This window comes from Sphaerisporangium sp. NPDC049002 (genome assembly GCF_040649355.1).
Classification (GTDB): domain Bacteria; phylum Actinomycetota; class Actinomycetes; order Streptosporangiales; family Streptosporangiaceae; genus Sphaerisporangium.
In genome coordinates, this window is the sequence record NZ_JBEZFH010000028.1 from 1 (window position 1) to 49210 (window position 49210).

Annotated in this window: 35 protein-coding genes and 1 pseudogene; 20 read left to right on the forward strand and 16 right to left on the reverse strand. The window is 70.4% G+C overall.

Annotated features, from left to right (window positions below):
* Together AB0B89_RS08935 and AB0B89_RS08940 are read right to left on the reverse strand one after the other, a co-directional pair.
* A partial coding sequence (locus AB0B89_RS08935; RefSeq protein WP_358550187.1) for an AAA family ATPase occupies nt 1-2009 on the reverse strand: 2009 nt, incomplete at its 3' end.
* A 53-nt stretch (nt 2010-2062) separates the two neighbouring features.
* Nucleotides 2063-3190, reverse strand: coding sequence for an exonuclease SbcCD subunit D (locus AB0B89_RS08940; RefSeq protein WP_358550189.1), 1128 nt, complete (start codon nt 3188-3190; stop codon nt 2063-2065).
* A gap of 216 nt (nt 3191-3406) precedes the next feature.
* Here AB0B89_RS08940 and AB0B89_RS08945 point away from each other — a divergent pair, with 216 nt between their 5' ends.
* Nucleotides 3407-4903, forward strand: a complete 1497-nt coding sequence (locus tag AB0B89_RS08945; RefSeq protein ID WP_358550191.1) for a prolyl oligopeptidase family serine peptidase — start codon at nt 3407-3409, stop codon at nt 4901-4903.
* A gap of 117 nt (nt 4904-5020) precedes the next feature.
* Nucleotides 5021-6496 (forward strand): LCP family protein, encoded by a 1476-nt coding sequence (locus AB0B89_RS08950; protein WP_358550193.1) that lies wholly within the window; start codon nt 5021-5023, stop codon nt 6494-6496.
* A gap of 75 nt (nt 6497-6571) precedes the next feature.
* Here AB0B89_RS08950 and AB0B89_RS08955 read toward each other — a convergent pair whose 3' ends face one another.
* The 7 genes from AB0B89_RS08955 to AB0B89_RS08985 form a co-directional block, all read right to left on the reverse strand.
* The gene (locus AB0B89_RS08955; protein WP_358550195.1) at nt 6572-7798 is read right to left on the reverse strand and encodes an enolase C-terminal domain-like protein; all 1227 of its coding nucleotides are present in this window, start codon (nt 7796-7798) and stop codon (nt 6572-6574) included.
* Between the two features lie 174 nt (nt 7799-7972).
* Complete coding sequence (locus AB0B89_RS08960) at nt 7973-9349, reverse strand: MFS transporter (protein ID WP_358550197.1); 1377 nt, start codon at nt 9347-9349, stop codon at nt 7973-7975.
* A 116-nt stretch (nt 9350-9465) separates the two neighbouring features.
* Complete coding sequence (locus AB0B89_RS08965; protein WP_358550199.1) at nt 9466-10644, reverse strand: VWA domain-containing protein; 1179 nt, start codon at nt 10642-10644, stop codon at nt 9466-9468.
* 175 nt (nt 10645-10819) lie between these two features.
* On the reverse strand, nt 10820-13192 hold the full coding sequence (locus AB0B89_RS08970) for a DUF5682 family protein (protein WP_358550201.1): 2373 nt from the start codon (nt 13190-13192) through the stop codon (nt 10820-10822).
* Between the two features lie 49 nt (nt 13193-13241).
* The gene (locus AB0B89_RS08975; RefSeq protein ID WP_358550204.1) at nt 13242-14306 is read right to left on the reverse strand and encodes an AAA family ATPase; all 1065 of its coding nucleotides are present in this window, start codon (nt 14304-14306) and stop codon (nt 13242-13244) included.
* A 61-nt stretch (nt 14307-14367) separates the two neighbouring features.
* Nucleotides 14368-15855: a DUF5691 domain-containing protein gene (locus AB0B89_RS08980; protein WP_358550206.1), complete on the reverse strand. Its 1488-nt coding sequence runs from the start codon at nt 15853-15855 to the stop codon at nt 14368-14370.
* Nucleotides 15852-17393: an SWIM zinc finger family protein gene (locus AB0B89_RS08985; protein ID WP_358550208.1), complete on the reverse strand. Its 1542-nt coding sequence runs from the start codon at nt 17391-17393 to the stop codon at nt 15852-15854. The genes AB0B89_RS08980 and AB0B89_RS08985 overlap by 4 nt, the downstream gene beginning before the upstream one ends.
* 221 nt (nt 17394-17614) lie before the next feature.
* Between AB0B89_RS08985 and AB0B89_RS08990 the strand changes: the two genes are divergently transcribed.
* Nucleotides 17615-17965, forward strand: coding sequence for a VOC family protein (locus AB0B89_RS08990; protein ID WP_358550210.1), 351 nt, complete (start codon nt 17615-17617; stop codon nt 17963-17965).
* 114 nt (nt 17966-18079) lie between these two features.
* Here AB0B89_RS08990 and AB0B89_RS08995 read toward each other — a convergent pair whose 3' ends face one another.
* Nucleotides 18080-18883: a site-specific recombinase gene (locus AB0B89_RS08995; protein ID WP_358550212.1), complete on the reverse strand. Its 804-nt coding sequence runs from the start codon at nt 18881-18883 to the stop codon at nt 18080-18082.
* A gap of 183 nt (nt 18884-19066) precedes the next feature.
* On the opposite strand from AB0B89_RS08995, the gene AB0B89_RS09000 reads away from it, so the two are divergent.
* The 3 genes from AB0B89_RS09000 (at nt 19067) to AB0B89_RS09010 (ending at nt 21550) form a co-directional block, all read left to right on the forward strand.
* Entirely contained in the window at nt 19067-20392 is a 1326-nt protein-coding gene (locus tag AB0B89_RS09000; protein ID WP_358550214.1) for an MFS transporter, read from the forward strand.
* Between the two features lie 77 nt (nt 20393-20469).
* Nucleotides 20470-21123, forward strand: coding sequence for a cupin domain-containing protein (locus tag AB0B89_RS09005; protein WP_358550256.1), 654 nt, complete (start codon nt 20470-20472; stop codon nt 21121-21123).
* Nucleotides 21124-21274: 151 nt separating this feature from the next.
* Complete coding sequence (locus AB0B89_RS09010) at nt 21275-21550, forward strand: hypothetical protein (RefSeq protein ID WP_358550216.1); 276 nt, start codon at nt 21275-21277, stop codon at nt 21548-21550.
* On the opposite strand, the gene AB0B89_RS09015 is transcribed toward AB0B89_RS09010, so the two are convergent.
* Nucleotides 21529-22287 (reverse strand): TNT domain-containing protein, encoded by a 759-nt coding sequence (locus AB0B89_RS09015; protein ID WP_358550218.1) that lies wholly within the window; start codon nt 22285-22287, stop codon nt 21529-21531. The two genes, AB0B89_RS09010 and AB0B89_RS09015, sit on opposite strands and share 22 nt — an antisense overlap.
* 409 nt (nt 22288-22696) lie before the next feature.
* Between AB0B89_RS09015 and AB0B89_RS09020 the strand changes: the two genes are divergently transcribed.
* Nucleotides 22697-24238 carry an aldehyde dehydrogenase family protein gene (locus AB0B89_RS09020; protein ID WP_358550220.1) on the forward strand — a complete coding sequence of 514 codons (1542 nt, stop codon included), beginning with the start codon at nt 22697-22699 and terminating at the stop codon, nt 24236-24238.
* 122 nt (nt 24239-24360) lie between these two features.
* On the opposite strand, the gene AB0B89_RS09025 is transcribed toward AB0B89_RS09020, so the two are convergent.
* Both AB0B89_RS09025 and AB0B89_RS09030 read right to left on the reverse strand, forming a co-directional pair.
* Complete coding sequence (locus AB0B89_RS09025; protein ID WP_358550222.1) at nt 24361-27354, reverse strand: AAA family ATPase; 2994 nt, start codon at nt 27352-27354, stop codon at nt 24361-24363.
* A 17-nt stretch (nt 27355-27371) separates the two neighbouring features.
* Nucleotides 27372-28028: a hypothetical protein gene (locus AB0B89_RS09030; RefSeq protein WP_358550224.1), complete on the reverse strand. Its 657-nt coding sequence runs from the start codon at nt 28026-28028 to the stop codon at nt 27372-27374.
* Nucleotides 28029-28330: 302 nt separating this feature from the next.
* Here AB0B89_RS09030 and AB0B89_RS09035 point away from each other — a divergent pair, with 302 nt between their 5' ends.
* Nucleotides 28331-29323, forward strand: coding sequence for a pirin family protein (locus AB0B89_RS09035; RefSeq protein ID WP_358550226.1), 993 nt, complete (start codon nt 28331-28333; stop codon nt 29321-29323).
* Between the two features lie 137 nt (nt 29324-29460).
* The gene (locus AB0B89_RS09040) at nt 29461-30210 is read left to right on the forward strand and encodes an SDR family NAD(P)-dependent oxidoreductase (RefSeq protein ID WP_358550228.1); all 750 of its coding nucleotides are present in this window, start codon (nt 29461-29463) and stop codon (nt 30208-30210) included.
* 61 nt (nt 30211-30271) lie between these two features.
* Here the strand turns inward: AB0B89_RS09040 and AB0B89_RS09045 are convergent, their stop codons facing one another.
* Nucleotides 30272-31531, reverse strand: coding sequence for a nucleotide sugar dehydrogenase (locus tag AB0B89_RS09045; RefSeq protein ID WP_358550230.1), 1260 nt, complete (start codon nt 31529-31531; stop codon nt 30272-30274).
* A gap of 176 nt (nt 31532-31707) precedes the next feature.
* On the opposite strand from AB0B89_RS09045, the gene AB0B89_RS09050 reads away from it, so the two are divergent.
* The 4 genes from AB0B89_RS09050 to AB0B89_RS09065 all read left to right on the forward strand — a co-directional run bounded on the left by AB0B89_RS09050 (nt 31708) and on the right by AB0B89_RS09065 (nt 37313).
* A complete protein-coding gene (locus tag AB0B89_RS09050; protein ID WP_358550232.1) occupies nt 31708-32859 on the forward strand; it encodes an ice-binding family protein in 1152 nt (383 codons plus the stop codon).
* A 382-nt stretch (nt 32860-33241) separates the two neighbouring features.
* The gene (locus AB0B89_RS09055) at nt 33242-35281 is read left to right on the forward strand and encodes a DUF4082 domain-containing protein (protein WP_358550234.1); all 2040 of its coding nucleotides are present in this window, start codon (nt 33242-33244) and stop codon (nt 35279-35281) included.
* 128 nt (nt 35282-35409) lie between these two features.
* Nucleotides 35410-36558 carry a dTDP-4-amino-4,6-dideoxygalactose transaminase gene (rffA, locus tag AB0B89_RS09060; protein ID WP_358550236.1) on the forward strand — a complete coding sequence of 383 codons (1149 nt, stop codon included), beginning with the start codon at nt 35410-35412 and terminating at the stop codon, nt 36556-36558.
* Between the two features lie 2 nt (nt 36559-36560).
* Entirely contained in the window at nt 36561-37313 is a 753-nt protein-coding gene (locus AB0B89_RS09065; protein ID WP_358550238.1) for a GNAT family N-acetyltransferase, read from the forward strand.
* Between the two features lie 8 nt (nt 37314-37321).
* Here AB0B89_RS09065 and AB0B89_RS09070 read toward each other — a convergent pair whose 3' ends face one another.
* Nucleotides 37322-38302 carry a glycosyltransferase family 2 protein gene (locus tag AB0B89_RS09070; protein ID WP_358550240.1) on the reverse strand — a complete coding sequence of 327 codons (981 nt, stop codon included), beginning with the start codon at nt 38300-38302 and terminating at the stop codon, nt 37322-37324.
* Between the two features lie 197 nt (nt 38303-38499).
* Here AB0B89_RS09070 and AB0B89_RS09075 point away from each other — a divergent pair, with 197 nt between their 5' ends.
* Genes AB0B89_RS09075 through AB0B89_RS09095 form a run of 5 tightly spaced genes read left to right on the forward strand, consistent with a single transcriptional unit; the run spans nt 38500 to nt 43277 of the window.
* The gene (locus tag AB0B89_RS09075) at nt 38500-39567 is read left to right on the forward strand and encodes a glucose-1-phosphate thymidylyltransferase (RefSeq protein WP_358550242.1); all 1068 of its coding nucleotides are present in this window, start codon (nt 38500-38502) and stop codon (nt 39565-39567) included.
* The gene (rfbB, locus tag AB0B89_RS09080) at nt 39564-40541 is read left to right on the forward strand and encodes a dTDP-glucose 4,6-dehydratase (protein WP_358550244.1); all 978 of its coding nucleotides are present in this window, start codon (nt 39564-39566) and stop codon (nt 40539-40541) included. The genes AB0B89_RS09075 and rfbB overlap by 4 nt, the downstream gene beginning before the upstream one ends.
* A 15-nt stretch (nt 40542-40556) precedes the next feature.
* A complete protein-coding gene (locus AB0B89_RS09085) occupies nt 40557-41309 on the forward strand; it encodes a class I SAM-dependent methyltransferase (protein WP_358550246.1) in 753 nt (250 codons plus the stop codon).
* Complete coding sequence (locus tag AB0B89_RS09090) at nt 41299-42291, forward strand: fatty acid desaturase (protein ID WP_358550248.1); 993 nt, start codon at nt 41299-41301, stop codon at nt 42289-42291. Before AB0B89_RS09085 ends, AB0B89_RS09090 begins: the two co-directional genes overlap by 11 nt.
* Nucleotides 42288-43277 (forward strand): methyltransferase domain-containing protein, encoded by a 990-nt coding sequence (locus tag AB0B89_RS09095; protein ID WP_358550250.1) that lies wholly within the window; start codon nt 42288-42290, stop codon nt 43275-43277. The genes AB0B89_RS09090 and AB0B89_RS09095 overlap by 4 nt, the downstream gene beginning before the upstream one ends.
* Nucleotides 43278-43378: 101 nt before the next feature.
* On the opposite strand, the gene AB0B89_RS09100 is transcribed toward AB0B89_RS09095, so the two are convergent.
* Nucleotides 43379-46993: a DUF4082 domain-containing protein gene (locus AB0B89_RS09100; RefSeq protein WP_358550252.1), complete on the reverse strand. Its 3615-nt coding sequence runs from the start codon at nt 46991-46993 to the stop codon at nt 43379-43381.
* 400 nt (nt 46994-47393) lie between these two features.
* On the opposite strand from AB0B89_RS09100, the gene AB0B89_RS09105 reads away from it, so the two are divergent.
* Together AB0B89_RS09105 and AB0B89_RS09110 are read left to right on the forward strand one after the other, a co-directional pair.
* Nucleotides 47394-48377: a methyltransferase domain-containing protein gene (locus tag AB0B89_RS09105; protein WP_358550254.1), complete on the forward strand. Its 984-nt coding sequence runs from the start codon at nt 47394-47396 to the stop codon at nt 48375-48377.
* A gap of 18 nt (nt 48378-48395) precedes the next feature.
* Nucleotides 48396-49210 (forward strand): annotated as a pseudogene (locus tag AB0B89_RS09110) (hypothetical protein); the annotation flags it as partial.

The following is a 49210-nucleotide window of genomic DNA, read 5'->3' on the forward strand; positions in this document are numbered from 1 at the left end:
GCCTCCAGCTCCCCGGCCAGCGCGTCGCGGCGCCCGGCCTGTTCCAGCAGGGCACCGGCCGCCTGGCAGGCGGCCTCCGCCGCCGGGATCCGGGCCGCCTCGGCCCTCACCGCCGCAAGCCGCCCGTCGATCTCTCGCAGGCGTCCTGGCAGCTCGGCCAGGGTGTCCGCCAGGGCCGCCTCGCGGTCGGCCAGCCCGGCCAGTTCCTCGTCGAGGGCGGTCAGCTTCTCGTGGACTTCGGCGAACCGCACCTCGTCGGCACGGCGAAGCTCCAGCCCGGCCAGCTCGTCGCGATGGGCACGCTCGATCACGCCAAGCCGCTCGCCCACCTTTCTCGCTGCCTCCTTGACCCCGTCCCCCATCGCGCCGGAGAAGCTCACGCTCCCCGCTCCGGAAAGGTCGTCGGCCAGAAGACCGGCTTCGGCCAGGTCGGCGGTCAGAGGGGCGGGCAGGTCGAGGAGGGCTTGGTGCAACTCACGCCGGGCGGCGGCCAGCTCGCCGGCGAGCGCGTCGCGGCGCCTGACAGCGTCGAGATCGCGAGTGGCGCTCTCCACGGCGGCGCGGGCGGGCGGAAGGCCGGAGGCGGCGAGTCGTGCCTGCGTCAGGGCCTCGCCGGTCTCGCGGCGAAGCCCCGGCAGTACGGCGAGCCGCTCGGCCGTCTCGGCCTCCCGCTCCGCCAGTGCCTCAAGACCCTTCCCTGCCAGGGCCAGCTCCTCGCGGACGCGCGCCAGCCGCGCCTCCTCGGGCCGGAGCTGCTCCAGCCGGGCGATCTCGTCACGCCGGCCCCGTTCGAGCTCCGCCACCCGCTCGGTGCTCATCCCCTCCACTCCACGGGCGCCGGGCATGAGGGGTAGCAGGGGCAGGGCGCGGGCCATGGCGTCGGCGGCGAGCTGCTCGGCCTTGGCGGCGGCCTCCGCTCGCTGCTCGGCCTGCTGGACGAGCGGCAGCACCCGGTCGGCGCGGACCGCCTCCGCGAGGATGGTCTCCAGGTCGGACCGCTCGTCGGCGGTCCTGTCGAGCTCGTCGCGGCGCGCCACGGCGTCGGCGTGGCCACGCTGCCGCTGGACCAGCTCGCGGGCGCCTTCGAGCTCGACCCTGGCCGATCTCAGCGCCGCCTCGCTCGCCGCCCGGGCCTCCGCCTGCCCGGCGAGCGAATCGTGCGCCACGGCGAGCAGTGCCCGCGCCCATTCGAGCGGCTCGGCCTGCGGGTCGAGGTCGGCCTGCGGGTCAAGCTCAGACCGGGAGTCAAGCTCGGCCCCGGGGTCGAGGTCAGGCCGGGAGCCGAGGTCGGTCTGTGGTGCCGGGTCGGCCGGGGACTCCAGGGTGTTCAGGAGGGCCGGGCCCGCCGCGCCGCGCATGTGGTCGATGACGGAGTCGACCCGCTGGCGCAGCTCCTGCTGCTCCTGGCCGGTGCGGGTGCGGTGGTCGGCCAGCCAGTGCTCGACATCGCTGAAGATCTTGACGGAGAAGAGCTTCTCCAGGAGCTTGCGGCGGTCGTCGCCGTCGGCCCGAAGGAAACGGGCGAAATCACCCTGGGGAAGCATCGCCACCTGGCAGAACTGGTCGGCGTTCATGCCGAGCAGCCCGCCCACCAGCTCGCCGGTCTCGTCGGCGCGACCGGACAGGAACATCCACTCGCCGGAGGGAAGCAGCTCCTCCAGCAGGACCTTGACCTTCTCCTCGATCAGCCCCTCACCCCTGAGCTTGGGCCGGTGCCAGACGGGCGAGCGGGTGACGCGCAGCCGCCGGCCGCGCACCGTGACCTCCAGCACGACCTTCGGCCCTCGGTCGGCCGGGGCGTGGTCGCAGCGCAGGCGGCGGGCGCTGTTGCGCTGGCCCGGCACCTGGCCGTACAGGGCGTAGCACACCGCGTCGAGAACGGTCGTCTTCCCGGCCCCCGTCGGGCCGTGGACCAGGAACAGCCCGGCCTCGCCGAGCGCGTCGAAGTCGATGTCCTCGTCTCCGGGGAAGGAGCCGAATGCGGTCAGCCGCAACCGGTGCAGCCTCATCTCAGGCGCCCTCCACGCGTCACAAGGTCACGAGCACCAGCCTGGCATGCCATTCAGACCAGAGCCTCCTTCGCCCGGCAGGCCTGGACCGCCTCCTGGAGGAGCCTTCTCTCGTCGTCGTCGGCCGGCTCGCCGCGCACCTGGCGGATGAAGTCGAGCGCCACGTCGATCTCGGGACGGCCCGCGAGCCGGGGCGCGCCCGCCGGGGTCCGCACGGCGCCGTCCGGCTCGAAGGCCAGGGCTAGCGTGTGCGGGAAACGCTCGCGCAGCCGCTCCATGGCGCCCTTGGGACGTACCGGATCGGTGAGCGTCACCTGGAGCCAGTGGTCTTCGAACCGGGCCCACCCGGCCCCCACGAGAAGGTCGGCGAGGTGCCCTCGGACGCGGGCGATCGGGCGCGGCACGGGCGCGGGCACGAACTCGGCGCCGGCGAACCCGCGCGGGCCGATGTCGACGAGCCAGGACCCCTTGACGTGCTTCTCCTCGGAGAACGAGTAGGCGATCGGCGAGCCGGAGTAGCGCACGGACTCGCTCATGCGCTGGCGGCCGTGCAGGTGGCCGAGGGCGACGTAGTCGACGCCCTCGAAGGCGCCGACCGGCACGTGGGCGACGCCGCCCACGCTGATGTCACGCTCGCTGTCGCTGCTCGCGCCGCCGGTGACGAACGCGTGGGACAGCACGACCGACCGCGTGCCTCGGCCCGCCAGGTCGTCGCGGATCAGGGTCATGGCGTGCTCGATCGCGGCCGAGTGGCTGCGCTCGGCCAGCTCCCACGGCGCGCGGACCATCTCAGGCTCAAGATAGGGAATGCCGTAGAAGGCGACGTCGTCGATCACGATCGGCTCGCCCACGCGGGCCGGGTCGGTGCGCAGGTGCACCCCCGCCGCGTCGATCAGGTCGGCGCCGAACCCGAGCCTGCGGGCGGAGTCGTGGTTGCCACTGATCATCACCGTGCGGACCCCCTCGGCGACCAGCCGCCGCAGCGTCTCGTTGCACAGGGCCACCGCGTCGACCGAGGGCAGGGCGCGGTCGTAGACGTCACCGGCGACGACCACCACGTCGACGCCCTCCGAGCGGATCGTCTCCACAAGGTGGTCGACGAAGACGCCCTGGGCGTCGATCAGGCTCTCGCGGTGGAAGGCCCGGCCCAGATGCCAGTCGGAGGTGTGCAGCACACGCATGTCGCAGGAAGCTAACAGGTCCCACTGACAAATGAGGTACCAGCCGCACCATCGTTCCCCCCGCGTGACTTAACCTGATGATCGGAGGCCTTATTTGGGGCGGAAAGCCCTCGTACGAAGGGACGGTTCAATCGGGGAGCGGAGTCCGGTGGGCCGCGGCGATCATGGTCATCACCTGGGCACGGTCCGCGGCGAGCCGCCCGACGAGGAGGTGGCGTGAGCGACCGTAGCCGGCTGAGCGTGGCGACCGCGGTGCTTGTGGCGATCCTGGCGACGGTGGGCTACATGCTGTCCCCGCCGTCCTTCGATCCGCCGCGGCTGAGCGCGAGCGAGAGCTTCCAGCCTCTGCCTCCGCAGCCCGCCTCGGAGTACCGCCCGGTCCCGCTCGACGCCGCCATCGCCACCCAGGACATCTCCATCCCGGTCCAGGGCACGACGCTCACCGCCACGATCAGGGCCCCGCGCACCCCCGGCCGCCACCCCGCCATGGTCTTCGTCCAGGGCTCGGGACGCGGCGACCGGGGCGAGTTCACCTCCCAGGCCACCTGGCTCGCCAAGGCCGGAGTGGTGACGCTGACCTACGACAAGCGCACCGTCGGCTACGACTTCCGGCACCGCGACTTCGGGCTGCTCGCCGACGACGCCCTCCAGATGATCGAGGTGCTGCGGCAGCGGGCCGACGTCGACCCGGTCCGCGCGGGCCTGTGGGGCGTCAGCGAGGGCAGTTGGGTCATCCCGATCGCGGCGGCCAGGAGCCTCGACGTCGGCTTCAGCGTGCTGGTCTCCTCCCCGAACGTCTCCCCCGTACGGCAGGTCGCGTGGGCGCTGAACGAGCAGCTCGAACGCCTGCACGCGCCCGCCGGAGTCCGCGAGCTGCTGGCCAAGGCGATGGGCGGGGTCGGGTTCAACTTCCTTCGCTACGACAGCGTCCCGGCGCTGAGCCGGTTGAAACAGCCGGTCCTGGCCCTGTACGGCACGATGGACCCGTCGATCCCGTTCGTCGAGAGCACCCAGAAGCTGACCTCGGCGATGACCACCGCGGGCAACTCCGACTACACCATCCGGTTCCTCGGCGGAGCCGACCACGCCATGCGGGTGAACGGCGGCGCGTTCACCCACGGCTACCTGGACACCCTGGCCAACTGGGTACTCGGGCTCCCCGGCACGGCACGGCCGCCGGCGGGGGCGCAGATCGCGGGAGCGACCCCCGTGCAGCGGTACGAGGCCACCGACATCCCAAGGGCCCCCTGGTACGCCGGCACCGCCATCCTGGGCCTCGCGCTCACCCTCACCGCCGTCGGATACGTCGCGGCCCCGGTCACCGAGATGGTCGTACGGCTGCGCGGCCGCGACCTGCTTCCCACGGCCCAGTCCGAGTCCTGGCCGGCGATCCGCCGCCGCCTGCGCCGGATGGCCTGGACGGGCGTGGGCCTGCTCGCCTCGGTGACGGCCTTCATCACGCTCATCGTGCTCTTCTCGGTGAACCAGGCGGGGGCGTGGCCGGCGGTCCTGTCCGGATGGCTGGTGGTCCGGGTGCTGGCCGTCCTCATGCTCGTGCAGGAGGTCACCACCGTCGCCGCCGTCGCCACCGCCCTCCGCGAGGGCTGGGAGCCGGGGCGCTGGCAGCGGTTCACCGTGGCCACCATGCTGGGTGGCACGGGCCTGCTCCTGGTGACCGCCGCCTACTACGGCCTGTTCGGCATCCCCTGGTAGCCGCCACCGGGCCGTACGTACCCGCATATATCGTGATCTGTTCCGGATGCGTTCACGCGCCCGTCGGCTCGCCCGGTTACATTTTCCCCTCCTGATCCAAGGGGGAATGGGACAGCGTTGCCTGACAAGTTGCCTGGCGAAAGGCCACGGGGAGCCGCTGCGGTCATCGGCTGGACGGCACTCTCCGCCCTGCTGCCGGGGTCGGCCCACCTGCGCGCCGGCCGCCGCCGCACCGGCTTCGCACTGCTCGGCGCGTACGTCCTGGCGGTGGCGGTCCTCGGCGTGATCGCCCTCACGGCGGACGCCGATCTCGCGGGGCGCCTTCTCGATCCGGGCTGGCTGCGCGCCATCATCGCGCTCGCGATGGTCGCGGCCGCCGGCTGGTTCGCCCTTCTGGTCCGCTCGTACGTGATCCTCCGGCCGGGTGAGCTCTCGCAGGCGGGCCAGATCATCTCGGGGGTCCTGACCGGGACGCTCGCGGTCGCCGTGACAATGCCGTTCGCCGTCGTCGCCCAGTACGTGATTGTGTCGGAGGAGACGCTGAACACCGTCTTCGACGCTCCCGCGACCGTGGCGGCGGCCCCCACGGGAAGCGCCGGGCCCGAGGACCCGTGGAGCGGCAGGACCCGGGTGAACGTCCTGCTCCTCGGGGGCGACTGGCAGCCCGACCGCGTCGGGGTGCGCACCGACAGCATCAACCTCGCGAGCGTCGACGTGCGGAGCGGCAACACCGTTCTGCTCAGCCTCCCCCGCAACCTGGAGAACGTCCGGTTCCCCCCGGGCAGCCCGATGCACCGGCGGTTCCCCACCGGGTTCCGCCTGCCCGCCAACCCCGACGGGTCCCGTGAGGACCTGCTCTTCGCCGTCTGGGAGTACGCCGAGAACCACCCAGAGCTGTTCGGGGGGCGCACGGGCATGGGCCCGGAGACGCTGAAGGAGACCATCGGGTACACCCTCGGCGTGGACGTCGACTGGTACGCCCTGGTCAACATGTGGGGGCTTGCCCGGATCATCGATGCCCTGGGCGGTCTGACCCTCACCGTCCCCACCAACGTGGTCTTCGGGAAGTACAACGAGGGCCTGGTCAAGGCCGGCACCCGCAAGCTGGGCGGCGCGGACGCGATGTGGTTCGCCCGTTCACGCACCTTCAGCGACGACTACACCCGCATGGGCCGCCAGCGGTGCGTACTGGACGCCCTGCTCCACCAGGCCGACCCGGCCACCGTGTTGCTGCGGTTCAACCAGCTCGCCAAGGCGTCCAAGGGCATGTTCCGCACCGACATCCCGCGCCCGATGCTGGGGCACCTGGTGCCGCTCGCGCTGCGGGTGAGGGACGCCCGCGTCACCGGCGTGCAGTTCGTGCCGCCGCTCATCCACACCGGGAACCCCGACTGGTCACGGATCCGCAAGCTGAGCGCCAAGGCCATCCGCGACAGCGCCGCTCCGGAGACGACCCAGTCCCCGCCCCTGTCGGCCACCCCGTCCACGTCTGACACCTCCGGCGCCGGGACCCCGGCGCCCTCCCCCGGGACCCCGTCGGCCACGCCCTCCGCGCCGGGGGCCTCCGAGCGCGACGCCGGCATCTGCGGCTGAGCCCCCCTGCTCACGGTTCCGTGAACGCGGGCGAGGCCGCGCAAGCCGCTCCCCGACGACCGGATCGGGGGAGTCTCAGAGCTTGAAGGAGTCGCCGGCGAGCCTGCGCACACGGTCCTCGTCGACGAGGTGACCGAGGCCGGGCTGGGTCAGCGGCACCGCGACCACGCCGCCGGACGCCCCGACGGGCGGGGTGACGATCTGGGCGCTGCGCGGCGGCTCGGTCACGTCACTGGGCAGCGTGCAGCCCGGCAGGCTCGCCACGGCGACGGTGGCCGCCCGAGCCAGGCCCGTTCCCCTGCCGCCGGCCGCGGTGATGTCCCATCCCGCCTCGACCGCGCGATCGTGCGCGAGCCGTACGGCACGTAGCGACCCGAACCTGGACGGGCGGAGCAGGAGCGCGCTCCCCGCCCGCGCCGCGATGGCCTCCTCCAGAGCCGCCACCGAGTGGACCTCGATCGCGACCAGCGAGGAGACCCGTTCCTGGAGCTCGGCGTGGAGATCGAGGTCGGCGGCGGCGTCCGGGCCCCCGAAAGGACGCTCGATCGCCGTCACGCCGTAGGCCTCCAGCGCCTCCAGGGCGGAGCCGTCGGTGTAGCCGCCACGCCCGTCCACGGCGAGGGCGAGGGCGGGATACGCCTGGCGTACGGCCCGAACCGGCTCGACATCCCAGCCGGGGTGCACGTCCATGGTCACATGGGCGTACCCGGCGCACACGTGACGGTTCACCCGGGCGACCATGGCGTCCAGGGACCGCTCGGCCGGGAGCCGCACGGTCGCCATCACGGACGTGCGGGTGCCGCCGAGGGCGTGAGCCAGGGGGACTCCCCGCATCCGGGCCCACAGATCCCAGCAGGCGAGGTCGACGGCCGTACCGCCGGGGACGGTGCCCAGCTCGTCGGGGTGCTCCCAGTCGACGCCGAGGAGGGCCGGGGCCAGCGACTCCTCCAACGTGGTCCAGGTCTTCGCGAGCGTCTGGTCACGCTCGCTCTCGGCCCTTTCACGAAGAGCCTCCGCGTTAACGACCCGCTCGGAGTCGTCCCCCTGAGCCTCGTGGGCGGCCGTCTCACGGGAGTGCGCCGGGTGGACCGCCCTCTCACCGGTCGCCCTCCCCTGGGCGGGGTCACCGGGGGTCGCGGTCCCCTGAGCGCCCGTGCGGGACGACCGGCGGTCGGGGGACTGCACGACCTCGCCCCATCCCGTCATCCCCCCGTAGTCCGTGAGCTTCACCAGGATGCTCTCCGGACGCCTGCCGTAGGGCAGTACGAGCCGGAAGACCTCTAGCTCGCGGACACGTGGCATGGAACCCCCTCGTCGAACCCCTGCCCTTCCATGGTGCCCGCTCCGCGGATCTGGTCCAAACCCGGCCCGTGAACGCGGGATCCCGCCCCCGCCCGGCCGGGCCGCTCCCACGTGCCGCCCGCCGTCGACCCCGGACGCGGCCGGCGATTCCCGCCTACCGTCTACCGCCTGCCCTCAGCGCCGGACGCGGCCGGCGACCAGCGGGCCGATGGCCGCCTGGGCGAAGATGAGGCCGAAACAGGCCAGGTAGACCCACCAGGCGGTGTCGAGCCCGGCGAAGACCGCGCCGGTCACGGCGATGATCACGACCGAGAAGACCGACTCCCCGATCTGCAGCGACGAGCTGTTCCTGCCCTCCTCCCCCGGCTCGGAGAGCTCCAGAGTGAGCACCGACAGCGTCGGATAGACCAGGCCGATGCCGAACCCTGCCATCAGCCACGCCAGCAGACCGACCGGTAGGGGGACCGCGTCGAAGACCAGCAGCGCCGTGCCCGCGATGCCCAGGGCGAGCAGCGCGGTGCCGCACCGGAGCAGCGCCCTGCGGTCGTACCGCCTGCGCCCCTGGATCCACGACGCGAGCGACCAGCTCAGCGCCGACCCGGTGAGGAAAAGGCCCGCCTGGGTCGGGCTGAGCCCGCGTTCACCGATCAGCATGAGGGGCACGAACACGTCGGCGGCGAAGGACGCGCCCGCCGCGAGCCCACGCAGAAGCACCACCGTCGGGAATCCCCGCGCCGCGCGCATCGTGCCGGGGGGCAGCAGCCGCGGCAGGGCGACCGCGAGGACGGCCAGCCCCGCGACGAGCAGGACGAACCCGCTCTCGCCGAGGCCGCTGCCGTACTGCAGCAGCGCGGCGCCGACGGCCACCACCCCGCCCCACGCCAGCCGGGCCCCGAATCCCTCCCGGGAAGGGGCGGGCTCGGCGCGGGCATCCTGCGGGACGACGGCGGCCCGCCCGGCGAGCCCTCTCCACAGCAGGACGGCGGCGGGAGCCACGAAGATCGGGATGCCCAGGAAGATCCATCGCCAGCCGATGTGCTCCACCACCGCACCGGTGATCGCCGGGCCCACGATGGACGGAAGCACCCATGCCGCCGCCAGCAGCGAGAACACCCTCGGGTGCATCGCCGCTGGGTACACCTGCGCCACCAGGACGTACAGCGCCACCGAGAACAGGCCGCCACCGATGCCCTGGACGAACCGGCCGACGATCAGCACGTGCATCGTGGGCGCGAATCCCGCGAGGAGCAGCCCCGCGACGAACCCGGCGACCCCCGTCCACAGCGGCGCCACCGGTCCGCGTGCGTCGCTCCACCGGCCGCCGGCGACCGTGGCGATCACGCTGGCCGCCATCGACCCGCTGAAGGCGAGACCGTAAAGGGAGAGCCCCTCCAACGACCTCGCCACCACGGGCATGGCCGTCGCCACGGCCAGGTACTCGAACGCGAGGAGCAGTACGAGGGCGACCATCCCGACGCTCAACGCCCGATACGGACGGCCGAGCACGCCGGGTGGCCCTGCGGGAGGAGAATCGATCACTGCGGAGGACACCTGCCTTAACCTACGGCCCCGCTTCATCCGCGGCATCGGCCCCCCACCTCGGACTTTGGTCCTAGGCCACACCCCTTTGACCATTGGGACGGCCGAACTCATGAACGGGTCGTCGCTTACGTGGCGCGGATCGACAGGATGCGTTCGGCCCACTGAGCGATGTCGCGGCGTTCGATCGCGGCGGCCATGAGGCCCGGGAACGCGTCGGGGGTGCAGGCGAACGCCGGGACGCCCAGTGCGGCGAGCGCCTCGGCGTTGTCACGGTCATAGTGGGGCTGGCCCTCGTCGGAGAGCGCGAGCAATACGATGACCTGCGCTCCGGCCTCCGTCATCGCGGCCACCCTGCGCAGCATCTCCTCCCGTACGCCGCCCTCGTACAGGTCGCTGATCAGGATGAAGATGGAGTTCGCCGGGCGGGTGATCAGCCCCTGGCAGTAGGCGAGGGCGCGGTTGATGTCCGTGCCGCCGCCGAGCTGGGTGCCGAACAGCACCTCCACCGGGTCGTGCAACTGGTCGGTGAGGTCGACCACGCTGGTGTCGAAGACCACCAGCGAGGTGCGGAGCGAGCGCATCGAGGCGAGCACGGCCCCGAAGACGCCGGCGTACACCACCGAGGCCGCCATCGAGCCGCTCTGGTCGATGCAGAGCGTGACCTCACGGATCACCGCCCGCTGCCTGCGGGCATAGCCGACCAGCCTGGACGGGACGATGGTGCGCTTCTCGGGCAGATAGTCCTTGAGGTTGGCGCGGATCGTACGGTCCCAGTCGATGTCGGCGACCCGGCGAGGGCGGTGGGTGCGGGCCGAACGGTCGAGCGCCCCCGTGATCGCGGTCCGGGTGCGCTGGGCCAGCCTGCGTTCGAGGTCGGCCACGACCTTCCTGACGACCTCGCGTGCCGACCGTCTCGCGGTCTCCGGCATCACCCGGTTGAGCGAGAGCAGCGTGCCGACCAGGTGGACGTCGGGCTCCACGGCTTCGAGCATCTCGGGTTCGACCAGCAGGCGCGTGAGGTTCAGCCGTTCGATGGCGTCCTTCTGCATCACCTGGACGACCGTCGAGGGGAAGTAGGACCGGATGTCCCCGAGCCACCGCGCGACCCGTGGGGCCGAGGCGCCGAGGCCCGCGCCACGCTGGGTGTCGCCGCCTCCGCCCTGCCCCTCGCCCGATCCGCGCCCGCTGTTGTAGAGCGCGGCGAGGGCCGCGTCCATCTGGGCGTCATCGCCGCCGAGCGCGCAACCCGTACCGTCGGCATCGCCCCCCAGCACCAGCCGCCACCTGCGCAAGCGCTCGTCCATCAGCCGCTCCCCTCCGTGACCCACCGGCCCAGACCCGCCGACCGCTCCCCACCCACCGGCCTCCCCGCGCCCGCGGGACGACCCCGGCCGACGCCCCCTCCGCGCCCGGCACCCGGACAGGGACTCCCAGGACGGCGAGCTCGGCCGGTGACGGGCGGGCGAGCGTTCCGGCGCATCAGGGGCTCCCCAAGATCGTGAGTACGGTCCGGACGGCCGGGGCCGCGCGGTCGGGGTCGGCTTCGGGGGCGGTGGTCCTTCCCGCCTCGCCGGAGGAGACGCGCCCGCCGATGGCCCGGCGCTCGGGCGGGGCGAAGGCTCCGAAGGTACGCCGGAGCAGGGGCAGCACGTCGACGAACGCCTCCCCCGTCAACCCCGTCAGCCATGTGTCGATCAGGCCGAGCAGGCCCGCGTCGTGGACGAGGAGGAGACCGCTGCCGGAGAGGAACCCCTCCACCCAGGCCGCCGCCTGCGCGGGAGGGTTGCCCGCCGACATCGACCGGGACATGCGCCGCGCCACCTCCTCGGCCGGGATGGTGCCCGCGTCGAGCAGGATGCGGGTCAGCCTGCCGCCGATCAGTCCGTGCAGGTCGCGACGTTCCGCGACGCCGCGCAGGGATTCGAGCCAGCCTTCCCTGCCCGACTCCAGCAGGCCGACCGAGGCGTGCACCGCGTCCACGTGACCCAGCATCTCCCTGGCCGAGTCGTCGTCCAGCCCGGTGACCGCCGCCGAGAGCCCCGCGCGGATGCGGCTGAGCAGCGACTCCACGATCACCGACAGCCCCCGCGCCGGGGTGCCGCGGACGTCGCCGTACCGCTGCGCGCGGACCAGCGCGGGAAGTGCGGCCATCAGGTGGGTGACGTCGCTGTCGAGTGCCGCCCGGGTGGAGATCGAGGACAGGACGTGGGGCAGTGCCCCCGGCAGGTCGGCGAGCAGGCACCGCTCCGCCACGCCGGTGAGCTCGGCCAGCGTCCTCGGTGACGCCGAACCGGCCGGCCCGGGCTCCGCGTGCCGGGCCGGACGTCCGGATCCGAGGTCGACGAGCTCCTGTACCCGCGAGGTGGCGGCGGCCGGGACGGTGGTGCCGTACGCGCTCGCCTCGATCAGGTCGATGTCGAACTCCGGGCGCCACTCCAGCGTCCAGGATTCGCGGAAGGTGCCCTTGCCGCGTGCCTCGCGCGGCGACCCCCATGCCACGCCGATCAGGCCGAGCCGGTGAAGCAGACGGCTGCGGTCGAGGTCGAGAGGTTTGCGCAGGTCGAGGTCGACGTCGCGTTCGAGCGCCTCGGGCCGGAGCCTCAGCCGTCGCTGCCGGTCGCGCAGGTCGCGCTGGAGCGGGACCATCGGCGTGCTGTCGGGGACCCGGCCGAGCCGCTCCCCCACGACCATGCGCCGCTGGATCAGCTCAACCGGCAGCTCGTCGCCCTCGCACAGGACCGCCCGCACGGCCTCGGTGACCTCGCCCAGGCCCGCCAGGGGACGGCCCCGCACCACCGCGAGGCTGTGCGCCAGCCGCACGGCCTCGATGACATGGGCGGAGGAGACCGGCAGGTCCTCCTCGCGCAGGACCCTCGCCGCGGCCGAGAGCCAGCGCTCGATCGGACGGTCGGGCGCGGCGAACAGGTGGTCGTACCAGCCGGGCGAGGTGATGCCCGCGCCGTAACCGCTCCAGGAGGCGAGCCTGCCGTACGTCCACGGCACCCAGGTCATCTCCACCTTGACCTTGGGCAGCCCCTTGAGGAGGCGGTCGTCGGGCGCGGCCGGACCGAGCTCGCGCAGCGCCGGGACGTGCCAGGCTCCGCACACCACCGCGATGCGCCGGTAGCCGTCCTTGAAGGCGGTGCGCATGGTCCTGCGCATGTGCGCCTCGCGCCGGGCCTCGTGCCCGTGCGGGGTGTGCCCCTCCCTCACGGCCGCCATCGCCTCGGCGATCACCTCGAACGGCGTGTCGCCGCGGTGCTCGACGGCGTCCTCCCACCACCGTTCGGGATCGTCGTAGCCGGCCGCCCTGGCGAGCTCCCCGATCGGGTCCCTGTGCACCACAGGACCCCCGGCCCCGGAGCCCCCGCCCTCACCAGGCCCGGCCTCGGCCGGTCGGGAGCCCGCGGGCCCGGTGTCAGCAGGCCGGGAGTCCGCGGGCTCGGCCTCAGCCGGTCGGGAGTCCGCGGGCTCGGTGTCGAGGGCCGGGGAGGCGTCGCCGGGGGGCGGCGAGGTGGTGGCCCTCTCCGCGAGGCTATGGGCGGCGGGCAGGTCGCAGAAGCGGACGGGGACACCCGCGCGCATGGCGTAACGAATCGCCTGCCACTCGGGAGAGAACGCCGCGAAGGGCCAGAACGCCGCTTTCGACGGCTCTCCCGGCACATGGGCCAGTAACGCGACAGGGGGTTCCATGCCGGGATCGGCCGCGAGCGCGACCAGGCCGTCGGCCTCGGGCGGCCCCTCGATGAGGACGATGTCGGGTCGCAGCCGCTCAAGCTCGGCCAGCACGGCCCGCGCGGACCCCGGCCCATGGTGCCGCACCCCGAGCACCGCAGCCGACGAACCGGCCATGGTGAAAGGCTCGGATGGCTTCAGGTCTGTCAGCCCGGTCCGCCGCTCGTCAGGAGGCATCGCGGCAGGCTCGGTAGAAGTCGCGCCAGTCGGGACGCTCGCGGACCACGGTCTCCAGGTACTCCTGCCAGACGACGCGGTCGGACACGGGATCCTGGATCACCGCGCCGACGATGCCCGCCGCGACGTCACCGGCGCGGAGCACCCCATCGCCGAAATGGGCCGCGAGCGCGATGCCGCTGGTCACCACCGAGATCGCCTCGGCGGTGCTGAGCGTGCCGCTCGGCGACTTCACGGTCGTACGACCGTCGGCCGTCACCCCGGAACGCAGCTCGCGGAAGACCGTGACGACCCGCCGGATCTCCTCCATGCCGGTCGGCGTGGCGGGCAGCTCCAGGGAACGGCCGAGCTGGAGGACCCGCCGCGAGACGATGTCGACCTCCTCCTCGGCCGTGGCGGGAACCGGCAGGACGACCGTGTTGAACCGCCGCCGCAGGGCGCTCGAAAGCTCGTTGACGCCGCGGTCACGATCGTTGGCCGTGGCGATCACGTTGAACCCCCGGGCCGCCTGGACCTCCTGGTTAAGCTCGGGAATCGGGAGCGTCTTCTCGGAGAGCACAGTGATCAGCGCGTCCTGCACGTCGGACGGCATGCGGGTGAGCTCCTCCACGCGGGCGAGCCGTCCCTCGGCCATGGCGCGCATCACCGGGCTCGGGGTCATCGCGTCACGGGACGGGCCCTCGGCGAGCAGCCGGGCGTAGTTCCACCCGTAGCGGATCGCCTCCTCGGCCGTACCCGCCGTGCCCTGCACCAGCAGCGTCGAGTCGCCGCTGATCGCCGCGGCGAGGTGCTCGGACAGCCAGGTCTTCGCGGTGCCGGGCACGCCGAGCAGCAGCAGCGCCCGGTCGGTCGCGAGCGTGGCGACGGCCACCTCGACGATCCGGCGGGGGCCGATGTACTTGGGGGTGATCTGGTGGCCGTCGCCCAGAAGGTAGGTCGTGACAGCCCAGGGCGACATCCTCCAGCCGGGCGGCCTCGGCCGGTCGTCGGACTTGGCCAGGATCGCCAGCTCGTCGGCGTACTGGTCTTCCGCGTGCGGACGCAGAACGGTCATATCGGCTTCAGCTCGCTCTCGCGTGATGGCCCGGAGGGTGGTGTTCGCAGGACATGGAGGCTCATGGGCGGGGCTCCAGCTCCGCGAGCATGTCGAAACGGAACCGCAGGGTTGCGGCCACTTCCTGGACGGGCGGCTCGGGTGAGAACCGCGCCGCGACCTCGTGCATGCTCGGGTCGACCCGCTCGCCCGCGAGGCGCACCAGCTCGCCGAGATTCCACGGCTGACGCCCCGCCGTGTCGAGGATCTTCTCCAGCACCGCCTTGGCCAGCGCCGCTCCCCAAGGAGCGGGAATCCCGCCGAGCATCATGATCAACTGACCGTCGACGGGCTGGTCGTGCACCAGCTCGGCGGCCTTGTCGGCGCGCTCGGCAGGGGGGAGCACGGCGAGCAGGTCCGTGAGCGGCTCCACGGCGAACAGGGCCCGCGCCCAGGTGGGATCGTTCTGCAGGACGGCGGCGCGCTCCCAGCCGAGCCTCACCTCGCGCGACCACTCACCGACGTTGAGCGCGACGATCTGCTTCGCCGTACGGCCGAAGTGGTGCGTCCAGAACCCGAGCGGCGTGTGGGCGACGAGTTGCTGCAGCCACCAACTGCGCTGACCCGTGCCACCGGGAGCGCGGGAGCGAACCCCGTCGCGCTCCATGGCGCTGTCACAGGCCGGCGGCGGGTCGGCCTCGAGCCGGTTGCCGGCCAGGGTCAGGCACACCGCCGCCCGCTCGGCCATCCTCCGGCCGAGCCGGGACGCAGGGAGCCTGGTCAGCAGATCGGCGGCCTGGGTTCTGACCTCGCGTCTGCGGTCGTCGAGCACGGCCTCCAGGAACGGCTCGTCGGCCATCGAAAGGCCGTCGGCCATGGCGTGGATGAACGCCGCCCGGTCTTCGGGCGACTCCTGCTCCCAGCCGCGTCGCAGCAGAGCCCGCGCCCTCGCCGGGTCGGACCCCCGGAGGCTCCGGAGGTAGGAGAGCCGGTCACCCCTGGTGCCGAACTCCCAAAGCTGATGCGTCTCGACCTCGACCTCTTCTTCCTCCTCAGACCCCCCCGAACGGCCCGAACCCCCAGAAGGGGAGTGAGCCGCGGGGTCTGGAGCGGACGATGCGGAGAAACCGCTGGTCATATGGGCGGTCGCCTCCTCCAGGAGGTAGGCCCAGGCCGGGTTGAGCGTGGCGAGCCAGCGGCCCCTGGCGCCCGCCAGCACCCCGACGGGCGCCCGCAGCGACCGGTCGCGCGCGCCGTGATCGAGCACCCGGGGCACGAGCTTCGGTGGTAGCCGGTACCCCCGGACGGCGGCGGCCTCCAGCCATTCGGGCAGCAGGCGCGGCTGCTCGCCGTCGAGGATGCGGCCCACACGCTCACCCGCGGCACGGGGGACCAGCGACTGCTCCTCGGGAGGCGCGGCGGGCAGCGGCTCGCCCCTCTGGAGCCGCTGCCCGGCCCGCGCCCCGACGGTGTGCGCCGCCGCCTGCCCCAGAAGGTCGGGCACAGGACGCCGGTCTGTGCCGACCAGGGCCGCCGACACCAACCGCTCCCACTCCTCGGCCGTGATCACAGCACCACCACCTGGCCCTCCTCGTCCCAGGTCGTGAGCGGGCGCAACCCCCGCGGCGTCCACTCGGCGGCCACGGTCACCGCGTGACCACCGGAAACGGCGAGCAGCCGCCACGGGAGACCTGCCGACGGGTGCAACGGCATCCCCTCCACCGCCGGTGGATCGCCAGAAGCCGGGTGAGGTGAGGCCGCGTCGGTGAGGATCCAGAGGTCTCCCCGCCTGGCGGGCACGACCGGGCCCAGCACCACGGGCCAGGACTCAAGCCACGGATCTCCTTCGAGCGCGGCGGCCACCTCTGCCAGCGCCGCACGCACCCCGCCACCCACCGGCGGCCCCGCCACGCCGCCACCCACCGGGGGCTCCGCCACCACCCCGCCGTCCACCGGAGGCCCTGCCACCGCCCCGCCGTCCACCGAAGGCACCGTCATCAACCCGCCACCCACCGGAGGGCCCGCCACCACCCCGCCACCCGCCGGAGGCTCCGCCGGCGCCCCGCCGTGCCGTGCGGCCACCAGGGCGCGTAACGGGGAACCGCCGGGATAGAAGGCCAGATCGGCGTCGATCGAAGTGCCGGTGACGAGCGAGGTGTCGAGGGCCTGGCCGACCGGCGCGAACGAGAGCACCAGGGCGGGCCGGCCGCTGGTGCGCCCGCGCAGCCAGACACGGCGGGAGACGAGACGGTCTTGCTCCTCGTCACGCCGGCCGAGCACATCCCAGTGATCGCGAAGAGTGCGCCCCGCGAGCACCTCGTCGCGTGACGTCGGGAAGCCCACGCGCGACCGGATGGTGTCGCGCAGGGGCGCGGGCAGCTCACTCGCGCGGCGGTAGCCGACGGCGAGCAGGTTGAGCAGGCCGTACTCACCGAGCAGGCGGGCCGGCCAGTCTTCCTCGGCCAGCACCCGGGGCAACCGGGAGACGGCCGCGGCGGCTCCGGGGGCCTGGGCGTCCACCAGGCGCCTGGTCAGCTCCTGCCACTGGGCGGGCGCGCTCTGCCGCGCTCCGGCCAGGCCCTGCCCGACCTGGTCGGCCAGCCACCGCTCCAGCTCGGACAGGCCCGTGGCGACCCGCTCCTCGCGCTGGGCCGCGCGCCGGTCGGACGCGGCGCCGTCGCCGGAACCGGCCTCACGCCGCTCGGCGGCGCCCGGCTCCGAAGGCGAGGGCTCGTCGCCCGCCACGGTGGCGGTGGTGGCCGAGGCCCTGGCGGCGCGGACACGGCGCTGATCGAGCCACTCGGCGACCCAGGCGGGTGGAGCCTCGGCCGGTGAGACCCCGTCGCCCGACCAGAGCAGCAGGAGGCCGAGCGCGTGCTTGCAGGGGAACTTCCGGCTGGGGCAGGTGCACCGGTAGGCGGGCTCGCTCAGATCGACGCACGCGCGGTAGGGCGACGAGCCGCTCCCCTTGCACTCTCCCCAGAGCACGTCGGGCGCGCTGCCCACGGCCGACCACTTGGCCGGCGTGCTCACGCTCCGCGCGCCCTTCTCGGAGGACGCGTCGGGGGCGAGCGCGAGCACTTGATCACGGCTCCAACGTTCGATCACGACCGGCAGACTATCGACGGCCTCCGACAAAAAACGCGCCCCTCACGCGGGCCCGGGTTGATGGGCGACCGGGAGAACGAGCGACGCTTGTCCGCTGGTTCGGGCTATGGTCGCCCCTCGTTCGGGCGAGGGTCGCCCGCGGGTGTGGCGGCCATCGAAACGGGACCGCCGATTTCCGGGGAAAGCAGGAATATGGGCGTGCCAATGGGTACGGGGCCTGCATGAATCTCGTCTGGGAACAAGTAGTGGTCGACGCGGCCGATCCGGTGGCGCTCGGGGAGTGGTGGACCAAGGCACTCGGCTGGGTCGTCGTCAACGACTCCGAGGAGGAGTACGAGATCCGTCTGGCCCCCGACGTCCTGCCCGGAATCCTCTTCGCCCCCGTGAGCGAGGAGAAGAAGGTGAAGAACCGGCTGCATCTCGACTTCCGCCCCAAGGATCAGAAGGCCGAGGTCGACCGGCTCCTCGCCCTTGGCGCACGTCCGGCCGACGTCGGCCAGGGCTCCGAGCCGTGGGTCGTGCTCGCCGACCCGGAGGGCAACGAGTTCTGCGTGCTCAGCTCCCGTGCGTGACACCGTCGCACGACCCACCGAACGACCCGTCGCACCACCCGCTGAACTCCCGTCGCACCACCGGCTGAGCTCCCGTCGCACGACCGGCTGAACGACCGCTGAGCGGCTCGTCGCTCAGCGGTGGGCGAGGCCCGCCGAGCGCAGGTGGCGTAGCGTCCAGCCGTGGCCGCCGGGGTCGATCGGGATCGTCGCGGTGGTGAAGAGCTCGGCCGCGCGCCGGTAGGAGAGCCGCCCCCGTCCCGTCACGGGGCACCGGTCGGGGACGGGCGTGGTGGGCGCGGCCCGGCGTTCCGTCAGGAGCACCGGGCCCCCGGTGCGGCCGAGCAGGAGCAGCGGCAGCAGCCGGGCCGTACCGGCGCGCCAGCGGATCTCCGGATCCTTGCGTACGCGCCTTCGCACCAGGTCGAGGTCGTCGACGTTCAGAGCCAGGATGCGCTCGATGGGGGCGGCGGTCTCGTACAGCAGGCGCCAGCACGCCTGCTCGCGCAGCGCGACCGCCAGATTGAAGATCATCGTTACCTGCTCCGGAGAGAGCACCGAAGGTCCGGCCACCGGTGCCGACGGAGGCCGTAGCCGCTGGACAGGGTCGGCGTCGATCCAGCCGCGCATGCGCCACCAGGCGATCGCGCCGCGCAGGATGGAGAGCTCCCGGCTCACGGTGCGCGGGTCGGTGGTCGCGGCACGCTCGCTGAGCGCGGCGTGCAGGCGCCCGGCCATGTCGGGGGCGTCGAGCAGTGCCAGCGGCACGATGGGGGGCCGTGCCCCACGGCGGGATTTCCCCGGCGGCGGAGTCCTGCCCACCAGGTGCCACGCCCACGTGGCCAGGGCGATGCGGTAGACGCGGCGCGAGGCATCCCCCAGCCGGAGCGTGGCCAGGTAGTGATCGATCGCGACGGCGTACTCGACGGGGGCTGTCATTCCTCACACTCACGGTTGCCGCAGTAAATGGCGCCGGCCAGAGGACGGGATCCGAGTCTAACGCCATCGAAAACAGCAGATAGGGCGCATGACTCGCCATCCGACGATCCTGCAGTAAAGGGACTCAACTTTCCTCAGCCCGGCCATTGAAAGCCGGTCTTTCACCTCGCAAGGTGAGGGGGCATGGCTTCGAAATGGATTCGACGGCGTCTGGGCGCCCTGTCCCACCCGGACCTGCGGCTGTTCTTCGTCGGAGAGGCGACCTCGCTGCTCGGTTCGTCGATGTCGTCGCTGGCGGTGGCCTTCGCGGTGCTGGACAGCGGCGGCACGCAGACCGACCTCGGGTACGTCATGGCGGCGCGCATCGTGCCCATGATCGTGTTCCTGCTCGCGGGTGGCGTGGTCGCCGACCGGCTGGGACCCCGGCGCGTCATGATGTCCGCCGACGTCGTGCGCTGTGTCACCCAGTCGGTCCTCGCCGGGCTGCTGATCTTCGGGCACCCGGCCATCTGGATGTTCATGGTGCTCGTCGCGGTGTGGGGCGCCGGCGAGGCGTTCTACGCGCCGGCCCGGGGCGCGCTCATCCCTGCGGTCGCGGCCGGGGGCGCCCCGTACGACGGGAAGCTGCGGGACGCCAACGCGCTCGCGGGGCTGGCGCAGTCGATGGCCTCCGTGGGCGGACCCGCGATCGCGGGAGTCGTCGTCGCCGTGGCCGGGTCAGGTCTGGTCGTCGCGGTCGACGCGGGGACGTACGCGGTGAGCTTCCTCGCCCTCGCCCTGCTCCGCCTCTCCGACCGCGTGCCCGGCCAGGCGCTGTCCGCGCAGGTGAAGTCCGCGCAGGCGGGGGCGGTGCGGGAGGGGTGGGCGCACTTCCGCTCCAGGACCTGGTTGTGGGTGACCACGCTGCAGTTCACCCTGTTCAACCTGCTCGTGTGGGCGCCGTTCCTCGTACTGGGCCCGGTGGTGGCCCAGGAGCGTCTCGGCGGTGCGCGTGACTGGGGCCTGATCATGGCCCTGTACGGCGCCGGGGCCGTGGCGGGCGGCCTTTCGATGATGGGCGGCCGCGTGCCCCGCCGTCCGCTCGTGGTCGCGACCGTCGCCACGTTCGGATGGGCGCTTCCGTCGGGTGCCATCGCCGCGGGCCTGCCCGTGGCGTTCATCGCGGGCGCCGCGGTCGTCGCCGGCGCCGGCTCCGCGGTCTGCGGCGCCCTCTACGCGACCACGAACCAGCAGTACGTGCCGGCCGGGGTCCTCGCGCGGATCACCTCGCTCACCACCCTGGGAGCGTTCGTCCTCGGCCCGGTCGGCCTGGCCGCCGCCGGGCCTGCGGCCTCCGCCATCGGGATCACGGCCCTGCTCGCCTTCGGCGCTATCTGGCAGGTCGCGGCCGGGTCCGTCGTGCTCGCCGTACCGGACGTACGGCGTGTCACCTCAGGCGGAGGACATGACGCGGGCGCGACGCGGGACCGGCGATGCCGGGCCTCGCTCTCCGGCCGTCCACAGCCGTGAGCCCGCCGCCCGCACGCCGACCGGCCACCCGCAGCTGAGAGGCGCCCGGGTGTCATAAGATCGGCGGCGTGTTCCTCATGACGCTCGGTGACTACCCGGATGGCCCCTCGGTGTTCGCCTCCGGCGACGCCGACGCGTTGCGTATCGCGAACGCGACCATGACCGGGCCGGAACCGGTCGTCGCCGTGGGCGACGACGGGCGGGTCAGGTTCCTGCGGCGCGACGTGAGGGGCACGTTCATCACCGTCCAGGAGCGCCCGGCGGTCGCGGAGGCGCTGGAACTCCTCCCCCACCCCGAGGGCGGGTGGTACCGCGAGACCTGGAGGACCTCGGCCGGCTTCGAGCCTCCGGGCTACGGCGGGGTACGGCAGAGCGCCACCGGCATCTACTTCCTCCTCCAGCCCGGTGAGGAGTCGGTCTGGCATGTGGTCCGCTCCGACGAGGTGTGGTTCTGGCACCGAGGCGGCCCGCTGACCCTCCTGCTCGGCGGCACGGGCGACCATCCGTACGGGACGGACGGCCAGGCTGGGGGCACGGGCGTCCAGGCCGGTCAGGGCGGGGGCGCGGTGGAGACGATCACGCTGGGTCCCGAGGTGGAGAGGGGGCAGGTGCCTCAGGCTCTCGTGCCGGCCGGCACCTGGCAGGCCGCGCACCCGGCGGGCGCGCAGGGCGTCCTGGTGAGCTGTGTGGTCTCCCCCGGTTTTGATTTCGCCGACTTCAGGGCCGTTTGACCCTCGGCGTTTCACCGGCACCGCCGCCGGATTAAAGCCACCACCCCGATCGAATTCGCGTGAACACCGTTGACATGGGTGATTCACGCACCCACTATCTCTGTGTCAGATATTCCTCTGATTACCCCAGGTGGCCGTGCGGTTGCCACGAGTGAAAGCCGAGCACCGGCCGCACAGGATCGGGGACGGCAGGGTACGCATCGGTGGGTCGATTTACGGTGTCGCCGCCGAAATCCCCGAACTGGTGATCTTCCCCGGCGTCCGGATGTACCACGTCCTGTACGACGCGCGAGGCGCCTGCACCGGGGCCCGCAGGATCGACGACATCGAGTCGTCTCCGGCCCGCACCCGCCCCGGCGCGTCCTCCCGGCGGCGGGAAGGCGGATCCCCGCCGCCGGGACCCGATCAGTTCAGCCGTTCGAGGTAGCCGCCCTCCACCAGCCAGCTCACGGACACCTCGTCGCGCAGTTGGGGCGACTCGGGGATGAGCCTGCTCACCAGGTGGTACTGGTCCCCGCCGCCCGGCTGCTGGAACGCCGAGGCGATCGGACCGGCGTCGACCGCGAACTCCCTGCTCACCCGGTACGCGTGGTAGCTGCAGGGATACTGCGGCGCGGCGGGGAAGGTCTCCAGGTTGGTCGGGGGAATGCCGCGCTGGGAGAACGGTGTGCCGAGCGGCGCCAGGAAAGCCCCGCCCTCGCCCCCGAATCGATCCACTTTCTCGCCGACGAGGAGCGTCATCGGCGTGATCAGGGGCCGGCCGCTCGTGTATCCCCCCGAATGGGCGAAACCGAAGTCGGGCGGATAGCGATAGGAAGCCTCCGCCCAGTTCCAGTAACGGTTGAGGAACTTCTGCGGAGGGAGACCGCCAAGCGGCACGTAATCGCTGAGGATCTTGCCGAGGGCCCCGTACATCGGAAGGTTCTTCGGCCCGAGCCGCTTGTCCTCATTAACGTACGGCGCGGTGCAGACGGGTTCGGCCGGGTCCTCCGTCGCCACCGGCGTTCGGCCGGGCGGGAATGCGGAGACGGCGGGAGCCCAGGCGGAACCGGCCCGCGAAGCAGCGGCGGCCCTGGTGCCGGCCTGTGCCGGGACAACGCTGAGAGAGATGGCGACGATGCCGAGAGCGGCGGCCAGCGACGCGCGTCGGCGAAAATTTCGCAATGGATCCTCCTGATGATGGGAAGCCGGATTCCGGCATGTCTCCTCGATGCGTTAATCGAGAGAAACGGTGGGATCTGCCCTTTTCATCTGGACGGCTTCCCGCCGGTTTCCACAGCCGTCCGGAGACCGGCGGCCCGGGAATTCGAGCCGTTTCCGAGATGAGCGGAGCGATTGATCCCTGCGTACCCGTTTCTTGATCAGGAGTCCTGCGAGCGAAGCAATGAAACCACAAAAAACAAACGCCAAAAGGCGCAATCAACTGGAAATGTTAATCACAGTCGGGATACGCCTGGCCCGGGCCCACCGCGACGGCGCGGCAGGCGGATGCCGCCGAGCCGGGCGCCCCATGTTGGGTGAACCCGGCTCAGGCGGAAGAATGCAGGCAAGCGCCCATGCGAGGAGGTCAACGGTGACCCGCCAGATCGTCTCCGTCGTCGGTGGCAAGGCCGCCGACGACCCCAACGCCACGACCTACGACTCGGTCAACCCGGCCAGGACCGCCGAGACCGTGGCCCGGGTCCAGCTCGCCGGGGCCGCCTCCTTCGCCTGGGCCTGTAGCGTCGCCGCCGCCGCGCAGCGCGAGTGGGCCCGGGTGCCCGCGCCCGTACGCGGCCGGGTGATCGCCTCGATCGGCCGGCTGGTCGAGGCCAACGCCGAGACCCTGGCGCGGCTGGTCACCGCCGAGATCGGCAAGCCGTACGCCGAGGCGCTGGGCGAGGTGAGGGAGATCGTCGACACCTGCGACTTCTTCCTCGGCGAGGGCCGGCGCATGTACGGCCAGACGATTCCCTCGGAGATGCCCGACAAGAACCTTTTCACCTTCCGGGTGCCCGTCGGGGTGGCCGCGGTGATCACGGCGGGCAATTTCCCCGTCGCGGTGCCGAGCTGGTACCTGGTCCCCGCCCTGCTGTGCGGCAACGCCGTGGTGTGGAAGCCCGCCGAGTACGCCTCGGCCTCCGCGCACGCGCTCTACCGGCTGTTCGTGGCGGCCGGGCTGCCCGACGGGGTGCTGAACGTCGTGTTCGCCGACGGCCCCTCCACCTTCGCCGGGCTGGACGCGGCGCTCACGGAGGGCACCGTGCAGAAGGTCGGCTTCACCGGGTCGACCGCCGTCGGCCGCGAGATCGGCGCGCTGTGCGGGCGGCACCTCCAGTCGCCCTGCCTGGAGCTCGGCGGCAAGAACCCCATGGTCGTCATGCCCGACGCCGACCTCGACCTGGCCGTGGAGGGCGCGCTGTTCTCGGGGTTCGGCACGGCGGGGCAGCGCTGCACCTCGCTCGGCACCGTGCTGGTGCACCGGTCGGTGCACGACGAGTTCGTCGGCCGGTACGCGCGCGCCGTGCGGGAGGCGACGGTCGGGGATCCCGCCGGCGACGTCCTCTACGGCCCGATGCTCGACCACCGCTTCGCCGAGCGCTACGAGGAGTACCTCGGCTGGATCCAGCCGCACCACACGGTGGTCACCGGCCCGACCGGGCGGATCACCGGGGACAACCCGCGCGGCGGCTTCGACGGCGCCGGCGGACTGTACTACCACCCGGTCGTCGTGGACGGCCTGCGTCACGGGGACCGCCTGTTCCTGGAGGAGACCTTCGGGCCCATCGTCGGCGTCACCTCGTTCGGCAGCCTGGACGAGGCGGTCGAGCTGGCCAACCGCCCCGGCTACGGGCTCTCGTCCTCGATCTACACCACCGACCCGAAGGCGGCGTTCCGGTTCCGCGCGGGCATCGGGGCGGGCATGGTCAGCGTCAACAACTCCACCTCGGGCGCCGAGGCGCACCTGCCCTTCGGCGGCAACGGCAAGTCGGGCAACGGCAGCCGCCAGTCGGGCGTGTGGGTGCTCGACCAGTTCACCCGCTGGCAGGCGATGAACTGGGACTACTCGGGCCGCCTCCAGAAGGCCCAGATGGACGTCGCCGAGATCATCCCCGACCTGGAGTTCCGCCTCTAGACGACCCCGGCCGCCGCGCCCGCCGGAATGTCAGGCTCCGTCCCGCCGACGTCGGTTCCAGTCGTCGCGCCCGCCGGAAGGTCAGCCTCCGTTCCGGCCGACGCGGCCGTCGCGGTCGTCGTTCAGCCTCCGTTCTGGCTGTCGCGGCCGTCGTAGCCGAGGAGGCGCATGGCGGTCTCGGGCTCCATGGCGGCCGCGAGCAGCTGTGCCCGCTCGACGGCGCGGTCCCTGGACTGCTCGGCCCTGAGCCGCCCGGCCTGCTGGCCGCGGATCATGAGGGCCGCGACGCCGGCCCCGGCCAGTAGCAGCACCGCCACGACGATCACCGCCACGATCCCGCCCGTGGACGAGGCGGTCGCCGCGCCGTCCGCGCCCGTCGCCGGGTTCCCCCCGAACAGGACCAGCCCGAGGAGCACGAACACCACGAGCGCCGCGGCGGACGCCAGGGCGATCAAGACGGGCCGTCGCGACCTGCGCGGAGCCGGAGGCGGGACGGGCAGCGGCGGCGACTGGGCGGCCTGGGGCCGTTCGGGGCTCCACGGGATGAACTCCGGCGAGGAGCCACCGTTGGCCGAGGGAGCCACGGCGGCGGTGTGACCGTTGCCGGGCGGCGCGAACCACGGGCCGTCCGCGACGCCCGGCTGCGGTGTGCCGTAGGGGCCGGTCTGCGGGGCGCCGTACGGGCCCTGCTGCGGGACCACCTGGCCGGCGATGACCGGCTGGGGAAGCCTGGCCGGCCTCGGCTGGGGCAGCGCGGAGGTGACGTGGCTGTGCGTGCGGTGCGCGGCGGCGGCCACCTCGTGGTAGGCCTCCAGCTCCTCGTAGAACTCCTCCGAGGTGTAGAGCGAGCCGTCGACCAGCGGGCCGCGTGTGCCCTCGATCACCGCGATCACGTCGTCGCCGTTGAGCGTCTTGTGCTGCTCCAGCGCGTGCGCGACGCACAGCACCTCGCGGCGGTTGTCCTTCAGCAGTTCCTCGGTCTTCTTCAGGATCCTGGCGAGGTTGTACTCGATGCGCTCGGCGAGCATGTCGGGGGTGAGGTGATCGCGGCGCCCGCCGGGCTCCTGGGTGTACCCGATGCCGCCGGTGCCGCCCGGCCGGGGGGCCGCCTTGCCGTCCCTGATGCCGAGCTGCTGGAGCGCGGCCAGCGACGCGACGCCGACGCCCATGCCCCAGTAGGCCTCCATGAGGCCGGTGACCATGGTCGCGCTCTCAAGGTCGCCCGAGACGCCGGAGGAGTTGTCCTCGCCGAAGAACATGCGCTCGCCGGCCAGGGACGCGAGCGACACGATGATGTCCGACTCGTACTCGCTGCGCCAGCGGGTGAACTGGTCCTCGGGCTTGATGCTGGAGACCATGCCGAGGTAGTCGGCGCCCTTCTCGATGGTCGCGATGTCGATCTCCAGGTGCTGGCGGGTGCGGTAGGCGGCCACGGCGTGGCAGGCCTCGTGCACGGCCACGGCGTGGCGCTCGCGCTCGATGTACTCGACGTCCTCGGGCGGCCCGAGCTGCTTCAGCCGCTTGGCGGTCGTGACGTCCGCCCAGGTGATGACCTCGCGCCCGCCGCGGATGGCCGTGATGAGCGACTCGTTCACCAGGTCCTTGATGGTGGCGCCCGTGGCGTACGGAGTGATCGTGGCGAGCTTGTCCATCTGCTCGGGGGTGAGCTCGTGGCGGACCTTGTCGAAGTAGCCCTGGTAGGTACGGACGCGCCCGGCCTTGGACGGGTAGCCCACCTTGTAGATGCGGTCGATGCGGCCCGGCCGCAGCAGCGCCTCGTCGAGCGAGTTGGGCATGTTGGTGGCCATCATGACCATGATCCGGTACTTCGGCGGCGGCTTGGGGCGCATGCCGAGCAGCCGCCGGACGTAGCGGTTGATGAAGCCGCGCGGCTTCTTCAGGCCGGACAGCTCGGTCAGGAGCGCCTGCAACGTGCCCTGGTCGCCGCTCCCGCCCATCATGCCCATCGGGGAGACGACGCGGTCGCGGCCGGGCTCGGACGCCGCGGCGCCGGACCCGGCGAGCGCATGCCTGGTCAGCACGTCCCTGGTGTCGCTCGACAGGTAGGTGAACCCGTGGCAGCCCGCGGTCTGGAACGGCGCGCCCACCGCGAAGCCGCCGCCTCCGGGCGGCCCCTGCTGGGCGAGCGCGCCGCGCCTGCCGAGCGAGTCGGCCTCGTCGAAGAAGACGATCACGCCGCCGTACCGGAGCGCCAGCTTGCGCAACTTCCTGAACAGTGACTTCACCTTCAGGATGCCGATGCCCATGAACATGTTGACGAAGGCGCCGGGGTCCACGAAGACGTACGGCCGCCCGGTCTCGCCCGCGACCGCCTCGGCCATCAGGGTCTTGCCCGTGCCGGGCGGGCCCCACAGGAGCAGGCCGCTCGGCACGTACCCGCCCTTGGCCTCGATCTCGTCGGGCTTCTCCAGGAAGACGATGTTCTCCTTCACCCGCTCGACGACGTGGTCCTGGCCCCACACGTCGGAGAAGCGGGTCTTGATGTCGTCGGGGAAGTAGGTCTCGACGCCGCCCCTGGACATGAACCAGAAGAGCCCGACGAACTGGATGATGACGAAGAAGAACCCGAAGGCGAGCTGCAGCCCGTACGGGAGCACCTGCCAGAGCAGGGCGGGCGCCTGGAAGAGCGCGAGCGCCGGGGAGACGTCGAGGATCTGGCCCAGCACCAGCGCGAGGAGCACAATCCAGAACAGCCACTTCAGCGCCCTGGCGATGCGGTAGCGATTCCAGTCGCTGAACCGGCGCCGCGTCCACCTGTCGAAGCCTCCGAAGATCTTCGTGGTCCAGAACCGGTGGTAGGACGCCGACCGCTCGCTCATCAGGAAGTGGATCTGCCGTACGACCTCCGCGCCCATCAGCGACAGGATGATCGACCCGGCCCGGCTCGCCGTGACGTCTCGCACGGCGTCGCCGAACGGCATGATGCCCTCGAACGAGGCCATGTCATGCCAGACGAGCACGAGCAACGCGAGCGCCAGCACGAGCAGGATCTTGATCCGGTCCCAGAAGGCCATGGTGCGCCTGGTGGTGGAGTCGGGCCCGGAGTCGGGTGCGCGCAGTCCCGTGGGCTGCTCAGGCGCGGGGGCGTGTGTCATCGGGGCTCCTCATCCGGTCACCCAGGAATTCGCTTGACCTTGAAGGACTGCGCGATCCTGTCGAGTTCCTGCGTCCGGCTCTGGTAGCACGTGGCGGAGCAGCGGATGAGGAGGACGGATACGCGACTGCCGTCCGCGGCGAGGTAGGCGGTCTGGTCGAAGGTCTGAACCGGGCCTCCGAGCACCTTGAAGTTGTAGACCAGGTGGACGCCTCGCACGCCGTCCTTGGGTGGGAGCACCTCGTCGCTGAGGAGTTCGAAGTCCTTGAAGGGATACCCGGCGGTCTCCTCCATCTGCTTGCGGAGGTCGTCGCTGACCACGACCGGCAGCATCGCCGCGTTGCGCAGGACGTCCAGGGAGACCGCGTCCCGCTCCGACTCGGTGAGGTTCGACACCATCGCGAAGGCGAAGGGCTCGTCGGAACCTTCCGAGTCGAGCAGGTGGTCGGCCGACGGCCGGCTGAAGCCGTCGTAGGCGACCGTCCAGGAGAGCTGTTTTCGTACCTGGGCCGTGGCGGAGGTCATGTCGCCGAAGACCTTCCGGTCGAGCGCTTTCTGGTCTACCTTCTGCCACGTGGCGGGCACCTTGAAGTAGCTCTGCCCGTCGTTGCCCATGACGTATGTGAAATCGGCACCACCACAACCGGCCACCCCGGCGATCAGCACAGCGGACATCGCCGCCGACCTGATCAGCCGAGACCCCACCCGCGCTCTTTCCACAGGGGCCTTACCTCCGCTTTGCGGGCCAACATGGTTGTTGTGCCCGCTTTCCCGGCGTCCTCCCCTCCGAAGATTTTGGAAATCTTGACCAAATCTTGCCGGAAACCTAGCTCGTCTTGTTACAGAGCCCAGCATCGCGACCGCCGGGAATAGTTGAAACGTCAACTTCTGTTGTGCGGAGCATCCTCGTCCACGAGGCGCGACGCCCGACCGGGAAGGTCGGGCGACGCACGCCACAGCCAGGAAGAAGGGCTCCCATGCCGGCCGTCACCGCTGACACCCTGACTCTCGCAAGGCTCCCGCGACTGCCCGAGGCCACCACGGCCTGGCGTCCGGTGGCCAGGGTCATCACCGCGCGGCACCACCTTGAGGGGGAAGGTTTCGCCGTGCGCCGCCCCTTCCCGGGAGTCGACCTCTCGCTGGCCGACCCCTTCCTCCTGCTCGACCATATGGGCGCGGTGGAGTACGCGCCGGGCGAGGCGATGGGCACGCCCTGGCACCCCCACCGAGGCTTCGAGACGGTGACCTACATCATCGACGGCGCCTTCCAGCACCAGGACACCACGGGCGGCGGCGGCCTGATCTCCGACGGCGACACGCAATGGATGACGGCGGGAAGCGGGTTGCAGCACATCGAGCAGCCGCCTCCGGAGCTGGTCGCCTCGGGCGGCCTCTTCCACGGCGTGCAACTGTGGGTCAACCTGCCCCGCGAGCAGAAGTGGGTGCCCCCGCGCTATCAGGACATCAACAGGAGTGACGTCAAGCTCCTGTCGAGCGCGGACGGCTCGTCGCTGGTCCGGGTGATCGCGGGCTCCCTCGCCGGACACGAAGGGCCGGGCGTCACCTACACGCCGATCACCTACCTGCACGCCACCGTGGCGCCGGGCGCGCGGCTGGACCTGCCATGGCCGGCCGACTTCAACGCGATGGTGTACGTCCTCAACGGGCGGGGCACCGTCGGTGCGGAGAGCACTCCGCTGGACGAGGGGCGGCTCGCCGTCTTCGGGCCGCGCGGCGAGGCGCTGACCCTGCGCGCCGCGGACTCCCAGCCGGTGGCCGGCGCGCGTGGATGGGAGGTCCTCGTCCTCGGCGGCCTGCCGATCAGGGAGCCGATCGCGCGGTACGGCCCGTTCGTGATGAACACCCGGGACGAGATCGTCCAGGCCTTCGAGGATTTCCAGGCGGGACGCATGGGCGTGGTCCCCGCCGAGAGGATCCCCCACCGCTCCAGCCGCGACGAGACCCTCTGATCCCGTGACCCCCGGTGGCGGGTGTGCCGACGCCTCTGCCACCGGGGGCCGGCGCGGTGCTCATGCCCCGTACCGGGCCGGCATGCCCGCGCGCCGGGCCGCCCGCGTGGGTCCGGAAAGCCCATATCCTGACGGGCATGCCTACCGCACTGATCACGGGCGCGACCGCCGGCCTCGGCGCCGCCTTCGCACGCAGGCTGGCCGCCGACGGGTTCTCCCTCGTGCTGGTCGCCCGCGACGAGAAGCGACTCGCCTCGGCGGCCTCCGAGCTGCACCGCCGGTACGGCGTGGCGGCCGAGGCGCTCGCCGCCGACCTCGCCACCGGCGAGGGGGTCACCGCCGTGGAGATGCGGCTGCGCGAGGGGGTCGACCTGCTGGTCAACAACGCGGGCTTCGGCCACTCCGGCGCGGCCCTCGACGTGCCGGTGGCCGACGAGGTGACCATGCTGCGTGTGCACTGCGAGGCGGTGCTGCGGCTGACCATGGCCGCGCTGCCCGCCATCCGGGCGCGGGGTCGCGGCGGAGTGATCAACGTCGCCTCCGTGGGGGCGTTCTTCCCGCATGGCACGTACAGCGCCTCAAAGGCCTGGGTGGTCACCTTCAGCGAGTCGCTCGCCTCGCAGGTCCCGGAGTCGCGCGTCCACGTCATGGCCCTGTGCCCGGGGTTCGTGCGGACCGAGTTCCACGAGCGGGCGGCGATCGACACCTCCGGCATTCCCGCGTTCCTCTGGCTCTCCGCCGATCGCGTGGTGGACGCCGCCATGCGCGACTTCGCCCGCGGCCTGCCCGTGAGCGTGCCGGACCCGAGGTACAAGGTGATCACGGCGATCGCGAGGTACGTGCCGCGTGGCGTGGTCAGCCGGGTCTCCGCGGGCATCGGCCGCTGAACGGCGTGGCCACAGGTGCCCGGCCCCCGGGCGATCACCCGGGGGCCGGAAGCACCCGGACTCACAGGCACTCGACGTTGGGGCCCCTGCAGCGGTTGCGCGCGTCGAAGACGAAGGGGCTCGCCCGCTGCACGAGGCCGTAGTCGAAGCAGTCGTGGTCGGTGAGGACCAGGACCGCGTCCGCCTGGGCCAGCTCTGTCTCGGTGAACCGCACCATGTCCATCTCGGCCGGAAGCAGGGAGCTGTCGACGTACGGATCCACGACTCTCACATCCGCGCCGAGCTTGCACAGGGCCTTGGTCACCTCGATCGCGGGCGACTCGCGGCAGTCTCCCGCGTTCTTCTTGTAGGCGACTCCGAGCACGAGGACCCGGCTGCCGTTGATCGCCTTACGCCTCTGGTTGAGCGCGAGGCTCAGCCGCTGCACGACGTTGTCCGGCATGTGGTCGTTGATATCGTTCGCCAGCTCCACGAACCTGAAGTTGTGCCCCAGACTGCGCTTGACCCTCCATGACAGATAGGACGGGTCGATCGGCAGGCAGTGACCGCCGACGCCGGGCCCGGGGGTGAAGCGCATGTAGCCGAACGGCTTGGTGGAGGCGGCGTCGATCGCTTCCCAGACGTCGATCCTGAGCTGCTGCGCGAAGATGGACAGCTCGTTGACCAGGGCGATGTTGACGTGCCTGAAAGTGTTCTCCAGAAGCTTGCAGAGCTCGGCGACCTGCAGGGAGGAGACGGGGACGACCTCCTGCACTATTCGCCGGTAGAACGCCTGAATCCTGTCCAGGGAAGCCTCGTCGATGCCGGACACGACCTTCGGCGTGTTGTCGAGCCGCCACCGGCCGTTCCCCGGGTCGATCCGCTCCGGGCTGTAACCGAGGAAGAAGTCCTCGGGCGTGCGCAGACCGGAGCCTGTCTCGAGCAGCGGACGCAGGTGCTCCTCGGTGGTGCCCGGATAGGTGGTGGACTCGAGGATCACCGTGGCGCCCCGCCGCACCAGCGGCGCGATGGACTCGCCGGCCGAGCCGATGTGACGCAGGTCAGGAGCGCCGTCGCGGAGAGGCGTGGGCACGGTGATCACGCAGACGTCGAACCCTTCCGCGGCGGTGTAGTCCGTACTGGCGAGATAACGTCCAGACGAATGCGCGGCGGCGAGCACGCGGCCGCTGACGTCCTCGACATAGGACTCGGCGGCGTTCAGCCGCTTGACACGCCACTCGTCCACGTCGATGCCCACGACGTCGAATCCGGTCTCGACCGCCCGCATCGCCAAGGGCAGGCCCACATAACCCTGCCCGACGACGACCAGCTTGTCTCCCATATCAGATACCCCCGACGTTTCGAAAAAGTACAGGAACGACTGTAAAAGGCGGGCCTTCTTATACCGTCGATCCTGCGGCGATCCGGGCGTGTCGTTCGGGCAGGCGCCGCAAGACCGGCAATAGTGACGTGGGTCGCCGATTCAAATGACATTGATAACGGAGAAGGAACGACAGCATGATAAGTACCACTTGCCCGCGTATTCTCGGCAGGAATACCGGTCGTTCCCGGTCGGCGGTGATCGTCTCGGCCGTCGTCATGGCGGTCCCGTCCCTCGCTCCGCCCATCTCGGGCGCCGTGGCGGTCGGCCCGGCCGCCCCGCGCTCTTCGAGCGCCACGGCGGACGCGTCCCGCGGCCCGAGTGCCGCGGTGCGACCTGTCGAGCTCGGCGACGCGATGGACTGCACGGTCATGGCCGGGAGGGCGGTGACCGCCAGGAACAAGGTCACGGTGACCGGGGACCTCAACGTGACCCCGGGAACCTTCGTGAGCGGCTTCCCGCCCGGCCAGGTGCGGGGGTCAATGGATCTGAACAACGCCGAGGCGCAAAGGGAGATGGCCGCCGCGGCCGCCGCCTACAACGACGCCGCGAGCCGGACGCCCACGGCGACCGTGCCCGCGGCCCTCGGCAACGGCTCGACGATGACCTCCGGTGTCTACCGCACACCGGGCGGCAACTTCACCCTGAGCGGGACGCTCCACCTCGACGCCCAGGCGAACCCGGACGCCACCTTCATCTTCCAGGCCACATCACTGGTCGCGGAGAGGGTCAGCAACATCGACCTCGTCAACGGCGCCCAGGCCGACAATGTCATCTGGCAGGTGGGCGACTCGGCGACCCTGGGAAGGTACGCCACTTTCCGGGGGAACCTCATGGCGGCGAACTCGATCGCGGTGACCACGGGCACGGCCATGTACGGCCGCACCATCGCCCTCCACAACATGGTCACGATCGACGGCACCACCAGCGGGCCGGCCACGCGCATCACCGCCCCGGACGACCCGCCGACCACCACGACCTTGACCTCCTCGCCGAACCCATCCCAGCAGGGCGATCCCGTCACCTTCACCGCCACGGTTCACGGGAACGTCGATTCGTTCCTCCCCACCGGTGTGGTGAGCTTCAAGGACGGCGCCACCGTCATCGGCTCGGCGCCACTCAACAGCTCGGCGGTCGCGACGTTCACGACCTCCGCACTCCTTGTCGGCCCACGCCAGATCACCGCCGTGTACGTCAGCGGGGGCACCGCCGTCGACGATCAGTGGGTCCACTTCGCGCCGAGCCAGTCACCCGTACTGGTCCAGCAGGTGCTCAACCGCGGGAGCTAGCGACTCGCGCACACCAGGTGTCTCCCCACCACCTCGCTTGAACGGGCCGAACGCCAGACTCCCCTAAATCACCATATGAAACACGCGAAGTCTATTCGAGCCCCTTAAGTAATGGAGATAAGGCCATGCGAGTGTAAAGTCCACAACACAGCACAACACCAGAAATCTCCTATGATCGAACGTGGGCCCGTAGTCGACATCATTAAAAGGCGCAATTGTTACACATCCGATTAATTGTCAATCTGTGTAACAACCGTTTCTTCGCCATGTACGACAGATAAGACGACTCGGACACCAGCTCCGCCACGATCACAAGGCCGAGCCTCAGCACGGCTCAGGCCGGCCACTGACCAAGCGCCACGTCGTCGAAAAGTTGATTACCATGTCGAAGCCCAAGCGCAGCGCCAGCAGTTCCTCCATCCGTCCACACATCGGCAGGTCGTGCCTCGCCGCCGTCCTCTCCTCCCTGCTCGCGATGGTCGTGGTCGTCACGACCCCATCCGGCGCGAGCGCGGCACAGTCACCGGTGAGCCTCGGCAGCGCCGCGTCCTTCGGGGTCCTGGCCGGCACCGCGGTGACGAATACCAACCTCACCTCGATCACCGGAGACCTCGGAACCAGCCCCGGCACCTCGGTGACGGGCTTCCCTCCCGGCACCGTGAGCGGCGCGACCCACGCGGGTGACGCCACCGCCTCGGCGGCCAAGAGCGATCTGGTCGCCGCCTACAACGACGTCGCCGGACGGACTCCTGTCGTCACCGTCGCCGCCGAACTCGGCGGGACCACCCAGACGCCTGGGGTCTACACCCCCACCGGCGGGAACTTCCAGATAACCGGGACGCTCACGCTCGACGCGCAGAGCAACCCGGATGCCATCTTCATCTTCCGATCCGTCACCCTCACCACCGCGAACGTCAGCAACATCGATCTCATCAACGGCGCCCAAGCGAACAACGTGTTCTGGCAGCTCACCGATTCGGGCACCCTTGGCACGCTTAGCACCTTCCGGGGGAACGTGCTGGCCACGAACTCCGTCACGGTGAGCAGCGGTGCCGCCGTCTTCGGCCGGATCTTCGCCCTCAACGGCACGGCGGCCCTCCAGGGCACCAGCAACCCTCCGAACACCCGCGTCACCGTGCCGAACGACCCTCCGACCACGACCACTCTGACCACGACGGCCAACCCCGCCCAGAGGGGGCAGTCGATCACCTTGACCGCCACGGTCAGCGCGGTTTCCGGCTCGGTCGTGCCGCAAGGTCAGGTGGCCTTCAAGGACGGCGCGACCATCATCGGCTCCGGCACCCAGTCAGGCTCGGGACCGGCCGTGCTCACGGTATCGAGCCTCGCGGCGGGACAGCATCCGATCACCGCCGTCTACCTGGGTGGCGACACTCCCAACGGACAGGCGATCATCCACTTCGCCCCGAGCTCATCGGCCCAGGTGCTCCAGGCCGTCACGACCGCTCTCTGGGACAGTACGGCCACGCCGGCCGTCGCATCCAATACCGACACCCTGCCCGTCGTGCTCGGCGTGAGGTTCAAGGCCACGGTCAGCGGCACGATCACCGGCATCCGGTTCTACAAGGGGTCGCTGAACACCGGCACCCACACCGGCAGCCTGTGGACCAGCGACGGCTCGCTGCTCGCCAACGCGACCTTCACCGGCGAGACCGCGTCCGGCTGGCAGCAGGCGAACTTCGCCACCCCCGTGCCGATCACCGCCGGCACCAGTTACATCGCGTCCTATCTCACGACGAGCGGGCATTTCTCGTACACGCTGCAGTACTTCACCACGCAATACACGAATGACCCGCTGCTGGCACTCGCGGACGGCGCGGAGGGCGGCAACGGAGTCTACAACTACAACTCGACGAACGCCTTCCCATCCAACACCTATCAGTCCAGCAACTACTGGGTCGACGTCGTCTTCGTGCCGTCGAAAAGCCTGTGGGACAACTCGGCCACGCCGGCCGTGCCGTCCGTACCAGACTCCCGTCCCCTCGTGGTCGGCGTGAAATTCAGGGCCACCACGAACGGGACCATCAACGGCATCCGGTTCTACAAGGGGTCGCTGAACACCGGCACCCACACCGGCAGCCTGTGGACCAGCGGCGGCTCGCTGCTCGCCAACGCGACCTTCACCGGCGAGACCGCGTCCGGCTGGCAGCAGGCGAACTTCGCCACCCCCGTGCCGATCACCGCCAACACCACGTACGTGGCCTCTTACCAGACCACATCAGGGTTCTTCTCGGCCACGGTCCCCTACTTCACTTCTCAATACACGAGCGGCTCCCTGTACGCGCTGGCGGACGGCGATGAGGGCGGAAACGGGGTCTATGTCTACACTCCGACGAACACTTTCCCCACCAGCACCTACCAATCCGCGAACTACTGGGTGGACGTCATGTTCACCGCCAGCTAACGGGCGCACCGGGGTGAGCCGGAGGGCGGCTCCGCGATGTAGGCGTAAGGCTTGGGTAAGAGCTTGCCACGTGGTGCGGTCACCTCGTGTGTCGGCAAGGCCGGTCAATGTTCAATGCGATGGTGAGCATGACCGGTCTTGCGACCATTCCATTCAATCGACCGCATATCTCGAAGAACGAGCTCCCTTACCTCGCGGAGGTCCTGCGCCAGGGATTCACCTCCGGCGACGGGCCGTTCACCCGGCGGGCGGCCCAACTTCTGCGGGAGATGACGGGGTCGTGCCAGGTCCTGCTGACCACGTCCTGCACTCACGCGCTGGAGATGTCGGCGATCCTGCTCGACCTGCGACCCGGCGACGAGGTCATCGTCCCGTCGTTCACCTTCGTGTCGGCGGCCAACGCCTACGCCCTGCGCGGGGCGGTGCCGGTGTTCGTCGACTGCAGGCCTGACACCCTCAACATCGACGAGAGGCTGATCGAGGCCGCGATCAGCGAACGGACCCGAGCCATCGTGGTCGTCCACTACGCCGGTGTCGCCTGCGCGATGGAGGCCGTGGACGAGATCGCCGGACGGCACGGCCTCACTGTGATCGAGGACAACGCGCACGGGCTCGGCGGGTCCTACCGGGGCCGGCCTCTCGGGTCGTTCGGCCGCATGGCCACGCAGAGCTTCCACGAGACGAAGAACGTGCAGTGCGGCGAGGGCGGCGCGTTGCTCCTCAACGATGCCGCCCTGGTGGCCCCGGCCGAGATCATCCGGGAGAAGGGCACGGACCGCAGCCGGTTCTTCCGCGGCCAGGTGGACAAGTACCGGTGGATCGACATCGGCTCCAGCTACCTGCCGTCCGACGTGCTCGCCGCGCAACTGACCTCCCAGCTGGAGTACTTCGACGACATCCAGTTCCGCCGCCACACCATCTGGCGCCGGTATCACGAGGAACTGGCGGGCTGGGCGGCGAAGCACGAGGTCGCCCAGCCGGTGGTCCCGGATGGTTGCGCGCATCCGGCCCATCTGTACTACCTGCTCCTCCCTGACCTGCGGAACCGCCAGGCGCTCATCGACCACCTGGCCGGCAGGGGCGTACAGGCGGCGTTCCACTACCAGCCGCTGCACACCGCTCCCGCCGCCCTGCGGTACGGGCGCGTGGCCCCGGGCGGCTGCCCCGTCACCGAGCAGGTCGCCGACCGCCTGGTACGGCTGCCGCTGTTCGCCGATCTCAGCGAGGCCGGGGTGACACGGGTGATCGACGCCGTCCAGACCTACAAGATGCGCTGACGGTGGGGTGTGACGGGCTCGGCACGCGGGCCGTGGCCTCGCCTCTGGAGTCCGCTCGTTTCGGATGCTCGGTCGAGCGCCTCACCGTCCACGCCGAGCACCCCGCCTCGTTCACCATGGTCCGGGAAGCCGTGCTCCTGTCCGCGGCGGACGTCATCGTGCTCCGTTACCCGGCGGACCGGGTCGACTGGTTCGCGAAGCTCGCCCTGCTCGGCCGCACCGCGATATTCGCCGACTCCCTTTCGTACTGGCGTCTGCGGCCGGGGGACGGCCGCCGGCCCGAGTCGGCACAGGGCCTGCGGACGACCACGCTCACCGACGCGGCCGCCGTGGCCACGCTCGTGTCCGAGATCTTCGCCGCTTACGGCAGTCACTACTCGGCCAATCCCCTGTTCGGCGCCACCGAGGCACTCGCCGGGTACCAGGAATGGGCGCTGAGGTCCGCCGCCGAGGGGAGTTGCCTCGCACTCGGGACCGCCGCCGCCCACCTCGGACTCGCGACGCTCGACGAGCAAGGCCCGCGGACGGAGATCCTGCTCGCCGGGGTCGTGCCCGAGGCGCAGGGGCAGGGCCTGTACGCGCACCTGCTGAAGGGAATCGAGGACGGCACGCTGGCCCGCGGCGCCGAAGAGATCCTCATCTCCACCCAGGTGCACAACACCCGGGTGCAGAGGGCGTGGGCGCGATACGGGTTCGAGCCCGTGAGCGCCGTCCTCACCGTTCACCTGGTCAAGAGCAGGCGCATCATCCCCTGAACGCTGTGCTACTTGACTCCGCCCTGCTGCCAGGGGACGTCGGCGGGGGCCGGTGAGCCGGCACGTTCACGCACCACATAGGTGGGCCGGCCCATGCCGTTGCCGTGAATCCGGCCGACGTACTCGCCGAGGACTCCGATGGACAGCAGCTGGGCGGAGGAGAAGATGGCGACCATCGAGGCGATCGTGGTGAATCCGGCCACCGTGGTGTCGCCCGCGAGGAAGCTCCACAGGACGGCGCAGCCGAGGAGCAGGCCAACGACACCGACGAGGAACCCGAGGCAGCTCGCCACCCGGAGGGGCGTGGTGCTGTAACCGAGGAGCATGTTCATCGCATGCCGGACGAGCAGGCGCGGCGTGTAGGCGGTTCGCCCGTGATGGCGCTCGCTCATATGGACCTTGACCGAGCCCACCCGAGTGGTCGCCCAGGACAGAGCCACATCGATGGACGCATGCGGTCCCGACAGCTCCTCGAATCCGTCGCGCAGGCACGTACGGAAGGCACGGAAGGCGCTGATCGCGCGGGCGGCCCGCACTCCCAGCGCGACCGCCATGGCGCCCTTCACCGACCGGGACGCGAGGCTTCGCACGGACCCGTGCTCCTCCTCGTGCGGCACGCCGTACACCAGATCGAGCCGGTCGCCTTCGAGAGTGGCCAGCAGGAGAGGAATCTGCTCCGGCAGGTGCTGCAGGTCGTCGTCCATCGTGACGACGACGTCGAACACCGCCTCCCTGATGCCCGCCACGAGGGCGTTGTGCTGGCCGTAGTTGCGCGAGAGATGGATCGCGCGGACGGCGCCGACCCGGGAGGCGAGCTCGGCCGCGGTCCTCCAGGTGTCGTCCGGGCTTCCGTCGACGACGAGGATCACCTCGTGACGGACGGAGAGCTGACGGAGAACCGGTATGAGCCTGCCCACCAGCGCCGGAAGAGTTCTCGCGGAGCGGTAACACGGTATAACGACCGACACCGACATTGATCCCCCGATCATCTCCCAGATGCCGCCCACAATCCTCTCTCGTGGACCTTCCGCGGTCGCGGGAAGGCATGCCTGGTACCGGCAATCCGGCGCACATTCTTCGGCAAAGGCGGACGTCGTCCGGGAGCTCTGAATCCCGTCGGCCATAGATTCGGGCCGACAGCCGGCCCACCGTGGCCATGTGCTCCCCGGGAAGGATGAGGTCAGCGATGAGAGCGCTCGTTCTGGCCGGCGGCAAGGGGACGAGGCTACGCCCGCTGACCCACACCTCGGCGAAGCAGCTCGTCCCCGTCGCCAACAAACCGGTGCTCTACTACGGGCTGGAAGCGATCCGGGACGCCGGCATCAGCCAGGTGGGCATCATCGTCGGCAGCACCGGCCGTGAGGTTCGCGACGCGGTCGGCGACGGCTCGGCGTTCGGTCTCGACGTCACCTACATCCAGCAGGAGGCCCCCCTCGGGCTCGCCCACTGCGTGCTCATCGCACGGGAGTTCCTCGCCGACGAGCCCTTCGTGATGTACCTGGGCGACAACTTCCTGGTCGGCGGCATCACCGATCTGGTCGACGCCTTCCGCGAGGGAGACTACGACGCCCAGATCCTGCTCACCAAGGTCACGGAACCGCAGTTCTACGGGGTCGCCGAGCTCGGACCGGGAGGCGAGATCCTCGCGCTCGCGGAGAAGCCGGACGATCCACGCAGTGACCTCGCGATCGTCGGCGTCTACACCTTCTCCCCCCGGATCCACGAGGCGGTCCGGGCGATCTCGCCGTCCGCGCGCGGCGAGCTGGAGATCACCGACGCGATCACGTGGCTCGTCGACAACGGCTTCCGGGTTCATTCGCACCTCGTCAGCGGCTACTGGAAGGACACCGGCCGCCTGCAGGACATGCTGGAATGCAACCGCATCGTCCTGGAGGCCCTAGAGCCGCGGACGCACGGAACAGTGGACGCACTGTCGGACATCACGGGGCGCGTCGTCATCGAGGCGGGAGCCTCGGTACGGGACTCGGTGATCCGCGGCCCCGCGCTCATCGGCGCCCACGCCCGGATCAGCGGCTCGTACGTCGGCCCGTACACCTCGATCGGGGACAGGTGCGTGGTGGAGGACGCGGAGGTGGAGTACGCCATCGTTCTGCAGGACTCCACCATCAGGGGGGTCTCACGGCTGACGTACTCCCTGATCGGCCGCAACGTCGAGGTCACCAGGTCCGAAGGCGTGCCCAACACGCTCCAGCTCATGGTCGGCGACCACAGCAGGGTGCAGGTGCGGGGATGAGGATCCTGGTCACCGGCGGGGCCGGGTTCATCGGCTCCCACTATGTGCGGTCGCTGCTGTCCGGCGCCTACCCCGCCTGGGACGGCGCCCACGTGACGGTGCTGGACAAACTCACCTACGCCGGCAACGAGGCGAATCTCCAGCCCGTCGCCGGACACCGGCGCTACGTCTTCAGCAAGGGGGACATCGCCGACGCCCGGCTGCTCCGCGAGGTCGTGCCCGGCCATGACGCGATCGTGAACTTCGCGGCGGAGACACACGTCGACCGGTCGATAACCGGCGCCGCGGACTTCGTGGTGACCAACGTGCAGGGCACCCAGCGGCTCCTGCAGGCGGCTCTGGAGGCCGGCGTGCCCACCGTCGTCCACGTCTCCACCGACGAGGTGTACGGGTCCGTCGCCGTGGGGTCCCGGAGCGAGTCGGCGCCCCTGCTCCCCAACTCGCCCTACTCGGCCGCGAAGGCCGGAGCCGACCTGCTGTGCCGCGCCTACCACCAGACCTACGGACTCGATGTACGGGTCACGCGCTGCACCAACAACTACGGCCCCTACCAGCACCCGGAGAAGATGATCCCGCTGTTCGTCACCAACCTGGTCGACGGGCTGCGGGTCCCCCTGTACGGAGACGGCGAGAACGTGCGCGATTGGCTCCACGTCGACGACCACTGCCAAGGCATCCAGCTCGTGCTGGAAAAAGGCCTGCCCGGCGAGATCTACAACATCGGCGGCGGGGTGGAGCTCACCAACCGGGCGCTCGCCGGACGGCTGCTCGCCGCGTTCGGCGTTGGCCAGGAGCGGATCGCCCGCGTGCCGGACAGGCTCGGCCACGACCGGCGCTACTCCGTGGACAGCACCAAGATCCGGGCGATGGGGTTCGAACCCCGGGTCGACTTCGAGCGGGGACTGGCGGAGGTCGTGGCCTGGTACCGCGACCGTCCGGACTGGTGGCGCCCGCTGAAGACAACCGGTCACTGATCGCTTGGAGGGAACATGGATGCCACGGAGATCCGCCGCACGTTCGAACTCGAGGACCGGCACTGGTGGTTCCGCGAGCGCCGTGCCATCCTCGCCCGTGAGCTTCGCCGCCTCGGCAGGCCGGGCCGGGCGCTGGACATCGGTGCGGCCGGGGGTGGCAACACCCGCGTTCTCATCGAGCACGGGTGGGACGCGCTGGTCGCGGACTTCTCGGAGACCGCCGTGCAACTCGCGCGCACGCGCGGCCTGCCGGCGATCCACGCCGACGCGAGGCACCTGCCTCTGCCCGACGGGCACTTCGACCTCATCCTGGCGTTCGACGTGCTGGAGCACATCGAGGAGGACGACAGGGCCGTCCGCGAGCTCGTGCGCGTGCTCCGGCCGGGAGGCACCGTGCTGGTCACGGTGCCCTGCGACATGGCGCTCTGGTCGGCGCACGACGTCGCGTCCGGCCACTTCCGCCGCTACACCCGGGACGGGCTGCGCGCGCTGATGACCGGGGAACGCCTGGTCCTGGAGCGCATGTGGAGCTGGAACGTCCTGCTGAGGCCGATCGTCGCCCGCCGCAGGAAGCACATCTCCGGGTCCGACGTCATGAAGACGCCGCCTCTCGTCAACATGGCCCTCTCCGCCGTGGTCGTCGCCGAACGCTATCTGCCGGTCAGGTCGCTGCCGGGAGTCTCGCTGATCGCGAGAGCGCATCGCCCGTGCGACTCAGGAGTCTCTGGCCTCATGGCCTCCGACGCGGGAGAGTGGAATGCCGGCTGAGGTGACGGTCGCCGACATCGGCATGGTGCGGCCGTCCACCCTGGTCGACACCTCGGGCCGGAGATACGTGGATTTCCGCCGTACTCTGCGCCCGCGCTGGGGCGTGGTGTGGGGAACCCTTCTCGCGGGGCACCTGGGACTCGCGCTGTCCGCGGTCGCGGTCGCATGGCTCGGGAGCACCGCCGCCGGCAGGCTGCCCACCGCGATCGCGCCGGCCGTCGCCGGCGGCCTCGCGATCGGCTTCTGCCTGCACTACCTGACGACCTACCTCCACGAGGGCGCCCACTACAACCTCGCGCCTGCCCGCCGGGCCAGCGATGTGCTGACGAACATCTTCGTCGGGAGCCTCGTCGGAATGGACGTCAAGGCCTACCGGAAAGTGCATTTCGATCACCATCGCTATCTCGGGACGACGCGGGACCCCGAGCGCAGCTACTTCCTTCCGCTCGATTCGCGGTTCCTCCTCGAAGGGGTCACCGGCGTCCGCCTGGTCCGCGCCCTGAAGGAGTACCGCGAGCTGATGAGGAGCAAGTCACCGACCGCGGAGACCGGCAGGACCGCGTCCTTCGGCCCGGTGTTCCTGGCCGCCTGCCTGGTCAACGGCTCGATCGTGGGCTGCGCCCTGTGGCGGGGGGCGTTCGCGCTGGCCGTCTCCTGGGTGCTCGGCCAGCTCGTGTTCCTGCCGCTGATCAACACGGTGCGCCAGGTGCTCGAACATCGCAGCGAGTTCGCCGATGACAGCACCGACTACCGGCGCGTCGCCCACGGGCCGGTGAACCGGCTCTTCGGCGGCGGCCCGTTCGCGACGGTCTTCGGTTCGGCGGGATTCAACCGCCACCTGCTGCACCACTGGGACCCGAGCGTGTCCTTCACCCGGCTCGGAGAAGTGGAGAGATTCCTGATGGGCACCGAGATCGCCCCTCTGCTGCGGCAGCGCCAGACCACCTACTACCGCGCCTGGCGCCAACTGGACCGGATATGAGCGAGTCCACCGCGCCGCGGCCGGTGGCGGGCCGGTACAGCGGGAATCCGGCGCCCACGTGCCCGGCGTGTGACGGTGAAACGGCACGCCGGTGGGCGCGGGCGCGCGACGTCGAGTACCGCACCACCGACGAGGAGTTCGACTACTACCGCTGCGACTCGTGCGGCGTCGTGTTCATCGACCCCATGCCGGTCGACCGGCTCGGCCAGATCTATCCCCCCAACTACTACGCCTACAGCGCCGAGGAGCGGTCGTTCGTCCACCGGATCAAGGACTCCCTGGACGCCCTGCGCTTCCGCCGCATCCTGTTCGGGCTGTCCGGCACACGCCTGAGCGTTCTGGACGTGGGCGGCGGGGACGGCCGGCAGCTCGACGTGGTGCGCGGGCTCGACTCCCGCGTCACGTTCACACAGGTCGTCGACCTCGACCCGGAAGCCCGTACCCGGGCCGTCTCGCGGGGGCACCACTACTTCTGCGGCCGTGTCGAGGACTACGCCACAGACGACCGCTTCGACCTCATCCTTCTCATCAACCTGATCGAGCACGTCAGCGAGCCTGGCCAGGTGCTGCGCACGCTGCGCCGCCATCTCACCCCTCAGGGCACGGTTCTGATCAAGACGCCGAACACCGACAGCTGGGACGCGCGGCTGTTCCGGCACCGCGACTGGGGTGGCTACCACTGCCCGAGGCACTGGGTCCTGTTCGACCGGCGGAACTTCACGAAGCTGGCCGAGGCGAGCGGGTTCGTCGTGCGCCGGTTCTCCTACACGCAGGGGGCGCCGTTCTGGGCCACCAGCGTACTGGCCGCGCTGGCGCGCAGGGGGTGGGTGACGATTTCGGCCGAGCGGCCGGTGACGCGGCACCCGCTGTTCCCCCTGCTCGCCTCCGCGTTCGCGGGCCTGGACCTGGTGAGGATGAGGATGAGCGGACGCCCCTCCCAGATGTTCCTCGAACTGGTGCCGGTCGAGTACGGCAGCCGCCCGTAGGTAACGCGGCAGGACCCTTGCCCGGCCCCTTCTCCCCGTCTTCCGCCCCCCACCTGACGTCCCCTCCCCCTCCCCGATCTCAGGGAGGGGGGAACCCAGGGCTAACTGCTGGGATCGAACAGCACGTCGACCCAGTAGTTGGTGGCCTGGTAGGTGTTCGACGGGAACGCGTTCGTCCCGCTGTAGTTGTACACGCCGTTGCCGCCGGACGCGCCGTCGGCCGGCGCGAGGAGCGGGTTGTTCGTGTACTGGGCAGTGAAGTACTGAAGTGTGTACGAGAAGTGCCCGGTCGTCGTGTTGTACGAGGCGACGTAGGTGGTGCCCGCGGTCACCGGGACGGGAGTGTCGAAGAACACCTGCTGCCAGCCGGAGGCGGTCTCGTTGCTGAAGGTCGCGCTGGCGAGCAACTGGCCGTCGGTGGTCCACAAGCTACCGATATGGGTGCCGACGTTGAGCGAGCCCTTGTAGAACCGGATTCCCCTGATCGTCCCGCTGGTGGTCGCCTGGAACTTCACTCCCAGCACGACCGGACTGGGATCGGGCGAGTCGACGGCGGGAACCGTCGTGTTGTCCCAGAGGGTGTTGGACGGCGCGAACACCACGTCGACCCAGTAGTTGGTGGCCTGGTAGGTGTTCGACGGGAAGGTGTTCGTCGAGTTGTAGTTGTACACCCCGTTACCCCCCTGCGCGCCGTTCGCCAGTGCCAGGAGCGGCGGATTGCTGTACTGGGTGTTGAAGTACTGCAACGTATACGGGAAATGTCCTGACATCGTATAAGTGGACGCGATGTAGGTGGTGCCGGCTGTGACAGAGATGGGCGTCGAGAAGTTCACCTGCTGCCAGCCCGACGCGGTCTCGTTGGTGAAGGTCGCGCTGGCGAGCAACTGGCCGTCGGTGGTCCACAGGCTGCCGACATGGGTGCCGGTGTTCTGCGTGCCCTTGTAGAAGCGGATTCCCCTGATCTCTCCGGTGGTGTTCGCCTGGAACTTCACACCGAGCGTGACGGGGGTGGAATCCGGGGCGGCGCCGACGGCCGGAACCGCCGTGTTGTCCCACAGACTGTCGGAGGGCGTGTAGACCACGTCGACCCAGTAGTTGGTGGCCTGGTACGTGCTCGTGGGGAAGACGCTGGTCGCTCCGTACTGGTAGACGCCGTTACCCCCGTCGACACCGTTGGCGAGCGCCGTGAGCGCCCCGTTCACCACTCCTGTCTGGAAATACGCGAGGTCGTAGGAGTACCTGCCGTTCGGCGCGAAGTAGGAGGCCACGTAGGTGGTGTTGATGCTCACCGGGACGGGCACCGAGAAGTTCACCTGCTGCCAGCCGGACGCGGTCTCGTTGGTGAACGTCGCGGTCGCCAGCAGCTGTCCCGTGGAGGTCCAGAGCTCGCCCGTGTGCGTGCCGTTGTTCGTCGTGCCCTTGTAGAACCGGATGCCGGTGATGAACCCCGCGGTCGTGACGCGGAACTTGACGCCGAGTTCGACGGACTTGGTGTCGGTCGCCGAGACGATGGTGGGCACGGCGGTCGGCGGCCAGATCGTGCACGGGCACTGCACGGTGACATTGACGGTGATCGAGGTCGGGACCACCTGGAGGTTGCCGATGTCGTCGACCGCGCGGACCATGATGGTGACCGGTCCGGAGATGTCGGGTGGGGCCCAGTTGTACTGCCAGTTGGTGAGCCCGGTGGCCTGGAACCACCGGGTCCCGCCGTCGAAGGAGATCTCGATTCCCGCCACGACCCCGCCCCCCGTGTCGGCGGCCGTTCCCTGGACGGTGACGGTCGTGCCGCTTATCAAGGAGGCACCGGTCGACGGAGAAGTGATCGCCGATGTCGGAGGAGCGGTGTCCGTCGACTGGGTGGCCAGGACCAGACCCGGTTGCAGGGTCACCGGCTGGCAGTTGCACATGTCGGCGAAGAGGTTGACCGTCGCCTGCTGCATAGCGACGCTGGTGGGAGAGCCCGGATAGGTGTGGTTGGCGTCCAGCCCCCACGCCCACTGGATGCTTCCGGCTCCGAAGACCAGAGAGCCGCTCGCGGTCTTGTAGAGCTTGAGGCTGTGCGTGGCGACCCCGGCGCCGAACGTGCTGCCGAAGTCCAGCAGATACTGCGTCGGCTTCGCCAGGGTCGTGCTGGAAAGCTTCACGGGCCCCGGCTGCATGAATCCGTTGTCCGGGGCCTCGTCCCACTCGAAGCCGAGCGTCCCCGCCGGGAGGGTCGCCACCTGGCCCGGCTGGAGCTGCGCGACGGAGGTGTTCCGCCACAGCCGCATCTGGGCGAAGGTGGCGGGCACGGTCATCGAGTCGTTCACGACGCCGTTCACCATGAACAACGTCCCCGTCACGGCGTTCTCCGGTCTTCCGCCGTTGGACGGCGGGGAGAAACGCGGATCGCGCCACGTCCCGGTCCACTGAGGGCTCGGGTCGATCTTGGCGTTGGCGTGTGTCTCCTTGTAGCAGACCATCGTGCGGAACGCGGTCGAGGTGCCGTCGATGCTGGGCTCCCACCTGGTCTTCCAGAACATCTCGTTCCCCGAGAAGAAGGCGATATTGACCCCGCTATCTCGGGCGTTCTCGATGTTTGTTCTCATGTCGTCGGACCAGTACTCGTCGTGTCCGACGGACATGACGACCTTGTGCTGGAGCAGGAGAGGTGCTCGTGCGGCGGTGTCGACACTCGAGAAGTAGCTGACGTCGTAGGCGTTGGCCTCCAGCCACCTGACCATGGGGTATTCGATGGTGAAGAACCAGGTGTTGTTCTCGCCCAGGCAACAGGGGCAGCAGTTCGTCGTGAACGGGCGGTTGTAGCTGACCTTGTAGGCTCGGCCGATCGGCGCGTTCCCGTAGTACAGGCTGTTCCCGCCGTACGCGTTGTACGCCTGCCAGGAGGCGTCGGAGGTCTTGAACAGCAGGTCCGATTTCCGGACGTCGTCCCGGAGCACGAAGATCACATGGCTGGCGCCGGCCGTCCCGTCCTCCCTGACCAGCTTGCCGATGTAGACGCCGGAGACGGCGGTGTTCGGCACCGCCCAGGACGCGGACACCGCCCAGTTGCCACAGTCGACCAGGGCGGTCGCCGGGTCGGTCAGGCACGCGGGCTGGGTCTGCGGGAGCGGCACCGAGGGCTGGATGGTCGCGATCAGGCGAGCGCCCATGCCTCCGTAGTAGCCGATGCGATAGATGTCCATGCGGTAGGCGGTCGCATCGGTGTCGACCTTGAACTGCACGGTCTCACCGATGTTGACGCTCATCTGCGTGGCATAGCCCTGGATGTTGCTGTCACCGGCGCCGGGGACGTCCCACTCGGAGGCGGGGTTGCCCGGGAGGCTGTTCTCTATGCAGATGACGGAGGTCGGCGGGCAGGCGGCCGCGCGCCCGCCGCGCGCGCTTCCCTGCTTCTCCGCCCTCCGGAAGCCGACCCCCCTTCCCCGCCCGTACGCCTTCTGGAAGTCGGTCGCCGCCTTCTCCAGATTCCGCGTTCTCCGCAGGCCGCGCGCCACGTCCTCGGGCCCCTGCGCCTTCGGGGATCGCGCCCGCTTGGCAGCCCCGTGCCCCCTGCGGGAGCCCGTGGGCTTCTTGGCCCGGTGCGCCTTCCCTGAGCCGCCCGCCTTCTTCCCTGCGGCCGGGATGAGCTCCGGCCGGACGTTGGCGACCCGGCCCGCGTTCGCGAGCGACTTCGTCGCCCGGCCGGTTCCGAGAGGTCCGATGGCGGCCACGAGCGCCCCACAGACGAGCAGAGCGACCCAGAGCGTCCATGTCCGTTCTCGGCCCGCCCGGTTGTACGGCCCGGTCGCGCGTGGGCCTGGCGAGGAAGGACGAAGAGGCCGAGTCGGGGTCATGGCGCAAGCGTGACAACCGCAGCATCACCCGAATCACGTGGACGCTCCGCCACAACACTATTCTTACCAGCCTTTGTCCAGGTCGAGAGGTCGCGCGTTACCCGCCAAAAGGGGCGGACGCCGCCGGGGCGCGGCCTCCTGCCGGTCACGGCGGCACGCCCGGAGACACGGCCACCACGTGAACGCAACTATGCGGTCACGTTCCGTAGCATGGGCTGGTAATCCAAGATCCGGCCGCGCGTGGCCCCTTTTCCTTTCTCTCTGGATTGGCAGTCTGATGACGCTTTCGAAACATGTGCACGGCGACACGGGTGTCGGGATTCCCTGGTACCACGCGCTGCGCTGCCCCCGCTGCCACGGTGCGCTTCGCAACGGGAGCGAGCTGCGCTGTGACGCGTGCCGGGTCGCGTACCCCATCGACCGCGGCATCCCCCGGTTCGTTCCTCCGGACAACTACGCCGAAGGATTCGGATACCAGTGGAACCGGCATCGTCTGACGCAACTCGATTCCCATTCCGGCATGCCGATCTCCCGCGAACGGCTGCTGGGCGCGAGCGGCTGGACCGCCGGCGAGCTGCGCGGAAAGTCGGTGCTCGAATGCGGTAGCGGCGCCGGGCGTTTCACCGAGGTGCTGTGCGAGGCGGGTGCCCTCGTGACGTCGTTCGACATTTCGAGCGCCGTCCACGCGAACGCCGCCTCGAACGGCCGTTTCCCCGACCTTCGGCTCGTCCAGGCCGGCATCTACGAGATGCCCTTCCCGGAGGAGTCGTTCGATTTCCTGTTCTGCTTCGGGGTCATCCAGCACACGCCCGACGTGGAACGCACGTTCAAGACGCTTTTCCGCTATCTGCGGCCGGGGGGCCGGTTCTGCATCGACGTGTACGCCGCGCTGATCGCCTATCCGCACCCGAGACAACTGCTGCGGCCGTTCACCAGGAGCATGCCTCCGGCCAAGCTCTACGGGATGGTCGAGCGCGCCGTGCCATGGCTGCTGCCGATCTCCCAGGCCCTCGGCGCCGTCCCGAAGGCCGGACCGTGCCTGGCACGCCTCGTCCCGGTGGCGACCCATCGCCATCTGGGCCTGAAGGACGCCCGGACGATACGCGACTGGTCGGTGCTGGACACCTTCGACTGGCTCGCGCCGCGATACGAGAGACCGCAGACCCGCCGGCGCCTCGCACGGTGGACCAAGGACCTGGCCCTGCACGAGGTGTCGATCCAGCGGCGCCGCGGGCTTCACGTGATCCGCGGTGTCAAGTAGATGTGCGGGATAGCGGGGATGGCGTCGACGTCACGCCCCGACCCCGACCTCGTCCGGCGCATGTGCGACGTGATCGTTCACCGGGGCCCCGACGGCTCCGGCTTCCACGACGACGAGCACGCGTCGCTCGGCATGCGACGGCTCGCGGTCATCGATGTGGCGAACGGCGACCAGCCCGTCTACAGCGAGGGCGGCGATGTCGTCGCGGTCTACAACGGCGAGATCTACAACTTCGCGGAGCTGCGGAAGGAGCTCGCCCAGCAGGGACATCGCCTGCGCGGAACCGGGGACTCCGAGTGCCTCGTCCATCTGTACGAGGAGCACGGCGCCGACATGGTGCACCGGCTCCGGGGCATGTTCGCCTTCGCCATCTGGGACCGCGCCCGGCAGCGCCTGACCCTGGCCCGGGACCGCGTCGGGAAGAAGCCGCTTTACTGGCGATCCGACCAGTCCTCGATCTGGTTCGGATCCGAACTGAAGTCCCTCGCGCAGGACCCCACGATGCGCCGCGAGGTGGATCCGGTCGCTCTGGATCACTACCTGACCTACCAGTACGTCCCCGCGCCCTGGTCGATCTATCAGGGCGTGCACAAGCTCCCACCGGCGCACCTGCTCATCTGGGAGCAGGGCCGGGTGACGACGCGCCGCTACTGGCGGCTCGACCGCGCGACTGAGCCGGTGGTGGACGAGCGGGAGGCGGAGGAGCGGCTGCGTGAGCTGCTCTTGGAGGCCACCCGTGCGATCCTGCGCCGCTCAGCCTCGGCGGCGTCCACGCCACGGGCCCGGCTCGCCCGCAGGTGCATGACCCGCGCCTCGTCGCCGGGACCGAGGAG

Bases quoted from the DNA above. Each gene is read 5' to 3' on its own strand.
- AB0B89_RS08940 (WP_358550189.1), bottom strand. From the start codon at position 3,190: ATGCGTGTGCTGCACACCTCCGACTGGCATCTGGGCCGGGCCTTCCAC.
- AB0B89_RS08955 (WP_358550195.1), bottom strand. From the start codon at position 7,798: ATGCCACGTGTCCGCGAGCTAGAGGTCTTCCGGCTCGTACTGCCCTAC.
- AB0B89_RS08965 (WP_358550199.1), bottom strand. From the start codon at position 10,644: ATGGACGAGCGCTTGCGCAGGTGGCGGCTGGTGCTGGGGGGCGATGCC.
- AB0B89_RS08970 (WP_358550201.1), bottom strand. From the start codon at position 13,192: ATGGCCGGTTCGTCGGCTGCGGTGCTCGGGGTGCGGCACCATGGGCCG.
- AB0B89_RS08975 (WP_358550204.1), bottom strand. From the start codon at position 14,306: ATGACCGTTCTGCGTCCGCACGCGGAAGACCAGTACGCCGACGAGCTG.
- AB0B89_RS08990 (WP_358550210.1), top strand. From the start codon at position 17,615: ATGAATCTCGTCTGGGAACAAGTAGTGGTCGACGCGGCCGATCCGGTG.
- AB0B89_RS08995 (WP_358550212.1), bottom strand. From the start codon at position 18,883: ATGACAGCCCCCGTCGAGTACGCCGTCGCGATCGATCACTACCTGGCC.
- AB0B89_RS09000 (WP_358550214.1), top strand. From the start codon at position 19,067: ATGGCTTCGAAATGGATTCGACGGCGTCTGGGCGCCCTGTCCCACCCG.
- AB0B89_RS09005 (WP_358550256.1), top strand. From the start codon at position 20,470: ATGACGCTCGGTGACTACCCGGATGGCCCCTCGGTGTTCGCCTCCGGC.
- AB0B89_RS09025 (WP_358550222.1), bottom strand. From the start codon at position 27,354: ATGACACACGCCCCCGCGCCTGAGCAGCCCACGGGACTGCGCGCACCC.
- AB0B89_RS09030 (WP_358550224.1), bottom strand. From the start codon at position 28,028: ATGTCCGCTGTGCTGATCGCCGGGGTGGCCGGTTGTGGTGGTGCCGAT.
- AB0B89_RS09035 (WP_358550226.1), top strand. From the start codon at position 28,331: ATGCCGGCCGTCACCGCTGACACCCTGACTCTCGCAAGGCTCCCGCGA.
- AB0B89_RS09040 (WP_358550228.1), top strand. From the start codon at position 29,461: ATGCCTACCGCACTGATCACGGGCGCGACCGCCGGCCTCGGCGCCGCC.
- AB0B89_RS09045 (WP_358550230.1), bottom strand. From the start codon at position 31,531: ATGGGAGACAAGCTGGTCGTCGTCGGGCAGGGTTATGTGGGCCTGCCC.
- AB0B89_RS09050 (WP_358550232.1), top strand. From the start codon at position 31,708: ATGATAAGTACCACTTGCCCGCGTATTCTCGGCAGGAATACCGGTCGT.
- AB0B89_RS09055 (WP_358550234.1), top strand. From the start codon at position 33,242: ATGTCGAAGCCCAAGCGCAGCGCCAGCAGTTCCTCCATCCGTCCACAC.
- rffA (WP_358550236.1), top strand. From the start codon at position 35,410: ATGACCGGTCTTGCGACCATTCCATTCAATCGACCGCATATCTCGAAG.
- AB0B89_RS09070 (WP_358550240.1), bottom strand. From the start codon at position 38,302: ATGATCGGGGGATCAATGTCGGTGTCGGTCGTTATACCGTGTTACCGC.
- AB0B89_RS09075 (WP_358550242.1), top strand. From the start codon at position 38,500: ATGAGAGCGCTCGTTCTGGCCGGCGGCAAGGGGACGAGGCTACGCCCG.
- rfbB (WP_358550244.1), top strand. From the start codon at position 39,564: ATGAGGATCCTGGTCACCGGCGGGGCCGGGTTCATCGGCTCCCACTAT.
- AB0B89_RS09085 (WP_358550246.1), top strand. From the start codon at position 40,557: ATGGATGCCACGGAGATCCGCCGCACGTTCGAACTCGAGGACCGGCAC.
- AB0B89_RS09090 (WP_358550248.1), top strand. From the start codon at position 41,299: ATGCCGGCTGAGGTGACGGTCGCCGACATCGGCATGGTGCGGCCGTCC.
- AB0B89_RS09095 (WP_358550250.1), top strand. From the start codon at position 42,288: ATGAGCGAGTCCACCGCGCCGCGGCCGGTGGCGGGCCGGTACAGCGGG.
- AB0B89_RS09105 (WP_358550254.1), top strand. From the start codon at position 47,394: ATGACGCTTTCGAAACATGTGCACGGCGACACGGGTGTCGGGATTCCC.